Genomic DNA, 57,671 nt, shown 5'->3' on the forward strand with positions numbered 1-57,671 from the left:
TCGACAGCAGGCGGCGGATGCGGCCCGCGACGGCGTCCTTGGACAGCTGCGGCTCGGCCAGCCGGCCCAGCTCCTCGAGCGACGCCTGCTTGTGCGCGAGCCGCAGCTCGCCGGCCTGGCGCAGGTGGTCGGGCAGCTCGTCGCCGAGGATCTCGAAGGCCCGCTGGACCCGCGCGCCCGCCGCCACGGCGGCGCGGGCGGAGCGGCGGAGGTTCGCGTCGTCGAAGTTCGCCAGGCGGTTGGCCGTACCGCGCACCTCGCGGCGCTCCCGGCGCTCCTCCCAGACCTTGAGCGTCTCTGGTGCGCCGATGCGCTCGAGCATGCGCCCGATCGAGTCGCCGTCGCGGATCACCACGCGGTCGATGCCGCGCACCTCACGGGACTTGGCCGCCACGCCCAGCCGCCGTGCGGCTCCGACGAGCGCGAGCGCCGCCTCCGGTCCGGGACTGGTCACCTCGAGCGCCATGGACCGGCCGGGCTCCGTGAGCGAGCCGTGCGCCAGGAACGCGCCGCGCCACACGGCCTCGGCCTCCTGCACACCCGCCGACACGACCTCGGGCGCCAGTCCGCGCACGGGACGGCCGCGGGCGTCGAGGAGCCCCGTCTGGCGGGCGAGCGACTCCCCCTCGCGCACGACGCGCACCACGAACCGCGAGCTCTTCCGCAGGCCGCCCGCCTGAACCACGATGAGCTCGCTCGTGTGGCCGTACAGGTCGTGGATGGCATGTCGCAGCCGGGTCGCGGCATGCTCGGTGTCGAGCTCCGCCTCGATCACTACCCGACCGGAGATGATGTGGAGACCGCCGGAGAACCGCAGCGTCGCGGAGACCTCTGCCTTGCGGCAGGATGTCTTCGCCACCCGCACCCGCGCGAGCTCCTCCTTGACCTGTCCCGTGAGCGCCATGGCGTCATACTGCCATGGTCACGCACAAGGTAACCCGGTGGAATCGCGGACACTCGGGCGAATTGTCCCGGCGTGTCGCCTCAGACGTCGCCGTAGACGCCCTCGAACACGTCGCGGTAGGCCGCGGCCAGGCGCAGCCCGTCGTGCTTGGCCGTGTCGTCGCCGCGCCGGACCTGCCGCATGATCACGCGGGCGCCCATCGAGGCGGCGGCGGCCTCCAGGGCCGTGACGTCCTCCACCGCCGACGGGTCGGCGAGCACCGCGTCGATCCGCAGGCCGGGCGCGTGCTTGTGCAGGGCCTCCAGATGGTCGACGGCGGTGAGGCCCTCCGTCTCACCGTTCTCCGCCGACAGGTTCAGCGTGACGCACCGTCGCGCCTTCGTGGTGTGCAGGGCCTCCGCGAGCGCGGGCACCAGCAGGTGGACCAGCACCGACGAGTACCAGGACCCCGGCCCGAGAACCACCCAGTCGGCGTCGAGCACGGCCTGAACCGCCTCCGGCGAGGCCGGCGGGTCCGCCGGGAGCAGCCTCAGCTGCTCGATCCGGCCCTCGGTGACCGCCACGCGGCTCTGACCGACCACGGTCTCCAGCGAGGGCTCCGGCTCCCCCGGCGCCGCGGCGTGGCGCACGTCCGCCTCGACCACGAGCGGCACGGATGCCATCGGCAGCACCCGGCCGCGCGCACCGAGGAGACGGCCCACCCAGTCCAGGCCCTCGACCTCGTCGCCCAGGAGCTCCCACAGCGCCACGATGAGCAGGTTGCCCATGGCGTGGTTGTCGAGCTCCCCCTTCGACGAGAAGCGGTGCTGCAGCATCGCGCTCCAGGTGCGGCCCCACTCGGAGTCGTCGCACAGGGCCGCGAGCGCCATCCGCAGGTCGCCGGGCGGGAGCACGTCGAGCTCGTCACGCAGACGCCCGGAGGAGCCGCCGTCGTCGGCCACCGTGACGACCGCCGTGAGGCGGTCGGACATGAGGCGCAGCGCGGACAGGCTGGCGGACAGGCCGTGGCCGCCACCCAGGGCGACGACCGACGGGTTCTTGCTCCACTCCGGTGCGGGGACGTCCGGCACCCCGGGCGCGTGCGGGATCATTCGCGGCCCAGGTCACGTGCCGAGACGGTGACGAGCTGGCCGCGGGCACGGAGTCGTTCGGCGATGGCTTCGGAGATGGCGACGGAGCGGTGCTTGCCCCCCGTGCATCCCACGGCGATGGTCACGTAGCGCTTCTCCTCGTTGAGGTAGCCGGCGAGCACCGGAGCCAGGGCGTCGACGTAGCGGTCGATGAACTCGACGGCGCCCGGTCGGGCGAGCACGTAGTCGCGCACCGGCTGGTCCCGACCCGTGAGGTGCCGGAGCTCGGTGATCCAGTACGGGTTGGCCAGGAACCGTACGTCCACCACGTGATCCGCGTCCAGGGGGATGCCGTACTTGAACCCGAACGAGATCACGTTGACCCGCAGCACCTCGTTGATGTCGTGCGCCAGCCACCCGCGGATCTCCCGGGCGAGGTCGTGCACCGACAGGTCCGACGTGTCGATCCTCAGGTCGGCGCGGGCGGCCAGGGTCGCGACGACGGACCTCTCCTCCGCTATGCCGTCGAGGATGCGGCCCTCGCCCTGCAGCGGGTGGGGCCTGCGGACCTGCTCGAACCGGCGCACGAGCACCTCGTCGCTCGCGTCCAGGAACAGGATCCGGTAGGCGACCCCGGCCTCCGTCATGTGCACGAGCACCTTGTCCAGCTCCGAGAAGAACTGCCGGCCGCGCACGTCCACGACCACCGCGACGCGTTCGATGCTGGAGCCCTTGGCCATGAGGTCGACCAGGGGGACGAGCATCATGGGTGGCAGGTTGTCGACCACGTACCAGTCGAGGTCCTCCAGCACGGCGGCGGCGCGCGACCGGCCGGCGCCGGACATTCCGGTGATCACCAGGACCTGCGGCTCGCTGCGCTCGGGGCCGTGCGTGGCGGCCTCGACCTCGGCGATGCCGTCGGGTGCGGTGATGGGTGACGGCTCGGTGTTGCTCATGGCTCCAAGCATGCCAGCGTCAGCCCTTCAGGGCTGCCACCACCGCCTCCGCGGTCTTGTCCCCCATGCCGCGCACGCTGGCTATCTCCTCGACGCTCGCGGCCTTGAGCCGCTTGACGGAGCCGAAGTGGGTGAGCAGCATCTTCTTGCGCGCCGGCCCGAGCCCCGGGACGTCGTCGAGCACCGAGGCGGTCATGCCCTTGCTGCGCCGCCTGCGGTGCTGCGTGATCGCGAACCGGTGTGCCTCGTCGCGGACGCGCTGCAGCAGGTACAGGCCCTCGCTGGAACGCTGCAGGATCACCGGGTAGTCCTCGCCCGGCACCCACACCTCCTCCAGCCGCTTGGCCAGCCCGCAGAGGGCGACGTCGGTGATGCCGAGCTCGTCCAGCGCCTGCTTGGCGGCGGCGACCTGGGGCGGGCCGCCGTCGACCACCACGAGGCTCGGCGGGTAGGCGAACCGCACTTTCTCCTCCGGCGCGTCAGCGTCCACCTCGCCGCTGGACAGCTCCGCGGCCATCTCGACGTCGTTGGACTTGAGCCGGTCGGCCAGGTAGCGCTTGAAGCGGCGCGTGATGACCTCGTGCATGGCCTGCGTGTCGTCGCGGGCGCCGTCGCCGTCCGATCCCCGGATGCTGAACGAGCGGTACTCGCTCTTGCGGGGCAGGCCGTCCTCGAAGACCACCATCGACGCCGACTGGTAGGTGCCCTGCGTGTGCGAGATGTCGTAGCACTCGATGCGCAGCGGCGCCGACTCCAGGTCGAGCGCCTCCTGGATCTCCGCCAGCGCCTGGCTGCGGGTCGTGAGGTCACCCGCGCGGCGCGTGCGGTGCACCATGAGTGCGTGCTCGGCGTTCTTGCGGACGGTGGCCGCGAGCTCCTTCTTGTCGCCACGCTGGGGGACGCGCACGTCCACCCGCGCGCCGCGCAGCCCGGAGAGCCACGCGCCGACCTGATCCAGGTCCGGCGGCAGCACCGGCACGAGGACCTCGCGCGGCACCGCGTCCCTGGCCTCGAGCCCGTCCACCTCCTCGGTGGCCCCGTACACCTGCTGCAGCAGGTGCTCCACGAGCTCGCCGTCGGTGATGTCCTCGACCTTCTCGACGACCCAGCCGCGCTGACCGCGGATGCGACCCCCACGGACGTGGAACACCTGGACCGCGGCCTCGAGCTCGTCGCCCACCAGGGCGAACACGTCGGCGTCCGTGGCGTCGCCGAGCACCACCGCGTTCTTCTCCGTGGCCCGGCGCAGGGCCTCGATGTCGTCGCGCAGGCGGGCGGCCTGCTCGTACTCCATCTCGGCGGCCGCCTCCTGCATGCGCTTGGTCAGCCGGCGCTCGAACTTGGCGGTGTCGCCCGCCATGAAGTCGCAGAAGTCCAGGACGAGCGCACGGTGGTCGTCGACGCTGATGCGGCCGACGCACGGCGCCGAGCACTTGTCGATGTAGCCCAGCAGACACGGCCTGCCCGACTGGCCCGCACGCTTGTAGACACCCGCCGAGCACGTCCGGATCGGGAAGACACGCAGCAGCAGGTCGAGGGTCTCCCGGATGGCCCAGGCGTGCCCGTACGGGCCGAAGTAGCGGGTGCCCTTACGCTTCGCCCCGCGCATGACCTGGGCACGCGGCACCTCCTCCCCCAGCGTCACGGCAAGGTACGGGTACGACTTGTCGTCCCGGTACTTCACGTTGAACCGCGGGTCGTACTGCTGGATCCAGGTGAACTCCAGCGCGAGCGCCTCGACCTCGGTGCCCACCACCGTCCACTCGACGGACGCCGCCGTCGTCACCATCCGCCGGGTGCGCTCGTGCAGGTTGGCGACGTCCTGGAAGTAGTTCGCCAGACGCTGCCGCAGGTTCTTCGCCTTGCCGACGTAGATGACCCGACCGTGCTCGTCACGGAACCGGTAGACACCGGGCGACGTCGGGATCTCTCCCGCCTTGGGTCGATAGGTAGCTGGATCCGCCATGCCCCCAACCTATGCGCTGCCACTGACACCGGGCCCGCCCCGGACCATGGTCAGCGCGAACAGGCCGGCGCCCCGTCAGCGCTTACCCGGGGCCGGGCGGGACGCGCCCCGTCAGGCCAGGACGCCCAGGGGGGCCGGCGTGCAGTGCACCGGGAAGTTCACCGACCGCGAGATGAAGCACATCGCGTGCGCCTTGTGGTGCAGGGCCGCCACGTGTTCGTCCGTCGCGAGCTCACCCGGGTCGACCACCACCTTCGGGTGCAGCGTCACGTCGGTGAACGCACCCTCGCCGCGCGCCTCGACCCGCATGGTGCCGGTCGCCGAGTCCCTGTACTCACGCACGATCAAGCCCGACTCCGCCGCGAGGTGCAGGAACCACAGCATGTGGCACTGGCTCAGGCTGGCGACGAACAGCTCTTCCGGGCTGTTCCGGGCAGGGTCGCCCCGGAAGGCAGGGTCGGCCGACCCGGGCAGCGGCGGCTTGTGCGGCAGGTCGATCTCGTGGTCGCGCGAGTACGAGGTGTACGACGAAGTCCCCGTGTCCCCGGCGCCCGTCCACCGCACCGTCACGGCGTAGTCATGCGTGGCTCCGCTCATGAGGTCAGCGTAGCGGCTTGTGGTCCGGATCACACCGGCGTTCAGGCCGGTGTGGTCGGGAGGAGCCCACGCCGGTACGCCTCGCCCACGGCGGCCGCACGGTCGCGCACCCCGAGCTTGCCGTAGACGTGCAGGAGGTGCGTCTTGATGCTGGCCTCGCTGATGAACAGGCGACGGGCTGCCTCACGGTTGGACGCCCCGGCGGCCACGAGGGCGAGCACCTCGAGCTCGCGCGCGGTCAGGACCGCGGGTGCCGGACGGCGCACCTGGCCCATGAGGTGTCCCGCCGCCGCCGGGGCGAGGACCGCCTCGCCCCGGTACGCCGCGCGGACGGCGGCGGCGAGCTCGTCCGTGGCGGCGTCCTTCAGGAGATATCCCGTGGCACCCGCCGCGACGGCGGCCAGCACGTCCGCCTCGCCGTCGAAGGTGGTCAGGACCAGCACCCGTACCTCCGGCGCGCGCTCGCGCAGCTCCGCCGTCGCCTCGACCCCGTCCAGCACGGGCATCCGGAGGTCCATGAGCACCACGTCGACTCCGCCACGCACCGCCCGGTCGACCGCCTGTCGCCCGTCCGGCACCTCACCGACCACCGCGATGCCCGGGTCGTCGGCGAACGAGCCGCGCAACCCGTTGCGCACCACCGGGTGGTCGTCGGCGATCAGGAGCCGGATCGGGTGCTCGACGGCGGAGACGTCGCCCGCGCTCATGCCGGCTCCGGTCCCACCGCGCACGCGGGACCGGCGGAGCCCGCGCCGCCCACCGGGGCGGTCCTGCCCGGCTGGATGCTCGCACTGATCGCCGTCCCCTCGCCGGGCGAGCTCTCCACGACAAGGGTCCCGCCGACGCCCTCGAGTCGCTCCCGCATGGTGATCAGCCCGAAGGCCGGTGCGGTGGCATCCGGCGAGAAACCCGAGCCGTCGTCGCGGACGTCCAGCAAGACCGTGTCGTCCAGGTAGCTGAGGGTCACGCCCACCCGGCGCGCGGCCGCGTGCCGGGCGACGTTGGTGAGCGACTCCTGCGCCGCGCGGAACAGCGCGACCTCGGCCGCGGGCGATAGCGGGACGGCGTCACCCGTGACCTGGCAGGTGCAGGCCACGCCGTGGTCCGCCGCCCAGCGGCGGGTCAGGTCGGACAGCGCCTCGGGGAGCCGGGAACCCACCAGCTCACCCGGGTGCATGGACCGCACCGACCGGCGCGCCTCGGCCAGCGAGTCCCGCGCGAGGTCGAGCGCCCGGTCGACGTGCGGACGCGCGCGGTCCGCGTCGTGCCACACGCGCTGCGCGGCCTGCACCTGCGTGACGATCCCGGTCAGTCCCTGTGCCAGCGTGTCGTGGATCTCTCCGGCCAGGCGACGGCGCTCGTCCGCGATGCCCGCCTCGCGTGCCTGTTCCACGAGCCGGGTGTGCAGCTCCTCGTTCTCGGCGAGGGCCGTCTCCAGGCGGGTGACCGCGCGCTGCTGCTCCCGCTGCTGCTCCATGCCCCTGACCGAGAGGACGTAGCCCCCTGAGATCGCGACGGTCTGCACGGCGACGATCAGGGCGAGCATCCCCACCGAGCGCGGCGTCGGCACCTGGCTGGTCGTGGCGAGGTTGATGACCAGGGACGTGGCGAGCACCCCCGCGGTGACCGCCGCCCACGAGCGTCCGTCGCGAACCAGGTGGTAGGCGTGGAAGAACCCTGCGATCACCAGGATGACGAAGTAGTCGTCGCGGACGGCGAGCACCGCGCCGACGACCAGCAGGCCGGTCAGGTAGACGGCGGACACCGCACGGCTGCGGACGAGCGGGTCGCGCCGGGTGTGCCCCGCGAAGATCCACCCGGCGGCGAGCGCGGCGAGCACGAGCTGGAGCGTCCGGTCGGCCAGACCGTAGGCCCCGGGCTCCGGCAGCGTGAGGCTGAGCAGCACGGACACGACCAGGAGGACCCAGGGCACGGCCACCAGGAACGCCTCGAACCGCAGCCAGATGTCCGGCCCGCCCAGGTCGGCCCACCATTGGCGCACGGACCACCGTCGGGACGTAGGGATGTCGTCCACCGGAACCAGCTCCTTCCCGCCGGGGTCCATCGTGACAGGCGACGTGACCGGCGACGGGCTCAGAAGATCCTCCTGGCACCCGGGATCGCGCGTGTCCCCCGCGCGACGGCCCAGCACACCGGGAGGGCCACGGCCGTCAGCAGGGCGAACTTCGCGACGGCCGGCGCCTCGACCGGGGCCAGCACCAGGCCGACCAGGACGAGCACCGGCCCGTGGACGAAGTACACCGCATAGGCGTTGTCGGCCAGGAAGCGCAGCAGCGGCCCCTGCGCGGCGAACCTGGCGCGGAACAGGACCACGACGGCAGTGGTGAGCCCGAGCGCTGCCGTGACGGTCGCCCCGGCGGCCACCAGCGACTGCCACGACCCTCGGCCGGCGAACGCGTCCGGGTAGGCGACCACCACTGCCAGGTAGACCACGGCACCGGCCAGGGCGGCGCCCGCCCCCGTCCAGCCGGCCCGCACGGTGAGCGCGTCCGGCCAGCCGCGGCGCAGCGCCAGCGTGCCGAGCCAGAAGAAGGCCACGTACAGGGGCAGGTGGTCGGGCGTGGGCAGGCCCACCACCGGCCAGTACGTCTCCGACGGCACGGCGATGCGCCACAGCCACACCGCCACGGTCAGGCCCGCCCCGAAGGCGACGATGCGCGCCGGTCCTGGCACCCCGTGCCCGACGACCGGCGCCGCCGGCCGGCCACGACGCAGGTACCGCCACCCGGCGTAGACCAGCGACATGACCAGAAGGGTCTCGACGAACCACATGTACCGCGGGGCCGCGGTGGTGACCAGCCAGCGCAACGGCGACGTCTCGGAGCCGGCCGCCGGGTAGGTGTGCAGGTTCATCAGAGGGTTCAGGACGACCAGGAAAGCCAGCAGCGGGATCCCCAGCCGGCGCAGCCGGTCCGTGGCGAACGCCCTGGCGCCCTTGCGGTCCAGCGACCCCGGTGCGAACAGGCCCGAGATCGCGAAGAACGCGCTCATGAACCACAGCTGGTTCAGGACGAGGAACACCAGCAGGAGGTCCGACGTCGGGCCGCGGCCGGGTTCATGGAACGGCCACGCCGGGAGCGGGCTGTAGATGACTGCCGCGTGGTGCAGCACGACGAGGACAGTCAGCCAGAGGCGGAGGTTGTCCACGAAGGCCAGGCGCGACGAAGGCGGTGTGCTCATGGCCCCCAGCGTCGTCCGGGACAGCCCCGCGCGAATCAGCCAGCCGGACATCGATCGGCGGACACCCGGTCAACCGATCGGTGGACGTCCGATCGGCCGACCGGCCGGACCGGTCACCCGGTCATGCGTGGGGACGAGCCTCAGGCCGTGGCTCCGGCCTTGGCCTTGGTCGTCTTCTTCGCCGCGGGCTTGCGCTTGGCCTTGCCGTTCGCCGGCGGCAGCACCGGGACCTCTCCGGCCTGGGCGTGCCCGTCGAGGATCTCGGCGAGGTACGTACCGGTGTGGCTCTCCGGGACAGCCGCGACGGCCTCGGGCGTGCCCTGCGCGACGACGAGCCCGCCACCGCTGCCGCCCTCGGGACCCATGTCGACCACCCAGTCGGCGTTCTTGATGACGTCCAGGTTGTGCTCGATCACGATGACCGTGTTGCCCTTGTCGGCCAGCGACTGGAGCACACCGAGCAGCCTGCGCACGTCCTCGAAGTGCAGGCCGGTGGTCGGCTCGTCCAGCACGTAGGCCGAGCGGCCCGACGATCGCTTCTGGAGCTCAGCCGCCAGCTTGACGCGCTGGGCCTCGCCGCCGGACAGGGTGGGCGCCGGCTGCCCGAGCCGCACGTAGCCCAGGCCGACGTCGACCAGCGTGGACAGGTGCCGCGAGATCGCCGGGAACGCCTTGAAGAAGTCCGCGGCCTCCTCGATCGGCATGTCGAGCACGTCGGCGACCGTCTTGCCCTTGAAGTGCACCTCGAGCGTCTCGCGGTTGTACCGCGCGCCGTGGCAGACCTCGCACGGCACGTAGACGTCCGGTAGGAAGTTCATCTCGATCTTGATGGTGCCGTCACCCGCGCACGCCTCGCAGCGGCCGCCCTTGACGTTGAACGAGAACCGGCCCGGACCGTAGCCACGGACCTTCGCCTCCTCGGTCTCCGCGAAGATCTTGCGGATCCGGTCCCACACACCGGTGTACGTGGCAGGGTTCGACCGCGGCGTGCGGCCGATCGGCCCCTGGTCCACGTGCACGACCTTGTCGAGCTGGTCCAGGCCGGTCACGCGCCGGTGGCGGCCGGCGACCCGCCGGGCACCGTTGAGCTGGTTCGCCATGACCGTGTACAGGATCGAGTTCACGAGCGTCGACTTGCCCGAGCCGGAGACGCCCGACACGACGGTCAGCACGCCGAGCGGGAACGACACGTCGACGTTGCGCAAGTTGTTCTCGTGCGCGCCCACGACCGTGACCTGCCGGTCGGGGTCGACCGGCCGTCGCACGGCCGGCACCGGGATGGACCGGCGCCCGGCCAGGTACGCGCCCGTCAGCGAGTCCTTCTTCTCCAGGAGGCCCGCGTAGTCGCCCGAGTGGATGACGTCGCCACCGTGCTCGCCGGCGCCCGGACCGATGTCGACGATCCAGTCGGCCGCGCGGATCGTGTCCTCGTCGTGCTCGACGACGATGAGCGTGTTACCGAGGTCCCGCAGGCGCGTGAGCGTGTCGATGAGCCGGCGGTTGTCGCGCTGGTGCAGGCCGATGGACGGCTCGTCCAGCACGTACAGCACGCCGACCAGCCCGGAGCCGATCTGGGTGGCCAGCCGGATGCGCTGGGCCTCACCACCGGACAGCGTGCCGGCGGGCCGTTCCAGCGTGAGGTAGTGCAGGCCGACGTCGAGCAGGAAGCCGAGCCGAGCGTGGATCTCCTTGAGCACCTCGGTAGCGATCTGCGCCTCGCGCACACCGAGCTCGATGCCCTTGAGGAACTCGGCCGCCTCGCCCACGGGGAGCCGGCAGACGTCGGCGATGGACAGCCCGTGCACCTTGACCGCGAGCACCTCGGGCTTGAGGCGCGCGCCGCCGCACGTGGGGCACGGGACCTCACGCATGTACGCCTCGTACTTCTCCTTGGACCAGTCGGAGTCGGTCTCGCGGTGGCGACGCTCCAGGAAGGTCACGGCGCCCTCGAACCCGGTCGAGTACTGCCGCTCGCGGCCCCACCGGTTCTTGTACTTGACGTGCACCTTGTGGTCGCGACCGTGCAAGATCGCCTCGCGGGCCCGCTCGGGCAGGGCCCGCCACGGCACGTCCATGGAGAACTTCATCTCCTCCGCGAGCGCCGTCAGCACACGCTCGAAGTACTCCGACGACGTCTGGGCCCAGGGAGCGACGGCGCCCCCGCGCAGCGTCTGCTCGTCGTCCGGGACGATGAGGTCGGGGTCGACCTCGAGCCGGAAGCCGATGCCCGTGCACTCCGGGCACGCGCCGTAGGGCGCGTTGAACGAGAAGGTCCGCGGCTCGATCTCGTCGAGAGCCAGGGGGTGCTCGTTCGGGCAGGCCCGCTTCTCGGAGAACTTGCGGGTGCGCGCCAGGTCGTCGATGTCGGCGTCGACCAGCTCGATCATCACGAGGCCGTTCGCCAGGGTGAGCGCGGTCTCCACCGAGTCCGTGAGCCGGCGCTGCACCCCGTCGCGGGACACGAGCCGGTCCACGACCACCTCGATGTCGTGCTTCAGCTTCTTCTCCAGCGTGGGCGGGTCGGTCAGCTGCACGACCTCGCCGTCGACCCGCGCCCGCGAGAAGCCCTTGGCCTGCAGCTCCTTGAACAGGTCCGCGTACTCGCCCTTGCGTCCGCGCACCACGGGCGCCAGCACCTGGTACCGCGTGTTCTCGGGCAGCTCGAGGATCTGGTCCACGATCTGCTGCGGCGTCTGCGACTGCACCTTCTCGCCGCACACCGGGCAGAACTGCGTGCCCGCGCGCGCAAACAGCAGGCGCAGGTAGTCGTACACCTCGGTGATGGTGCCGACCGTCGAGCGCGGGTTGCGGTTGGTCGACTTCTGGTCGATCGACACCGCGGGCGACAAGCCCTCGATGAAGTCGACGTCGGGCTTGTCCATCTGGCCCAGGAACTGGCGCGCGTACGCGGACAGGGACTCGACGTACCGGCGCTGCCCCTCGGCGAAGATCGTGTCGAAGGCGAGCGACGACTTGCCGGACCCCGACAGTCCCGTGAACACGATGAGCCGGTCCCTGGGCAGGTCCAGAGATACGTTCTTGAGGTTGTGCTCTCGGGCTCCCGAGACGACGAGACGATTGCTCACAGAGGCATCCTAGGGCGGCCCACTGACATTCGCACGCCTGTTCTAGAAATCAGGCTGACAGACTCATCACACCCGCGCCGGTCAGCGGATGGCGCGGCCGTCGGCCATGCCCGACCGGCGCACGCGCGCCTGCAGGTCCAGTGCGCGCAGGAGGTCTTGCTCGTGGGCATAGGACCCGTCGACGAGCCGACGCCGGACGTCCACGACCTCCTGGGCGTACTCCGCCGCCGAGTCGAGCAGCTTCAGGTCGAGATGGACCGAGACCATGTTCGACAGCGCGGAGGCCAGGCCCGGCAGGTGGAGCTCGGGGCTCCGGCGCGCGAGCTCCCGGCGCACCCGCACGGCCTCCGCCGTCGGCTCGACACCCTCCTCCGGGCGCCCCGCGTCGATGAGAGCGGCCCCCAGGTTCAGCAGCGCGTCGGCGAGGTCGGGCTCGAAGCGTTCCGGGTCGCCCACCGCGAGCAGCCGCAGCTGGGCGACCGCCTCCTCCGACGGCGCGACGGCGTCGTCGGCCCGGCCCAGCTCCGAGAAGAGCACCCCCAGGTTGGACAGCGACCGGGCCAGGTACTCCTCGCCCGGGTGGCCTTCCTCGGCCAGCCCGCGCCGGATCGCCACCGCCTCCTGCTCCAGGGGCAGCGCCTCGTCGGGTTCGCCGGCCCGCGAGTGGGTGACGGCGAGGTTCGACAACGAGGCGGCCAGCATCCTGCGGAACCGGGCCGGGTTCTCCCGGGCGAGCCGGCGGCGCAGCAGCACCGCCTCGCGCTCGAGGGCGATCGCCTCGTCCAGGTCACCGAGCCGGGAGCGGACCGCGCCCAGCGACGCCAGCGTGTAGGCGAGCGTCCAGTTGTGTGCCGGAGGGCTCTCTCGGGCGAGCTGGCGCCGCAGCGTGACGGCCTCACCGAGTGGCGCTATGGCCTCCCGGTCGCGACCGAGCGCCGCGTACGCGTTGCCCAGGTTCGTCAGCGCGAACCCGAGCTGGGGCCGGTGCCGCTCGGGCGCCTGCACCACGAGCGTGCGGCTGAGCTCCAGCGCCTCCAGCGCGACCGGCAGCGCCTCTGCCGGCCGGCTCTCGGTGAGCGTCACCGCCCGGTTGGACAGGGTCTGCGCCAGGGAGACGCCCCACTGCCGCGGGTCGCGCGCGACGAGGGTCCGCAGTATCGGGATCACCTCCGCGCTCCCCGCCTCGTGCTCCTGGGGGCGGCCGGTCTCGTCGAGGGCGATCGTCAGCGTGATCAGCGCACGGGCGAGCTCCGCCTGGACCCACGTCCTGTCCCGCTCGGGAGCCGCCCGGCACAGTCCGACGGCCTCGAGCTCGATCGTCACGACCTCCTGGGTCAGCCCGGCGCGCCAGTGGGTGGACGCCAGCGCGTTCATCGCACCGACGAGCGCGGTCCGGTACCGATCCGGGTCCCCGGCGGCCAGCCGGCGCCATGCGGCGACCGCACCGTCCAGCGCGTCCAGCGACTCCGCCATGCGACCGGTCTCGTTCAGCGCCGTGCCCAGGTCGACGAGCGCCTCGGCCCGGCTCACGGCGTCACGCGCTGCCGCGACGGCCAGCTCGCCGCGGTCGACGTCGTCGGGGTTGGCGTCGAGCAGGCTCCGGGGCTTGAGCATGAACATCGTGCGCAGCGCACGCGGGTCGTCCCCGCCGGCGTCGGTGGCCCGGCGCAGGAGCTCGCTCACCAGCGACGTCACCCCGGGCACCTCGCCCAGCTCGACCTCGATCCGGCGGGCGACCCGGACCACCCGCAGCGCGACCTTCCGGGACACGCCCCACGTGCACGAGCCGACCAGTGCGACCGACCGGCCGAGCCGGTCCACGATCAGCAGGTCACCGAGGCGGTCGTGCCCGACGGCGCTCACCCCGAGCCCCACCGTCGAACGCTGCAGCCCGAGCAGCCACTGCGCACCCGCCCGTCCGGGCAGGCCGGGGACGACCCGGCGCAGCACGTCCCGAGCGCTCGCGGCGTCGTCGGCGCCCAGCAGGCACGCCGCGGCGACGACGTCCTGGACCTCGTCGATCGTCAGCTCCAGCCCCGCCTCGTGCGCCGACCAGGCCCACGAGCTCGCGGCCACCTCCAGGAGCGCCCGCGCCGGGTTGGGCTCGGACGCCGGGACCGGCACCCCGGCCGCCTCGAGGGCAGCGAGCACCGCGGCCGCGTGCAGGTCGACCACGCGGACCCCACCAGGCGGTTCCGGCCTGCGCACGGCCACAGCCCCCGGATCCTGGACACCGAGGCGCTCGGCGAACGCAGCGGTCGCGACGTCCAGCACCACGTCGTCGCTCAGGCCCGGGGCCAGTGCGAGGTCCAGCGCTACCTGCGTGGCATCGTCGCGTTCGAGCTGCGGCCACAGCGTCGACCCCCAGCGCAGCCGGCGCAGCCACTCCCCCGCGACCCTGGCGAGCAGGAGGATGCGGATCCGGCCGCGGGCGGGGCGGGCCGCGGCGTCGAGCATCGCGCCCAGCCCCAGCCTCGTCGCGGCGTTGTCCACCACGAAGAGCACGTCGCCCTGCGGTCTCGCACGGACCGTGGCGGCCTCTCGACCCCGCGGCACCGGGACGACCGTCCACCCGGACTCGCGCATCCGGCCGCCGAACTCGTTCGCGAGGCGGGTCTTGCCGAAGCCGGCGGGCGCGATGACGAGCCGCAGACTGATCGGGGCGGCACCCTCGGCCCAGGACCGGAGCTCGTCGAGCTCTCGCTCACGGCCCAGGAACGGGACCACCGCCCGGGCCGGGTCGAGCAGCGCGGCCGGCCACCGGGTGGCGTCGAGCGGCTCGTCCGTAGCAGCCGTCAGCGGGCCGCGGCGGACCATCGTGCGGGCGGCCCGGACCGCGGCGGCCAACCGGGTCGACACCTCCGAGACCACCACGATGAGCAAGTCAACCGGACGAACGTCCAACACTGCAAGGGGAACGGGCAGACTTATTCACCCGGTGAACACATCCGTACACGGACGAACATCGCGTAGCGCTTGGTCGGACGCTCGTGAACGCCGTCACGGCGCCGCTGCGGGGCCCGCCGCCGGAGCCGGCCGCGGTGCGGCCGCCGCGTGACGGCGCCCCCCGTGACGAGAATCCTCGTCGGGAATTAACCGGCCTCGTCGCCGTGATGGCAGGCTGGCGCCCATGAGCATCTACGCCGTGAGCTACACCTACTCCGACGACGTGGCGACCCGGGACGAGGTCCGCCCCAGCCACCGGGACTTCCTGCGCGGGCTCAACGCGGAGGGCGTCGTCCGCGCCTCGGGCCCGGTCGACGGCGGAGTGGGCGCCCTGGTCATCGTCGAGGCGGAGTCCGCGGACGACGCGCTGCGGATCCTCGACGCCGACCCGTTCCAGGTCCGGGGCGTCATCGCCGAGCGCGGCGTGCGCCAGTGGGACGTGGTGATCGGCGGACTCGCCGAGTAGGTCCCCCACAAAGTCAACCCCTCGACCAGGTCATGCCCGGCGCATATCGGAGCCATACGGAGAGTTTTACGCGATAGTCACGTTCGAGGCATGGCGCGGCGAGCTCCATGGTGCCCATGATGCCTGTTCCGGCACTGCTGAATACGTTCGGGGAGGCACTGCATGACCTCTGTCGAGAGCACGACGGTGACCTACGAGGAGATCGGCCCGCGGATCTGCGTGACGCCGCCGTACTTCGCGCTCGAGGACCTGGTCAGCCCTGCACCAGGGCTGGCCAGCGCGACTGTCCCGGTCCAGACGCCCACCGGGCGTCAGCTGACCCACATCAACCTGGCGGAAGGGGGACGGCACCTCGCCATCCTCGGCCTGTGCGCAGCGGCCTCGGTCAACCCCAGGGCCGGACAGCACTACTACCTCGCCCACCGCGGCATCGGCAGGATGTACCCCCCTGCCAAGACCCTGACGACGCTCCGCGGTACCGCGAGCGCCCGGATGTCCGGACGCAACCGGGCGCTCGCCGAGACCGAGCTCCACGACGCCGACGGCAACCTCGTGGCACGGCTCGACCTCGAGTACCTCGTCCTGTCCGTGCCCGTGTTCCGGCGTCTGATGGGCCCGGCCGCGGAGCCCGACGCGATGGAGCCGGCCAGCCCGTACAGCGCACCGGCCCCGCTCACCGATGTCGCCGTCGACGCCCATCGCGCCACGGCCAAGCTCTCCGTGGAGGCCGCGACGTGCCGGGGGCACTTCGCCGGCTACCCGGCGCTGCCCGTCTCGGTCGCGGGTTACGCGTCGTTCGCGCTCTTCGACCACGTCCTCGAGGCGACGACGGGTCCCGACGCCCGGTGGCAGGCCGGCCGGTACCAGCTGGAGGCCGACCACCTGGCCTCGGCCGGCGAGACCTGCACGGTCGACGTCGAGCCGTCCACACCTGTCGAGCCCGAGGCGCACGACAAGGCGTTCACCGGGACGCTCCGGTCCGGCGACCGGGAAGTCTTCACCATCCAGGTGGACTACACCGAGGTCTGAGCACGGCGTGGTCCGGCCGGATGGTGAACCAGGCCCTCCACGCACCGACACCTGGGCCCGGTCGGCAGACTGCCGACCGGGCCCAGGTGCAGGTGCTGGCGCCGGCGCCGGCGCCGACCGTGGCGAACGAGGCTCGACCACATCGGACGCCCGTGAATCACACGGGCTCGTCGACCTTCTTCTCGGCACGCCGCACGGCGCGGTCGCGCAGGAGGCTCACCACGGTGGTGATCGTCAGCGTCACCACGATGACGCCGAGCGATACCGGCGTGCTGATCTCGGGGACGAAGGTGACGTGCTCACCGCCGTTGATGAACGGCACCTCGTTCGTGTGCAGCGCGTGGATCACGAGCTTCGCCCCGATGAACGCCAGGATGACCCCGAGCCCGTAGTTGAGGTACACGAGGCGGTCCAGGAGACCGTCGATCAGGAAGAAGAGCTGTCGCAGACCCAGGAGCGAGAAGGCGTTGGCGGTGAAGACCAGGTAGGTCTCCTGCGTGAGGCCGAAGATCGCCGGGATCGAGTCCACCGCGAAGAGGATGTCGGCGCTGCCGATGGCGAGCATGACGAAGAGCATCGGCGTGATGAGCAGCTTGCCGTCGACGCGGGTCGTGAGCCGGTCACCCACGTACGAGTCCGACGTGGGGAGCACACGGCGGGCCATCCGTAGCACGGCGTTCTCGTGGAACTCGTCCTCGTGCGAGGTACCTGCTCGCATCTGGCTGATCGCCGTCCAGACCAGGAACAGCCCGAAGAGGTAGAAGACCCAGCTGAAGTTCTCGATGAGGGCGGCGCCCACCAGGATGAAGACGGTGCGCAGCACCAGTGCGACGGTGATGCCCACCAGCAGGACCTTCTGCTGGAACGCCCTCGGCACCCGGAAGCTTGCCATGATGAGCACGAACACGAACAGGTTGTCGACCGAGAGGCTCTTCTCGGTGATGTACCCCGCGAAGTACTCACCACCGTAGACCGGCCCCCACACCGCCCACACGAGACCGCCGAAGGCGAGTGCGATGGCGACATAGCCCACCGACCACTTGGTCGACTCGCGCAACGTGGGCGCGTGCGGTGTGCGCACATGGCCGACGTAGTCAAACACCAGCATCGCGATGATTGCGGCGACAGTGGCAGCCCAGACCCAGAAGGGCACACTCATATAAACCTCCGGTACGCAGCACGAAGCACCGAAAGTCTCGCCCGCCCACACCCGCCTGAGCGAGGGTGGACCCATGTGACCGGACCGGCATCGACACCGACCGTGATGACGGCCCCATGGCGAAGGACTACTCCCCTCCGACCACGGGAAGCATACGTGATACGCACGGCGCCCCGCACCTACGGTCTCGGCACACGCCCCTGACCGGCCCCTACGCCGTCGCTGCCTGCATCTGCCGCAGCTCCTTCTTGAGGCCCGAGATCTCGTCACGCAAGCGGGCCGCCACCTCGAACTGCAGCTCGGCCGCCGCCGCGTGCATCTGGTCGGTGAGCTCCTGGATCAGCTCGGCCAGCTCGCTCGCCGCGGCACCGGACAGCCGGTTGCCCGTCGTCGCGGCCTCCTTCGGCGCACCCGGCATCCGGGCGCCCCGGCCCTCGCCCTTCGCCTTGCGGTTGTTCCGGTACCCCCCGGCGAGCAGCTCCTGGGTGTCCAGGTCCTCGCGGGCGAGCATGTCGGTGACGTCGGCGATCTTCTTGCGCAGCGGCTGGGGGTCCAGACCGCGCTCCGTGTTGTAGGCCACCTGCTTCTCGCGACGCCGTGTCGTCTCGTCGATCGCCATGCGCATCGCCGGAGTGATCTTGTCCGCGTACATGTGGACCTGGCCGGACACGTTACGGGCCGCGCGGCCGATGGTCTGGATGAGGGACCGCCCGGACCGCAGGAATCCCTCCTTGTCGGCGTCGAGGATCGCCACGAGCGACACCTCGGGCAGGTCGAGTCCCTCGCGCAGCAGGTTGATGCCCACGAGCACGTCGTACTCGCCGAGCCGCAGCTCGCGCAGCAGCTCGACGCGCCGCAGCGTGTCGACGTCCGAGTGCAGGTACCGCACCCGCACGTTGCGCTCCAGGAAGTAGTCCGTGAGGTCCTCGGCCATCTTCTTGGTCAGGGTCGTCACCAGCACGCGCTCGTTGCGGTCGACACGGTCGCGGATCTCGCCCAGCAGGTCGTCGATCTGGCCGGTGGTCGGCTTCACGATCACCTCGGGATCGACCAGGCCGGTCGGGCGGATGACCTGCTCCACCACGCCGTCGGACAGCGAGCGCTCGTAGTCGCCGGGCGTGGCCGACAGGTACACCGTCTGCCCGATGCGCTCGGTGAACTCCTCCCACTTGAGCGGGCGGTTGTCCATGGCGCTGGGCAGGCGGAAGCCGTGGTCCACGAGGGCGCGCTTGCGGGAGGCGTCGCCCTCGTACATGGCGCCGATCTGGGGCACCGTCTGGTGCGACTCGTCGATGACGAGCAGGAAGTCCTCGGGGAAGTAGTCGAGCAGCGTGTTGGGCGCGGTGCCCGGCTCGCGACCGTCGATGTGCATCGAGTAGTTCTCGATGCCGCTGCAGGTGCCGATCGAGCGCATCATCTCGATGTCGTAGGTGGTGCGCATGCGCAGCCGCTGCGCCTCCAGCAGCTTGCCCTGCTTCTCCAGCTCGGCCAGTCGGTCCTCGAGCTCCTTCTCGATGCCGCCGATGGCGCGCTCCATGCGCTCCGGACCGGCCACGTAGTGCGTGGCCGGGAACACGTAGACCGACTGCTCGTTGCGGACGACGTCCCCGGTGAGCGGGTGCAGGGTCTGGATCGACTCGATCTCGTCGCCGAACATCTCGATCCGGATCGCGAGCTCCTCGTACACCGGGATGATCTCCACCGTGTCGCCGCGCACCCGGAACGTGCCGCGCGTGAACGACATGTCGTTGCGCGTGTACTGCATGGTCACGAACTGGCGCAGCAGCTTGTCGCGGTCCACGACGTCGCCCACGTCGAGCCGCACCATGCGGTCCACGTACTCCTGCGGGGTGCCCAGGCCGTAGATGCACGAGACCGAGGCGACCACGATCACGTCGCGCCGCGTGAGCAGCGACGACGTCGCCGAGTGCCGCAGCCGCTCCACCTCGTCGTTGATCGACGAGTCCTTCTCGATGTACGTGTCCGACTGCGCGATGTACGCCTCAGGCTGGTAGTAGTCGTAGTACGAGACGAAGTACTCGACCGCGTTGTTCGGCAGCAGCTCCCGGAACTCCGTGGCGAGCTGCGCCGCGAGCGTCTTGTTGGGTGCCATGACGAGGGTCGGGCGCTGCAGCTGCTCGACGAGCCAGGCCGTCGTCGCCGACTTGCCGGTACCCGTGGCGCCCAGCAGGACCACGTCCTTCTCGCCGGCCTGGACGCGCTTGGTCAGCTCGGCGATCGCCGTCGGCTGGTCGCCTGCCGGCTCGTATTCGGAGATGACCTCGAACGGGGCCACCGTGCGCTGCAGATCGGTCACGGGTCGCATGTGACTACGGTACGACCGACCACTGACACTCCCCCGCCGGGCGCCCACGCGGCCGGACCGGTGTGCCCGGCGGCGAGGGCGCCACGCGGTCCGTCAGTGCACCGCTCCTGCGGGCACCGTCGGCTCCGTCACCTCGCCGCGAGCCGCGGCGAGCGTCGTGCGCACCACGATCTCCAGGGCGCGGGCGACCGCCTCGAGCGGGAGGTGCGCCTCGCCGCCGTCGGACAGCGCCGAGGCGGACACCTCTCCGCCGACCTCCTCGGTGGTGCGCGGTACGTGGACGAAGCCGGACAGCACGCCGGGCCGCTCGGCCAGGGCGTGCTGCAGCGCGTAGAAGGTGGCGTTGCAGACGTACGTCCCCGCGCTGTACGTGACGCCGGCCGGGATGCCCGCCGCCCGCACCGCGGCAACTGCTGCCTTGACCGGGAGGGTGGCGAACCGGGCGTCGGGACCGCCGTCGGCCACCGGGGCGTCGATGGGCTGGGCACCGCCGTTGTCGGGGATGCGGGCGTCCATCAAGTTGATGGCGACCTGCTCGACCCGCACCTGGGTGACCCCGGCCGCCAGCCCCACGGCGAGGACGACGTCGGGCCGGTGCTCGTCCAGCAGCCGTAGCAGCGGGCCGTCCGCGGCGCGGACCTGGTCGAACTCCACCGGGAGGACCGCCGTGACGAGCTCGTCCGGACCTGCCCAGCTCGCCGCGAGCGCCGCCACCGCGTCCGCCGACGCGTTGGTGGCGTCACCGCCGAACGGCTCGAAACCTGTGACCAGTACCTTCATCACGCACGCTCCTTACCCGGACCGTGCGGGTCACGCCGGCCGGATCACACGGAGTCCGCCTCCGCCTCCTGCGCGACCTCTCCGGCCACGCGCTGCCACAGGGTATCCACCTGGGCGCGCAGGTCGTCCTCGCTCCCCGAACCGTCCAGGGTGAAGTCCGCGGCAGCGAGCCGCTCATCGTCCGTGGCCTGTGCGTCGAGACGGGAGCGCGCCGCCTCCTCGCTCAGTCCGCGACCTTCCACGAGACGGCGTACCCGCTGCTCGGCGGGCGTGTGCACCACCACGAGCAGGTGGAAGTGCTCGGTCTGGCCGGTCTCCACGAGCAGCGGGATGTCGTGCACGACGACGGCGGTGGGGTCCGCGGCAGCCGCCATGGCCTCCCGCTCCGCCGACAGCCGCCGCACCTCCGGATGCACTATGTCGTTCAGCCGGTTGCGGGCGGCGTCGTCGGCGAAGACCAGGGCGCCGAGGCCCGGCCGGTCGAGGCTGCCGTCCGGCGTCAGGACGACGTCGCCGAACGCCTCGACGATCTCGGCCAGGCCTACCGTCCCGGGCGCCACCGCTTCACGGGCGAGCAGGTCGTGGTCGATGACGACGGCGCCGAGCTCGGCCAGTCGTGCTGTCGCGACCGACTTGCCGGCCGCGATCCCTCCGGTCAGTCCGATGCGAAACATGTGGTCCTCAGTGCCCGGGAACGTTGAGATCCTGCGGTTGTCCGCCCGACTGACGATGGCGCGTGCTCGCGCGTGCCATTCCGGCCGGAGCCTGCGGCACGGGGGCGCCGCTGCGCGTCCAGGCTACCTGCCGTCAGGTCCGGTCGCTCGAAGCGGTCCAAGCACGTACCCGTCTCCTCCGGAGGCGACCCGTCGACCAGCCCTACGACACCGACCGTCGGGATCCGCCCGGGCACGCGGCCATCCTCTGGGCCACCTGGTCTGTGACCGTCGTCCTGCTCCCGTGCCGCAACGGGTGGCGCTCTCGGACCGCTTGTTTCTCCGGTGCCGATGCGCCGCACGTCCCCACCGGGGGCCCAGTACATTTCAGGGCATGCAGCGGATCACGCCGGGCGGGTCGCGATGGCGCAGGACCTTGCCATGGTTTGGTGGCGGCGGACTCGCACTCGGTGCGCTGGTCGGTGGCGTGGCCGCCGCGCTGGTCCCGGCCGACGCCCCGGCCGTGGTCGTCGCGATCGCGGCGGAGGTGGGACTCGTCACCGGGCTGGTCGTCGAGTTTCTCACCGGCCTGGCCATAGAGGCCCATGCCCGGACCCGCAGAGCCGCCGAAGAGTTCGCCGCACTGACCGAGCGGGCGCCGCGTGGCTTCGCTGCGATGCTGTCGCCGCACCATGCGGCCGAGCTAGGTCTGCCGTTCCACGGACGGCAGGACGAGGTGCGGGCGCTGCTGGCCTGGTGCACGAGCACCGCACCCGACGTGACGCCGTTCCGGCTCCTCACCGGACCCGGCGGCGTGGGCAAGACACGACTCGCGGACGAGCTGCAGCGGCGGCTACGAGCGCAGGACGCGGAGTGGAGATGCCTGTTCCTGAGCACCGAGCGGGGTACCGAGCCGGGGGCGGTCGCCGGCCTGCGTCAGCACGCCGGGAGCCGCCCCCTGCTCGTGATCGTGGACTACGCGGAGAACCGGCCCGGGCTGCGGAGCTTCTTGCGGGACGCCTTCGAGGACCCGGGAACGATCCGGGTGCTGCTGCTGGCGCGCGCCGCCGGTGAATGGTGGCACCGGCTCACCGCGATCTCGGGCGGGCTGGGCGCAGCGCTGCATGCCGGGTACACCGACGAAGACGGTAACCCGGGTGCGGACCTTCCCGACGTCGATGTGGAGCCGCACGAAGTCGTCGCGGCGGCAGCCCGGGTGTTCGCCGATCGGCTCGGTGTGCCCGCCCCGCCGGTCGCGGCCGGTGCCGGGGAACTGCGGGTGCTGGATCTGACCGCCCTGGCCCTCGTCGAGGTCCTGGGTGTCGGGAAGGACCCGCACGGTCCGACCGTGGCGACACCGCCGACCCCTGGGGAGGTGTTCACCGAGCTGCTCCGGCACGAGGCGAGCGGGTACTGGGCGGCCACGGCCACCGAGGCCGGTCTGAGCGAGCGCCTGCCCGTCGCGATGCAGCAGGTGCTGGTCGCCGCCGTAGCGCTGCTCGGGACGACCGACGAGGCCTCGACCATCCGGCTCGTGGAGCGCGTGCTCGGCACGTTCACCGAGGACCCGACCCCGGACCCGCTCGTGGCCGCGCGGTGGCTCCGTAAGACCTACCTCCCTGTCGAGGGCACGACCTCCTGGGTCGAGCCGCTGGCCCCCGACCGCGTCGCCGAGCACCTGGTGGTCCAGGTCCTGACTCGTTCGCCCGGCCCGGTGGCTCGACGTGTCGTTGCTCTGCTCGAGGACCTCACGGCCGACCAGGCAGCCAGTGCGATGACGCTCCTGTGGCGGGCCGGGACAGATCCGATGCGGGACCAAGCGGAGCAGGAGGCGATCCGGGCGCTGGCCGACCACCTTGTCGAGCACCTCCCGGCCGTTCCCCAGGTCTACCACCAGGTGCTCGCGATGGTGCCCTGGCCATCGGCGATCATGACGCCTACAGCCGGCCTCCTCGCGCAGAAGCAGCACGAGGCACTCGACCAGCACCCCGACGACGACACGCACGCTCAGGCCGCTCTCCTCCTCGGGAACTGGTTCATGCAGCTCGGCCGCAGGTCGGAGGCCCTGCCACCGACCCAGCGCGCCGTGGACCTGTACGAACAGCTCGCCCAGGAGGATCCGGAACGCTACGGCGCCGATCTCGCGAGCGCCCTGAACGATCTGGGGGTCCGGTTCTACGAGCTGGGGCGGACGGACGAAGCGCTGCCACCGACCCAGCGCGCCGTCGACCTGCGTGAGCAGCTCGCCCACGCACGCCCCGACCGTTTTGACCCAGACCTTGCCAGGTCCCTGATCAACCTCGGGATCCGCTACTCCGAGCTGGGACGACCGGAGGAGGGTCTACGACCCACCCGACGCGCCGTCGACCTGTACGAACAGCTGGCCCGGACCAGCCCTGTCCACTACGACGCGGATCTCGCCCGGGCCCTGATCAACCTCGGGCTCCGGTACGCGGAGCTCGGGCGTTCCGCGGAAGCACTCCCTCCTGTTCAGCGCGCCGTCGAGATCCGCGAGCGACTCGCCCGCAGCCGCCCGGACCGCTACAACCCCGAGCTCGCCAGGTCCCTGACGGAGCTCGGGATCCGACTCACCGAACTGGGTCGCCCGGCCGAGGCCTTACCGGCCACCCAGCACGCCGTCGACCTGCACGAACGGCTGGTCGACGCCAATCCGGACCGCTACGAACCCGACCTCTCCAGGACGCTGACCAACCTCGGGACCCAGCTCGCGATGGTGGGGCGTTCCGCCGAGGCCGTGCCACACCTCCGGCGCGCGGTCGAGATCCGCGAGCGGTTCGCCCGTACCAGCCCGGATCGATACAACGCGTCGCTCGCCAAGTCCCTGACCGCCCTCGCGGTCCGGCACCTGGAGCTCGGACGCCCCGGCGAGGCACTGCCGCCGGCCCAGCGCGCCGTCGACCTGTACCAGGCGCTGGTCCAGACCAACCCCGACCGCTACGAACCCGACCTCGCACGAACCCTCGGGGCGGTGGGGAAGATCCTGGGGAGCACCGGCCGGCGTGCCGATGCGATCAACACCTTCGAGGACGCGGACGTCGTCTTCGAGCGGGTCGAACGACGCACCCGGGGCAGGCACCGGGCCGAGCACCAACGCCTCCGGATGCTCCTGGACACGCTGCGAGACGGTCGGTCACGGGAACCGGAGCACGACCGCTGAGCCCGGCCCCCTGGGGGTCAGCGGCCTCGTCCGTAGCCGGCCGTGAGCCCCGGGCGCCGGGCAGCGTCACACCCGGGCGGGCGTGCGAGCCGCCTGCCGCTCCGGCGTGAACGCCACCGGCAGCACCGCCGGGTACCGCGACCAGGGCGACGGCGCCCAGGTCACCTCGGGGTCGGTGAGGCGCAGGTCGAGGCGCTCCATGAGGCTCTCCACCGCGATCTTCACCACCAGCCGTCCCGGCCGACGGGCGGGGCACGCGTGGGGCCCGACGCCGAACGACAGGTGGGACCGGTTGTTCGCCTCGAACAGGTCGTCCGTGGTGCGCACCCGCGGATCGTTGTTCGCGGCGGCCAGGCCCATGACGATCGCGTCCCCGGCCCGGATCCGTACCTCGCCGAGCGTGCAGTCCGTGACCGCGTACCGCGCGGGCAGGTTCGCCACCGGCGGCTCGCTCCACAGCGTCTCGTCCAGCGCGTCGTCCAGGCCCCTGCGCACCCCGGTGACCCGACCGGTGTAGCGCGGGTCGGTGAGCATGCGGCGCAGCGTGGCCGCGATCCAGGTCACGAGCATCTCGTTGGCGGCGCAGATCGCCACGACCATCGAGTGCACGATCTCCGTGTCGTTCTCGAAGCTCGGGTGCTCCACGAAGCGGGCGGTGAGGTTGTTCCCGGGGTCCTCCCGCGTCGCGAGGACGTGGTCGAGCACGATCTGGTCCATGGTGGCCAGCGCCGTCACGGAGTCGCCCCCATGCCCGAAGATGCCGTGCGCGCACCGCAGGAGGGCGATGCCCTGCCGCTCGTCGAACCCGAACATCCCCGACACCGACAGGAAGGACACCGCCGCCGCGTACCCGCCGATCAGGTCGGCGTGACCCTGGGCGGCGAAGGAGTCGATGAGCCGGCTGCACACGCCGCGCACCATCGCGGCGGTCTGCGCCTCGTCCATGCTCGCGAACGCCTCGTCCACGGGCAGCCGCAGCCGCCGGTGGTCCGCGCCGTCCGCGTAGTACAGCGCGCGCCGGCCCGCCGGGGACAGGATCGCGTGCAGGGTCGAGTCCAGCGGCAGCCGCTCCTTCCAGTGCCGCGGGTCGCGCGCGAAGACGCTCTCCGTGCGCATCACCTCCATGACCTCGGCGTGCCCCAGCACGAGCCAGCCGGGCACTCCCGGCTCCAGGTCCACGGGGGCCACGGGACCCCATTGGTCCTGCAGCGTCCGCAGTGCCGCAGTCATGTCCTCCGCGCCGGTCAGATCTACCAGCGCCACGCGACCTCCGCTTCGCTGCGGTTCCCGGTCAGACATGGCCCTCCACCCGTCGATATTCATCGAATCATCCATCGAAGTATGGGGCGACCTGCGTAGACGCCCGATCGTGGGTTTCTATCACGGGCTGCGGAGAACACGTAACACCCGTGTGGTCCAGTTCACCCCCGACCAAACCCGCTACGTTCGGGCCACCTGTGCTCACGGGTACGGCAGCGGCCGCACGCGGCAGCGCCGATACCCGCTGGATCCGGCCCGCGTGGGACCATGCAACCGTGAGCATGCACGGTGGCGGCGGGAGTATGGGCGGAGGCCGCGCGATGCGGTCGTTCACGCAGGACGGTTCGGTCGCACACCAGCGCCTCGGCTGGGACACGCTGCGGCGCATAGCGGGTTTCGCCCGCCCCTACCGGGGTCGGCTCATCCTGTTCGTGCTGATCCTGGCCCTGGAGGCGGCCGCGGGTGCCGCCACCCCGTTGCTGTTCCAACGGATCATCGACCACGGCATCGTCGACGGCGACACGCGCCTGGTGGTCCTCCTGGCCGGTGCGGCGGCGGTGCTCGCGATCGTCGCCGCCGGCCTGTCCGTGGCGGACCGGCTCGTCTCGTCCCAGGTGGGCGAGGGACTCATCCTCGACCTGCGCGTCGCAGTGTTCGACCACGTGCAGCGCATGCCGCTCGCCTTCTTCTCCCGCGCCCGGACGGGCGCGCTGGTGCAACGGCTCAACGGCGACGTGCTCGGCGCGCAGCGTGCCTTCACGTCCACCCTGCAGACCGTCGTCTCCAACACCCTGACCATCGCGTTCACGCTCGCGGCGATGCTCACCATGTCGTGGGAGCTCACGCTCGGGGCGCTCACGCTGGTGCCGCTGTTCGTGCTTCCCGCGCGCTGGTTCGGCCGGCGGCTCGCAACCCTGACCCGGCGCGGCATGGAGGTGGACGCCGACCTGGGCCAGGTCATGAACGAGCGGTTCAACGTCTCCGGCGCGCACCTCGTGAAGATCTTCGGTGATCCTGCGACCGAGTCCGAGCGGTTCGCCGAACCCGCCCGCGAGCGCCGCGACATCGGCGTCCGCACCGCCCTGCTCGGTACGTGGTTCCGGGTGGGACTGGCGACCATCGCGTCGCTCGCCGTGGCGGGCGTGTACGGGCTGGGCGGTCTGCAGGCCATCGCGGGTGAGCTCACGGTCGGCACCGTCGTCGCGCTGGCCACCTATCTCACGCGTCTGTACGGGCCCTTGACGGCGATGGCGAACGTCCAGGTCGACGTCATGACGGCGCTCGTGTCGTTCGAGCGTGTGCTGGAGGTCCTCGACCTGGAGCCGTCGGTGGCCGAGAAGCCGGACGCCGTCGACCTGCGGGCCGCCGTCGCCGACCGGGGTGCGTCGGTCTCGCTGACGGACGTGACGTTCCGGTACCCGCGGGCCGAGGAGGTGTCGCTCGCGTCCCTGGAGTCGGTCGCGGGCCAGCGGAAGGACCCGACGGCGGACACCCTGGTCGATGTCTCGTTCGAGGTTCCGGCGGGGTCGATGGTGGCGCTCGTCGGGCCGTCCGGGGCGGGCAAGACCACCGTGTCCCAGCTGGTCAGCCGCATGTACGACCCGACGTCGGGCGCGGTGCGCATCGCCGGGACCGACCTGCGCGACGTGACGTTCGCGTCGCTGCGGGCCACCGTCGGCGTCGTCTCCCAGGACGCGCACCTGTTCCACGACACGATGGCGGCGAACCTCCGGTTCGTCCGCCCGGAGGCGACGGACGCCGACCTGGAGCGGGTGCTGCGCCAGGCGCGCATCTGGGACCTGGTCGACCGGCTGCCCGAGGGCCTGGAGACGGTGGTGGGTGACCGCGGCTACCGGCTGTCCGGCGGTGAGCGGCAGCGCCTCGCGATCGCCCGGCTGCTGCTCAAGGCGCCCGACGTCGTGGTGCTCGACGAGGCGACCGCGCACCTCGACTCGGAGTCCGAGGCGGCCGTGCAGGTCGCCCTCGACCAGGCGCTCGCCGGACGGACGTCGCTGGTCATCGCGCACCGGCTGTCCACGGTCCGGGCGGCGGACCGCATAGTGGTGCTCGCCGACGGTCGGATCGCCCAGTCCGGCACGCACGCCGAGCTGATCGCCGCCGGGGGCCTGTACGCCGACCTGTACCGGACCCAGTTCGCGGCAACCGCCTGAGCACGCACCCGGCGCAGTGACGCGCTCAGCACGCCTTGCTCCGGTTGCCATGCCCGATGGGCTACCGCGCCGACGTCGGGTTCCGGATCGCCGCGTCGATCCGCGCGAGCACCGCCCGGGACCGCTCGAGCTCGGACCGGTACCGCTCGGGCAGGTCGGCCGCGAGCCGGCGACGCATGTCCACCGCCTCCTGCGCGTGCCCCAGCGCCGTGACGTTGTCGCCGACCGCGCTCAGCGCGCTGGCCAGGTTGGAGAGCGCGAGCGCCAGGTCGGGCCGGTGCTTGTCGGGGTTCTCGATGACGAGCTGGCGCCGCATCACCACCGCCTCGCGCATGGGCCGCAGGGCCTCCTCCGCCCGGCCCAGGTCCAGCAGGGTGGCGCCCAGGTTCGCCAGCGCCTCCGCGAGTCCCGTGCGGTACTTCTCCGGCTGCTCGCGCACGAGCCGGCGCAGCATGTCGACCGCCTCCTGCGTGGGCCGCAGCGCCTCGTCGAACCGGCCCAGGTCCGCGTACCGCACGCCGAGGTTGGACAGGGACTGCGCGAGGTACTTCAGGGACCGGGCGTTGCCGCTCGCGAGGCCCCGGCGGATGGCCACGGCCTCCTCCTCGAGCAGGACCGCCTCGTCGTACCTGCCGCGCCGGGCCAGGGTGACACCGAGGTTGGACAGCGAATGGGCAAGGTAGTGCAGGTACCGGTCGGGGTGTTCGTCGGCGAGCTCGCGCCGGATCTCCAGCGCCTCCCGCTCGAGCCGGAGCGACTCGTCGGCGCGGCCGGTGGTCGAGTACAGCGCACCGAGCGCGGACAGGGCGCCGGCGAGGTCGGCACGGGTGCCGCGCTCGTTCTCCTTGGCGAGCCGGCGCTGGAGCTCCAGCGCCTCGACCAGCACCACGCCGGCCTCCTCGTACCGTCCGAGCGCTTCCAGCGTGGTGCCGAGCTGGCCGAGCGACCAGGCCAGCTCACCGAGGTGCTCGGGGCGCGCGGCGGCGAGCCGGCGGCGGATCGCCACAGCCTCGGCGTTGGCGGGCAGTGCGTCCTCCGGCCGCCCGCTCTCCGTGAGGGCCTCGAAGTTGCCCAGGACAGCCGCGACCCGCGGCTCGTACCGGACGGGGTCACCCTCCGCCAGGCGGCGGTAGATGTCGAGCGACGTGCGCTGCGCCACCTCGATCTCGCCGACCCGGCCGAGCTCCGTGTAGGAGATCCCGGCGTTCAGCAGGGCGCACGCGTGCTCGGCGTCGGCCCACGGCCGGTCGCCCGGCGGGAACCGGCGGCAGAGGGCGACCACCTCCTCCTGCACCGCGAGGGCGTCGCTGTGCCGGCCCACCGCCAGGTACCCCGTCCCGAGGTTGTTCAGGGCGTTGCACAGCGCGGGGCGGTGCCGGTTCTCGTCACCCCAGGCGTGACCACGCCACAGACCCACCGCCTCCTGCAGCACACCGACCGCCGCGTCCGGCTCGCCCTCGGCGATCAGCACGACGCCGAGGTCGGTCAGCGCCTCACCGCGGGCCGCGTCGTCGCCTGCTGCCCGGGCGAGGTCCGCCACCCGGTGGGTGAGGCGGTCGAGCACCGGCACAGCCAGAGGGCCCGACGACCTTGGCAGCCGACGCGTCACCCGCGTCAGCGCGGGCAGGTCCTCGGCCCGTTCGGCCGGCAGGGCCGAGACCGCCGCCTCGATGAGCCGGCCTGTGATGTCACGCCCAGCGGTGGGCCGGTCCAGGGTCATCTCGGTCGCGAACGACAGCACCGCCAACGCCTGCTCCGGCGCCAGATCGCGCGTGCAGGCGGCGGTGAGCTCCTCCGACGCCGCCAGGGCGCGCGCGACGAGCAGCTCCGCCAGTGGCGGGACAGCCGGCAGGTGCCCGCGCACCCAGGTCACGGCGTCCGCCGTCCGGCCCGCCGCGGGTTCCGCACCGGCACGGCGCAGGGCGGCACGTATGCCGTCGTCGGTCGCGTCCCCCAGCAGAGTCGCCGTCGCGAGCGCGGCCTCGGCGGCTCTCGGCGCGAGCCCTGCGCCGGCCGCGGAGATCGCCCACCGGGAACGCTCGTGGTCGAGCACGAGGTCGAGCGCGGCGGCCGGGTCACCGACGTCCTTGCTCCCGTCGAGCACCATGGCGAGCGCGGTGGCGTGCAGGTCCAGCGCACGCAGCTGCTGTTCCGGCTCCGGCTGGAAGCGCACGCGCGGGAGCGGCCGGTTCAGTGCCCTGGCGAAGCGTGTCGTCGCCGCCTCCAGGAGGGCACGGTGGTCGTCCGGGCGCTCGACCTCCAGACCGAGCGCCGGGTCGAAGGCGATGTCGAGCGTCCGGTCGAGCGCCGGGTCCAGCGCCATCTCGCTGACCGACGGCGTCCGGCCGGCCCAGAGCCGGCTGGTCCACCGCTCCCGGCGCCACCACTCCCCGCCGGTGCGTGCCGTGCACAGGACGCGCAGTCGCCCCCGCGACCGGCTGGTCCCGAGGGCATCGAACATCGCCGGGAGGCCGGGTCTGGACGCGGCGTCGTCGACCACGAGCAGGACCCGGCGCGCATCGGCGACAGCGGACACCGCGGCCACCTCACCGCCGGGTGGCACGTGCACCACGGTCCATCCGGTCCGACGCAACCGCCTGCCGAGCTCGAGCACCAGGCGCGTCTTGCCCACACCACCGAGCCCGCACAGCAGACGCAGCGCCAACGGCTCCCGCGACCGGACCCAGGACCGCAGCTCCGCCAGCTCGCGCCCACGGCCCATGAACGGCACGATGCCGCGCTCGGGCGCGAGGAGAGCGGCTGGGCTCGTGCCCCGCATCTCGTCGGGTCCGGGTCGGCTCATGGGGAGTCATCCAACAGCACGGCGACCGTCCTGGCCAGTGAGCGTGTGATACGTCCGAGCGACCCGAGAAGGGTGTTCTCGCAGGTCAGCGGCCTGGCGCTGGTCACAGGCACACCCACCGCACCGCATCCTGAAAACGACGACGGCCCGCCGCCCCCGAAGGGGCGACGGGCCGTCGATCAGCTCGGGTCAGTTACCCGTGAGCTTCTCACGGAGCGCGGCGAGCGCCTCGTCCGAAGCCAGCGTGCCGCCGACCTCCTCAACCGGAGCCGAGGAGTAGGTGGTGCTGCCGCCACCGGCCGGCGCGGCGGCCGGGGCGTCGGCCGGAGCCTCGGTGTCCGCGGCGATCGCCTCGGCGACCTGCTTGCGGTGCGCGGTCCAGCGCTCGTGCGCCTTGGCGTACTCCGCCTCCCACGCCTCGCGCTGTGCCTCGAAGCCCTCGAGCCACTCGTTGGTCTCCGGGTCGAAGCCGTCCGGGTACTTGTAGTTCCCGGCGTCGTCGTACTCGGCGGCCATGCCGTACAGCGCGGGGTCGAAGTCCTCGGACTCCGGGTCCACGCCCTCGTTGGCCTGCTTGAGCGACAGCGAGATGCGGCGACGCTCCAGGTCGATGTCGATGACCTTGACGAAGACCTCGGCACCGACGGTGACGACCTGCTCCGGCAGCTCGACGTGGCGCACGGCCAGCTCCGAGATGTGGACCAGGCCCTCGATGCCGTCCTCGACGCGAACGAACGCACCGAACGGGACGAGCTTGGTGACCTTACCCGGCACGACCTGACCGATGGCGTGCGTACGGGCGAAGGTCTGCCACGGGTCCTCCTGCGTCGCCTTCAGCGACAGGGAGACACGCTCGCGGTCGAAGTCGACGTCGAGCACCTCGACGGTGACCTCCTGGCCGACCTCGACGACCTCGGACGGGTGGTCGATGTGCTTCCAGGACAGCTCCGAGACGTGCACCAGACCGTCGACGCCGCCGAGGTCCACGAACGCACCGAAGTTGACGATCGAGGAGACGACACCCGGGCGCACCTGGCCCTTCTGCAGGGTCTGCAGGAAGGTGGAGCGCACCTCGGACTGCGTCTGCTCGAGCCAGGCACGGCGCGAGAGCACGACGTTGTTCCGGTTCTTGTCGAGCTCGATGATCTTGGCCTCGATCTCCTTGCCGACGTACGGCTGGAGGTCGCGGACGCGACGCATCTCCACGAGGGAGGCGGGGAGGAAGCCGCGCAGGCCGATGTCGAGGATGAGGCCGCCCTTGACGACCTCGATGACGGTGCCGGTGACGACGCCGTCCTCTTCCTTGATCTTCTCGATCGTGCCCCAGGCGCGCTCGTACTGTGCGCGCTTCTTGGACAGGATCAGCCGACCTTCCTTGTCCTCCTTCTGGAGGACCAGGGCCTCGACGGCGTCACCGACGGCGACAACCTCGCCAGGGTCGACGTCGTGCTTGATCGAGAGCTCCCGGGACGGGATCACACCCTCGGTCTTGTAGCCGATGTCGAGAAGGACCTCGTCGCGGTCCACCTTGACGATCGTGCCTTCGACGATGTCACCATCGTTGAAGTACTTGATGGTGGCGTCGATGGCAGCAAGGAAGTCCTCCTCGGTGCCGATGTCGTTGACGGCAACCTGGGGTGCGGACTTCGCAGGGGTGGAGATGGTCATTGAGTTCGATGCTCCGATGCGGACATGGCGTAGTACGGACAGGGTCTGTTTGGCTCTGCTTGTGCGGTACCGAGGGTCGCCAGAAGGCGCACGGCACCGCCAGTCATCCTAGTGGCGCCGCAGCGCCCTGGTCAACGCGAGTCGGCGCGAGCCAGGATGGTGCGTGCGGGCCCCAGGATACCGGGGGCTGCTGACGTTCCGCCGGGGCGACGCCCGGCAAGGCCTGGTGGTTCAGAGCGCCAGCTCCAGGTCCTTGCCGGGGATCGCGTCGAGCAGCGCCCGCGTGTACGCGGTGGCCGGCGAGTCGAAGACCGAGTCGACCGTGCCCTCCTCGACCACGCGCCCCTCCTGCATCACCAGCACGCGGTCGGCGATCTGCCGCACCACGGCGAGGTCGTGCGTGATGAAGAGGTACGTGAGCCCCAGATTCTCCTGGAGACCTGCGAGCAGCTGGAGGATCTGCGCCTGCACGACGACGTCGAGCGCCGAGACCGCCTCGTCGCAGACCACGAGCTCCGGCGAGAGCGCCAGCGCACGGGCGATGGCCACGCGCTGCCGCTGGCCACCGGACAGCTCGGCGGGGAACCGCTGGAGCTGACCCTTGCTGAGCGCCACCTGGTCGGCGAGCTCCTCCACCCGGGCCCGGCGGGCCGCGGCGTCGCCGTAGTCGTGCGCGCGCAGCGGCTCCTCGATCGCCCGGAACACCGAGTAGAGCGGGTCGAGCGACGAGTAGGGGTCCTGGAACACGGGCTGCACCCGTCGCCGGTAGGCGATCTGGTCCCGGTGGTTGCCGGCCCCCACCACACCGCCGTCGAACGTGATCGAGCCGGTGGTGGGCTTCTCGATGTCGAGGATCATCCGGGCCAGCGTCGACTTGCCCGACCCCGACTCCCCCACCACCGCGACCGTGGAGCCGCGCGGGATGTCGAGGCTCACCCCGTCGACGGCGGTGAATCCGGTGCTGCGGGAGAACAGCCCCTTGCCCCGGATGGAGAAGACCTTGCTGACGTCCTTGACGGACACGAGGACGTCCGCCTCGGCGGTCGTCTCCTCGCCGTGGGCCAGCAGCGCGTCGTCCAGCACCTCGTCGAGGCCGCGCTCGCGCGCGATCTCGATGCGGCGCGACGCGAGCGACGGTGCCGCCGCCATGAGCCGCTTGGTGTACTCGTGCTGCGGCGCCGTGAGCACCTGGCGGGCAGGACCCTGCTCGACGATGTCGCCGCGGTACATGACCACCACGGTGTCCGCACGCTCGGCGGCGAGGCCGAGGTCGTGCGTGATGAGAAGCACCGCGGTGCCGAGCTCCTGGGTCAGGCCGGAGAGCTGGTCCAGGATCCCGCGCTGCACCGTCACGTCAAGGGCCGACGTCGGCTCGTCCGCGACCAGCAGGGCGGGGCGACCCGACAGGCCCATCGCGATGAGCGCCCGCTGGCGCATACCGCCGGAGAACTCGTGCGGGTACTGGGCGGCGCGCGCCCGGGCGTCGGGCAGGCCTACCTCGTCGAGCAGCTCGACCGTGCGGGTGCGGGCGTCCCTGCGGGTGCGCAGCCCGTTGTCGATCAGGCCCGCGTCGATCTGCCGGCCGATCTGCATGATCGGGTCGAGATTGGTCATCGGGTCCTGCGGCACGAGGCCCAGCTCGGTGCCGCGCAGCTGCGCCATCCGCTGCGGCGACACCTTGCCGAGGTCCTCGTCCTTGAACCAGATGTGCCCCTCCGCCACCGAGCCGTTGCTCGCCAGCAGGCCCAGCACCGCCATCGCCAGGGTCGTCTTGCCGGAACCGGACTCGCCGACGATCGCCACGGTCTGGCCCCGCTCGACGGTGAGGTTCGCGTTCGACACGGCGCGAGCGGCACCGTTCTCCGTGCGGAAGTCGACGCAGAGGTTCTCGACGCGGAGCACCACGTTCTCGGCGGAGCTCTCGGCCGAGTTCTCGGCCGAGCTCGCGGCCGACGTCCCGGTGGACGACGCGGTGGTGGGCTCCGCCGTCTCCTTCACCGTCTTCTTCTCTGGGTTGTCGCTCATCGTCGGGTCCTGTTCCGGGGGTCGAGGGCCTCGCGCAGGCTCTCGCCCACGAGGGTGAAGCCGAGGGCCGTCACGGCGATACAGATGCCGGGCAGGATCGCCAGCCGCGGTGCGACCGCCAGTTCCTGCTGCGCCGCCGTCAGCATGCGGCCCCACTCGGCCGTGGAGGGCTCGCCGCCACCCAGGCCGAGGAAGGACAGCGCCGCGGCCTCGATCACCGCGGTGGCAAGGCTCAGCGTCGCCTGCACGATGACCGGGCCCACGCTGTTGGGGAGCACGTGGCTCATGGTCACCGACCGGCGCGTCAGGCCGAGCGCCGACGCGGCGAGGACGTAGTCCTGGCCCTTCTGCGCCAGCATCGAACCGCGCAGCAGCCGGGCGAAGATCGGGATCTGCACCACTCCGATGGCGACGATCACGGCCATGGACGACTGGCCGGCGATCGCGGCGATCGACACGGCGAGCAGCAGCGACGGGACCGACAGCATGAGGTCCACCAGGCGCATGATCGCGAAGTCGACGCTCTTGCCGAACCAGCCGGCGAGCAGACCGAGCAGCAGACCGCCCGTGAGCCCGAACAGTGTGGACAGGACGCCGATCAGCAGCGAGGCCTGGGCACCCCAGATCAGCTTGCTCAGCACGTCACCGCCGTAGCGGTCCAGGCCGAGCGGGTACTCGGCCGACGGGCCGGGGATCATCGTGGGCCGGACCTCGGTCCGGCCCGGCAGCTCGCTGCCGCCGTAAGGGGCCAGCACCGGCGCCAGCACCGCCACGAGCACGAACACCGCGACGATCACCGCCCCGATGATGGCGACGGGGTTCTTGCGCAGGGTGCGCCAGGCACGCGCCCAGACGCCCTCCCCGCCGTGGTCCTGGCCGCCCGGCCCGTCCCCGTGGATGCTCGTGTGGAGCGGCTCGGCGGCGGGGCCGCCGGTCACCGGAAGCTCGTTGGCGCTCACTGCTGCCTCCTCAGCCGCGGGTCGATCAGCCCGTACGACACATCGACGATCAGGTTCACGAGGGCATACACCACGGCGATCAGCAGGATGAAGCCCTGCATCACGGGGTAGTCGGCGCGGAACACCGAATTGGCCAGGAAGCTGCCGATGCCGCTGAACGCGAACACGGTCTCGGTGAGCACCGCGCCGCTGAGCAGCAGGCCCACCTGCAGGCCGATGGTGGTGACCACCGGCAGCATGGCGTTCTTCAGGATGTGCTCGCTGCGCAGCCGGGCCGGCTTGATGCCCTTGGCCCGCGCCGTGCGCACGTAGTCCGCGTTCTGCACCTCGGACACGGCGGCACGGGTCATGCGGGCGACGATCGCCAGCGGGATGGTGCCCAGCGCGATGCCGGGCAGGATCAGGTGCATGAGCGCGTCCCAGGCCGCGTCCCACTCTGCGGTGAGCAGGCCGTCCAGGACGTAGAAGTTCGTGGGATGCGTGGCGATCATCGTCGCGCTCTGCCGGCCCGTCGTCGGGAACCAGCCCAGCTCCACGGCGAAGATGTACTTCAGGATGAACGCCAGGAAGAACACCGGCACGGTGACGCCGATCAGCGAGACCACGACCGCGGAGTGGTCGATGATCGACCCGGACCGCCGCGCGGCGACGTAGCCGAGCGGGATGCCGATGCCGATGGCGAACACCAGGGCCACGACGGTGAGCTCGATGGTGGCGGGGAACCGGGTGATGAACTCCTCCAGGACCGGGCGACCGCTCTGCAGCGAGGTGCCGAAGTCGCCCTGGAGGAGCCGGAGCAGGTACTTGCCGTACTGGACCGGCAACGGCTGGTCCAGGCCCATCTCGGCCTCGATCTCCGCCGCGGCCTCGGGGGTGTACCGCTCACCCAGCATGGCCTGCACCGGCCCACCGGGCAGGGCGCGCACCCAGCCGAACAGCAATATCGAGAGCCCCAGCAAGAGGGGTATCAGCAGCAGCAGGCGCTGCACTATCAGTCTGAGCATCGTTCCTCGACAGACATGCGATTCATCGTCGCTCGGCGGCAGGGCTCATGGCCCGCCCGCCGGGGGACTCCGGACAGCGGTCGGGGCGCGGCGGCTGCCGCGCCCCGACCTGAGGTATTTCACCCGAGGGCGTAGGACACCCTAGGCGGTTCGGAAGGGAACCTTACTCGCCCCCACCGAGGGTGATGCCGTTGTACACCTCGTCCTGCACCGGGGAGATCGGGTAACCCTCGACCCCGGGCGCGACGACGAGCGACGGTACCGGGCTGGCCAGCGGGACGCCGGGCAGGGCTTCCATGATCACCTCGTTCGCGTTCATGTAGGCCGCCTCCTGCTCATCGAGGGGAGCGTTGCGGGCCTCCTTGATCGCGTCGAACACCTCCGGGTCGTCGAAGCCCCACTCCAGGGACTTCGCGCCGAAGAAGGTGCCGATGAAGTTGTAGGTGTCGTTGTAGTCACCCGTCCAGCCCAGCAGGTGCAGGCCGTGGTTCTCGCCGCCCTGGATGGTGTCGATGTAGGTCGGGCTCCACGGCTCCGGCGTCGCCTTGGTCGTGATGCCGACCTCCTCGAGGTCGGCGGAGATCGCCTCGAAGATCGCGGCGGCGTCCGGCATGTACGGACGCGAGACGTCGGTCGGGTAGTTGAACTCGATCTCGAGGTTCTCCTGCCCGGCCTCCTCGAGGAGCGCCTTGGCCTTCTCGGGGTCGTGGTCGTAGGTCGTCACGTCGTCGCTGTAACCCGTGACGATCTCCGGCACGAACTGCGTGGCCGGCGTCGTGCCCTCGGGCAGCGCTGCCTGGACCAGGCCCTCCTTGTCGATCGCGTGCGCGATCGCCTGGCGGACCCGGATGTCGTCCAGCGGCTTCTGCGCCTGGTTCATGCCCAGGTACAGGATGTTGAACGCGTCGCGGTCGAGGATCGTGTAGCCGGCCTCCTTGAGCGCGTCGACGTCGGCGGGCGCGACCAGGTCGTAGCCGTCGATGTCACCGGCCTCGAGCGCCTGGCGGCGCGCGGTGCCGTCGGCGATCACGGTGAACACGATGGTCTTGACGTCGGCGATCTCGCCCCAGTAGCTGTCGTTCGCGGCGAGGGTCACGCTCTCGCCGCTCTTCCACTCCTGGAACGTGTACGGGCCGGTGCCGACCGGGTGCTCCTTGCCGTACTCGGTGAGCTGGGGAGCGTCAGCGGTGCCCTGCACCTCGTCGGCCCCGAACTCCTCGAGCGCCGTGGGCGACTGCATGGAGAACGACGGCAGGGACAGCGCCGGGACGAGCTCCGGGATCGGCTCCTTGAGCGTGATCACGGCGGTCGCCTCGTCGGAGGCCGCGCAGGACTCGTACAGGCTGTCCTCGCCCGTACCGCCGAAGACGGCCTTGTAGTAGTACGAGAGGTTCTCGTGCGCGGCCAGACCGGTCCAGCTGTGCCAGCGGTCGAAGTTGAAGCACACGGCCTCGGCGTTGAAGTCCGTGTCGTCGTGGAACGTCACGCCCTCCTTGAGGTGGAACGTGTACTCCAGGCCGTTCTCGCTGATGTCCCAGCTCTCGGCGAGCAGCGGAGCGGGGTCCGCTGTGCCCGGCTCGACTCCGACCAGACCCTCGAAGATCTGGCGGGCGACCCGGAACGTCTCGCCGTCACTGGCGAACGCGGGGTCGAGCGAGCTCGGCTCGGCCGAGCCGGCGAACACGAACGTGCCGTCGCTGCCGCCCCCGCCCTCGCCGCTCTCGGGGTCCCGCTCGCTGGCCACACAACCACTCAGAGCCACTGCGAGCGCCGTCACCAGGGTGACGCCGCCCGCAAGGCGCGTAGCGCGTCGACGCATGGCACTCTCCTTCCTCGAGCGCATCGGCGGACCCGGGTTCGGGCACGACGACACGCAGACGTTTGCGCCTGACCTTAGGAGCCTTCTCGTTGCCTGCGTATTTCGCTTCCCTGACCGGAATCCAATCGTGACCCTTTTGTTACGGGTGCTGCTGTGGTATCTGCGGCCGATTCATAGACACCGTCGCACGGAACCATAGGGAGCAGACAGGCGCGATGATTGCCTCGTGAGCCATGACGAGCCGGTGTCCTTCGGCTACCGCGACGTGCCCGACGACGGCCACGCCGCCCGGAGCTGGTGGGATGCCAACGCCGACGAGTACCTCGACGAGCACCGCGACTTCCTCGGCGACGCTGGTTTCCGGTGGGGTCCGGAGGGCCTGACCGAGGCGGAGGCCGGTCTGCTGGGCGACGTCGGCGGGCGCGACGTCCTGGAGGTCGGGGCCGGTGCCGCGCACTGCTCGCGCTGGCTCGCCTCGCAGGGAGCGCGCGCCGTCGCCACCGACTACTCGGCGGGCATGCTGGAGGGTGCCCGACGCCTCGACGCCGCCACGGGCGTCGCCGTGCCCCGGGTCCAGGCGGACGCCCGGGCCCTGCCGTTCGCGGACGGCTCGTTCGACGTCGTCTTCACGTCCTTCGGCGCACTGCCCTTCGTGCCCGACGCCGTCACCGTGCACCGTGAGGCCGCCCGGGTGCTGCGCCCGGGCGGGCGCTGGGTGTTCTCCGTGACCCACCCGCTGCGGTGGGCGTTCCCCGACGACCCGACCCGGCGCGGCCTGACGGCGACCCGCTCGTACTTCGACCGCCGCCCCTACGTGGAGACCGCCGACGACGGGCGCGTCCTCTATGCGGAGTATCACCGCACCGTCGGCGACCACGTGCGCGACGTCGCCGCCGCCGGGCTGCGCCTGGTTGACCTGGTCGAGCCGGAGTGGCCGGAGTGGAACGACCAGGTCTGGGGCGGCTGGGGCCCGGAGCGCGGCCGCTACCTCCCGGGCACGGCGGTCTTCGTCACCGAGCTGCCGAGGTAGACATCAGGCGAGATAGTCGTCAGGTGTCTACCTCGGCGAGGGGTGGTTAGTGGCCCGCCTCGTGCCACGTGGCGCCCGTGCCCACCGAGACGTCGAGGGGCACGTTGAGCACGAACGCCGCGCCCATCTGGCTGCGCAGCACGTCCTCCGCGGCGGCGCGCTCCCCCGGCGCCACCTCGAGCACGAGCTCGTCGTGCACCTGCAGCAGCAGGCGCGAACTGAGCCCGCGGACGTCGAGCTCGTGCTGCACCTTGAGCATGGCGAGCTTGATGATGTCGGCGGCGCTGCCCTGGATGGGTGCGTTGAGTGCCATGCGCTCGGCCATCTGACGGCGCTGCCGGTTGTCGCTCGTGAGATCGGGCAGGTATCGGCGCCGGCCCAGGATGGTCGCGGTGTACCCCGTCGCGCGCGCTTCCTCGACCACCCCGGAGAGGTAGTCGCGCACGCCGCCGAACCGTTCGAAGTAGTCGTCCATGAGCGTCTGCGCCTCGCCCGTGGCGATGTTCAGCTGCTGGGACAGGCCGAACGCGCTCAGCCCGTAGGCCAGCCCGTACGACATAGCCTTGATCTTGGACCGCATCTCGGGCGTCACGTCGGCGGGCGCCACCTCGAACACGCGCGAGCCCACGTACCGGTGCAGGTCCTCCCCCGAGTTGAACGCGGCGATCAGACCCTCGTCGCCCGAGAGGTGCGCCATGATCCGCATCTCGATCTGGCTGTAGTCGGCGGTCAGCAGCGACTCATAGCCCTCACCGACCTGGAACGCGCGCCGAATCTGCCGGCCCGCCTCCGTGCGGATCGGGATGTTCTGCAGGTTCGGGTCGGTCGAGCTCAGCCGCCCGGTCGCGGCGATGGTCTGCTGGAACGTCGTGTGGATGCGGCCGTCGGGCGCGACGGACTTCAGCAGCCCCTCCACGGTGACCCGCAGACGCGCCACGTCGCGGTGCGTCAGCAGGTGGGCGAGGAACGGGTGCTCCGTCTTGACGAACAGGTCCTGCAGGCTCGCCGCGTCGGTCGTGTACCCGGTCTTGATCTTCTTGGTCTTCGGCATGCCCAGCTGGTCGAACAGCACCTCCTGCAGCTGCTTGGGGCTGCCGAGGTTCACCTCCCGGCCGATCACGTCGTACGCCTGCGCGGCGGCGTCGGCGACCCCCTGCGCGAACTGCCGCTCCAGCCCGGTCAGGTACTCGGTGTCGGCGGCGATGCCGATGCGCTCCATCCGCGCCAGCACGCCGGACAGCGGCAGCTCGACGTCGTCCAGCAGGTGCGTGGCGCCGCGGTCGGCGAGCTCACCGGCCAGGGCCGTCGCCAGCTCGGCCACGCCGTGGGCGCGCACGGCCTCGGCCTGACCCTCCGACTCGCCCTCGAGCGAGAGGTCCAGGGCGCCTTGTGCGCCGTCGGGCTCCGCGACCTTGAGCTCGCGGCCGAGGTGGCGCACCGCGAGGTCACCCAGGTCGTAGCCGCGCTGGTCGGGGTAGCACAGGTACGCGGCGAGCTCCGTGTCGAACGTGACGCCCTCGAGGTCCATGTTCCGGGCGGCGAGCATGTGGGCGGCCGCCTTCGCGCCGTGCAGGATCTTGGGCGCCGCCGGGTCTGCCAGCCAGGCCGCGAGCGCCTTCTCGTCGTCGGCACCGAGCTGGGTGAGGTCGAGGTAGGCCGCCTCGCCACCGGGCTCCGACACGGCCACCGCCCAGGCGTCCCCGCCGCCGGCCACCGTCTTGCCGGCCACGTGGACGCCCACGTGCTCCGAGCGGGCGGCGAGCCAGGCGCCGAGTGCGCCCGGGGCGACGTCGGCCAGGTCGAGCTCGACACCGGCGGTCTGGGGGGCCGCCTCCGCGACGGCGCCCGAGGGGTCGACGGCGAGGAGGCGGTCGCGCAGCTGACCGAACTGCAGCGTGTCCGAGACGAGGTGCACGGCCTCCCGGTCGAAGCCCACCAGGGCGAGGTCGGCCACGCCGAGCGGCAGCTCGACGTCGGTCAGCAGGGCGTTCAGCTCCCGGTTGACCCGGACCTGGTCCAGGTGCTCGCGCAGGTTCTCGCCGGCCTTGCCCTTGATCTCGTCGGCCGCGTCGAGCAGGGCGGCAAGACCGCCGTGCGCGTTGATCCACTTGGCGGCGGTCTTGGGGCCGACGCCGGGCACACCCGGCAGGTTGTCGCTGGTCTCCCCCACGAGCGCCGCGAGGTCCGGGTAGCGCTCCGGGGGCACGCCGTACTTGGCCTCGACCGCCTCCGGGTCCATGCGGGCCAGCTCGGAGACGCCCTTCTTGGGGTACAGGACCGTGACGTCCCCGTTCACCAGCTGGAGCGTGTCGCGGTCGCCCGAACAGACCAGCACCTCCATGCCCGCGGCCCTGGCCTGCACGGCCAGGGTCGCCAGGATGTCGTCGGCCTCGATGCCGGCGAGCTCGATCGAGGAGACGTTGAGGGCGTCGAGCACCTCCTTGATGAGCGGGACCTGCCCCTTGAACGCGTCCGGTGTGGCGTCCCGGGTGCCCTTGTACGCGGGGAACCGCTCGGTGCGGAAGGTGACACGGCCCGCGTCGAACGCCACGGCGAGGTGCGTGGGCTGCTCGTCCCGCAGCAGGTTCGTCATCATCGACGTGAAGCCGTAGACGGCGTTGGTGATCTGTCCTGAGCTGGTCGCGAGGGTGTCGGGCAGCGCGTAGAACGCCCGATAGGCCATGGAGTGGCCATCGATCAGCAGGAGACGGGGGCGGCCTGACGCAGGCTTGCCCGGAGTACGGCTTGGCACGGTGGAGGTCACGCCTGACAACATAGCCCGCATGACTGACACGAGCGCTTCCGCGACGCCCTCCGAGGCCGCAGCCGACTGGAAAGCCCTGTACGCCGGCGCCGACACGACCGGCACGCTCTTCGAGCGGATGGAGATGGAGGTGCTGGAGCTCGCGCCGGACCGCGCGGTGGGGCGCATCCCGGTCAAGGGCAACACCCAGCCCGCCGGCCTGCTGCACGGCGGCGCGTCGGTGGTGCTCGCCGAGACGCTCGGCTCCCTCGCGGCGCAGGCGCACGCCGGCCCGGGTAAGCAGACGGTGGGTATCGAGGTCAGCGCCACGCACCACCGCGGGGCACGCGAGGGCTACGTCACGGGCACCGCGACCGCGGTCCACCTGGGGCGCACGACGGCGTCGTACGAGATAGCCATCACCGACGAGGCGGGCAAGCGGGTGTGCACCGCCCGTCTGACCTGCATGATCCTCGGCTGAGCCCGGAGCGGAACGGCGCGCTCAGCCGACCGACGACAGAGCTGAGCGGCCGCACCGGCCCCCGGCCGGGCGGCAGCCCGACCGGGGCGGGGCGGGTCAGCCGGTCTTCGCGGGGCGGCGGCGGGACGGCGCACCGCCGCCCACCGGGCGCAGGTCGATCGGCCCGGACTCCAGGACGGACCGGGCACGACGACGGCGGGCGATGAGGTCCTCGAGACCGATCCGGGCGCCCCGGCGCCCGGCGTGGGCGTCGCGCGCGGCCGCGTCGGTGGCGAGGCGGCGCTGGAGCGCGGCGACCGGTGCCACTCGGTGGCCGGCCGCCGGGGCGAACCCGAGCCGCGCGAGGAAGCGCTGCACCCCGCGGTTGCCGGGTACGGGCGCGGAGTAGATGTCGTGGCACTCGTGCCGGGCCGCGAGGTCCGTGGCCGCGCGGAGCAGTGCGTGCCCGACACCGTGGCGGCGCGCCCGAGGCGCGACGAACAGCATGTCGAGGTACAGGCTCGCGCGGTACGCGAAGAGGTAGGCGGCCACGACCCGGCCGAGCACCACACCGACGATCTGGCCGTTCTGTTCCGCGACGAGTACGTGCCCACCGGCCGCGAGCAGCACGCTGAGGTGCTCGAGGAGGCGGCCGGAGTCCTGGGCTCCGAGCTGAGCCCCGGTAGGCGAGTCGTCGCGTGCCTCGACGGCCAGTGCGGCGACGGCAGGCAGGTCGTCTTCACGGGCGGAACGAATCTCGAGCACGCTTGTCTCCTTCCGGGAATCTGGGATCCGGGCTTCAGGCCCGGCTGAGCGCAGACAATAGTCCCGACCCAGCCGGTTGAGAATACGTCAACCCAAATTTCACCCGCTCAGGCACTCGCGCGGGTCAGGCGCCGACCTGTTCGATGACGGCGTCCGCGACCTCGCGCATGGTGAGGCGACGGTCCATCGACGTCTTCTGGATCCAGCGGAACGACTCCGGCTCCGACAGGCCCATCTTGGTCATCAGGAGGCCCTTGGCACGGTCGACGCGCTTGCGGGTCTCGAAGCGTTCGGTGAGGTCAGCGACCTCGGCCTCGAGCGCACCGATCTGCGAGTAGCGCGAGATCGCGATCTCGACGGCGGGCAGCAGGTCGGCCGGGGTGAACGGCTTCACCACGTACGCCATCGCACCGGCGTCACGGGCGCGCTCGACGAGCTCGGTCTGCGAGAACGCCGTGAGCAACACCACAGGGGCGGCGTGGGCCTTGCCGATGCGCTCGGCGGCGGAGATGCCGTCCAGCTCGGGCATCTTGACGTCCATCACCACGACGTCGGGCTTCAGCTCGATCGCCAGGTTCACTGCGGTCTCGCCGTCGCCGGCCTCACCCACCACGTCGAACCCGGCCTCGCGCAGGGTCTCCACCACGTCCATGCGGATGAGCGCCTCGTCCTCGGCCACGACGGCGCGGCGTGAGGGGTTGGCGGGAGCGGCCTCCGGCTCGGCGTCGATCATCGGGGGCAGATCCAGGGAAAGCTTCTCGGTGTTCTCGTCGGTCACGGTGTACATCCTACGTCCCGCATACCCGGGCTTGGGGCCTGGACCAGGGGTGTGGTTCGATGTGCGCCGGGACACCTTCCGTGTCCCGGCAGGCCGGGTTGGCGGAACAGGCAGACGCGGCGCTCTCAAAAAGCGCTGCCCGCGAGGGCGTGTGGGTTCGAGTCCCACACCCGGCACACGAGACGGTCGCGCACCGCTGTACGCGGACGGCGAACGCTCCCGGCCCATCTGGCGACCTACCTGACGACGCCGGGCCCGGCGACGGCGCCCGGCTCGACCGGCGCGCTCCCCGCACCGCGCCCGAGCTCACCGGCGCCGTAGCCCTCCCCGTACCGCACGACCTCCAGGCCGAACTCCGCGAGGATCTCCGGCAGGAGCCGCACGACGTCGCGGTCCTTCTCCCGGTTCGCCTCGGGCAGCTCCGCCCACGGCACGCCGATCATCGGGTGCACCTTGGCGGCGTCGTCCCGCACCGGCCCGCTGCGCCACCCCTGCGCCACCCGCACCGATTCCCACAGCTCGTGCTCGGCCTCGGCGAGCTTGTCCAGCTCCTCACCCTCGAACACGACCTCCGGCGCGCCGTCGCGCGGCGCGATGGTCGCACCCATCCGGGCCAGCCGCTCGGGCAGCCCGACGACCCAGCCCCGGTTGGAGGCCCGCAGGTCCTCGGGCAGGTCCTCCCAGCGCACCATGGCCGGGACCTCGCCCCAGCCCACACCGCGCTCACGCTGGTTGCGCAGGTAGACGTGGTGCACGGACCGCGCGATCCGCTCGTACATGTCGGCGTGCGCCCGCGCCTCCTCGCGCTCGACGTCGGCGAGCAGGTCCCGCATGGTCACCGTGCGCAGGCGGCCGTCCAGGTTGTCGAGCACGCGCGACGCCTCCGTGCCGAAGGCGCTCGTCAGGCCGGCCAGCCCGTCCAGCAGGAGCACGAGCGAACCCGGGCCGCCGTGCCACAGCTTCGTGGCCGTGAGGGCCACCCGCAAGGACGTGCCGTCAGAGGCGTGGCACACGTAGGCGACGTCAGGCGCCCCGAGGCTCCCCGTGCCGAGCGCGGGCGCCACCCGCAGCTCGATCTTCTCCGCCACCGGCGACCAGCGGGCCCGCAACGCCTCGACGACCTGCCGGGCGTCGTCCGCCATCAGGTCGACGGCGAGCCGGACACCGTCCCCGGCGAGCTCCCACTCGCGTGCCAGGCCCACCACGAGGGCCTTGGCGAACTCGCCGGAACCGACCACCAGCACACGGGTCAGCGGGGGCGGGCCGCCCGGGGCGTCCACCATGCGCCGCACCTCGCGCACGGCGAGCGCCTGCGCGGCGATGACGTCGAGCGTGAAGAAGTCCACACCCGGCTCAGCGCAGCTGAGGTGCCGCGCCTGGAGGGCCACACCGAGGTCGGGGTCGCTGACGTGGGCGTACAGGCGCTCGGGCCCCCGGCCCGCCGCACGGACGGCGTTCTCCGCCTCCGCGACGGTCAGCACGTTGGCCGTCGCCTCCTGCGTGTCGTCACCGCACGCGTACAGGACCGTCGCGCCGGTGAGGCCGACCTCGTGCAGGCCGGAGGCGTCCGGGGTGCGCAGCACCCGATGGTCCGCCGCCTCCAGGGCGGCGGCGACCGTGTCGGCGGCGTCGGTCTCGCCCACGACGATCGCGTGACCGCGGGCGCGCCGGTCCCTGAACCGGCGGATCTCCCCGGTGAACAGGGCGCGTGCCGCCTCGAACAGGGCGTAGACCGCGGTGGCCGGTGCGAGGAACCGCGCCACCTGGAGCTGCCAGGAGAGCGGTCCGCCGCTGCTGGCCGGGTCGGCGCCCATCACGAAGAGCTGGAGGTCGTGATACACGACGTCGTACCACGTGCGGCCGGGCTGGTGGCTGGTGTCGAGCGCGAGGCCCCACCACCCGAGTCCGAGGGAGACCACGACGAGGGCGGCGAAGCCGAGGCGGGTCCAGGGGAATGAGCGGGTCACGACCGGAACAATAGCGACATCTTTCCCGGGCGCCTCCGGCGCGCCCAGGGAAACGAGTCAGCGACCGAGCCACGTGACACCAGTCCCGGGACACGAGCAGGCCCGGACTCCCGTGGCGGGGGTCCGGGCCTGTTCGACACCGGTCGGGCTACGGCCCGGAGGCCGGGATCAGACGACGCTGCGGCCGTCGACGTGCGAACCGATGCGGTGCACCAGGATCGAGTTGGTGGTTCCCGGCACGCCGACCGGCGCACCCGAGACCACGACGACCAGGTCGCCCTTCTCGGCGAGGCCCTGGTCCTGCAGGGTCAGGTCCACCTGGTCGACCATCGCGTCGACGTTCTCGACCTTCGGCACCAGGTACTCGGTGGTGCCCCAGGTCAGGGCGAGCGTGTTGGCCACGTGCTGCTCCGGGGTGAAGGCGAGCAGCGGGATGGACGAGCGCAGGCGGGACATCCGGCGCGCGGAGTCGCCCGACTGCGTGAACGTCACGAGGTACTTGACTCCGAGCGTCTCGCCGATCTCGGCGGCGGCACGCGTGATGGCGCCACCACGCGTGTGCGGCGTGGAGCCGAGGGGCGCGATGCGCTCCCGGCCTGCCTGCTCGGTGGCCTCGATGATCCGGGCCATGGTCTCGACCGTGACGATCGGGTAGTCGCCCACCGACGTCTCACCGGACAGCATCACCGCGTCGGCGCCGTCGAGCACCGCGTTGGCGCAGTCCGACGCCTCGGCGCGGGTCGGCGTCGGCGACGTCGTCATGGACTCGAGCACCTGCGTGGCGACGATGACCGGCTTGGCGTTGCGCCGCGCCATCTCGACGATGCGCTTCTGCACGAGCGGCACCTGCTCCAGCGGCATCTCGACCGCGAGGTCACCACGCGCCACCATGACACCGTCGAACGCGGCGATGACCTCGGCGAGGTTCTCCACGGCCTGCGGCTTCTCGATCTTGGCGATGACGGGGACCGTGCGGCCCTCCTCCTCCATCACGCGGCGGACGTCCTCGTAGTCCTTGGCGGACCGCACGAACGACAGCGCGATGAAGTCGGCACCCAGCTTGAGGGCCCAGCGCAGGTCCGACTCGTCCTTGTCGGACAGGGCAGGCACGGAGACCGCGACGCCGGGCAGGTTGATGCCCTTGTTGTTCGAGACGGGCCCCGGGACCTCGACCTCGGTGATGACACGCGGCCCCTCGACGGCGGTGACGCGCACGCGCACCTTGCCGTCGTCGATCAGCAGCGGGTCGCCCACCTGGGCGTCGTTCGGCAGACCCTTGTGGGTGGTCGACACGATCTCCCGCGTACCGAGGATGTCCTCGGTCGTGATGGTGAAGGTGTCGCCCTTGTTCAAGAAATGCTTTTCGTCTCCCTCGAACCGGCCGAGCCGGATCTTGGGGCCCTGCAGGTCGACGAGTACGGCGACCGATTTTCCGGCCGCCTTCGCGGCCTCTCGCACGTGACGGTAGACCGCCGCGTGCGCCTCCTGCTCGCCGTGGCTGCGGTTGATCCGCGCCACGTTCATGCCGGCGTCTACGAGTTCCCGGAGCATCTCCGGGGACTCCGTGGCGGGTCCGATGGTGCACACGATCTTGGCTCTGCGCATGTCTCCAGCCTAGGCAGGTGGGCGCCGCAGCGCCCTGTGGGGGTGAACAACTCCCGGGCGGGTTCTCCGGTCACGAACGCAGAGCGAGCGTGCGCGGACGCACCGGGGCAGGCAGCTCGGTGCTGCCCTGCAGGTAGGTATCAGCCGCGGCGGCCGCAGCACGGCCCTCCGCGATGGCCCACACGATGAGGGACTGCCCGCGACCGGCGTCGCCGGCCACGAAAACTCCGGGCAGGCTTGCAGCGTAGTCGTCGCCGCGCGCCACCAGACCACGGTCGGTGATCTCGATGCCGGTCTGCTCCTCGAGCACGCCGGTCTCGGGGCCCGTGAAGCCCATGGCCACGAGCACGAGGTCCGCGGGGATCTCCCGCTCCGTGCCAGGGGTGGCGGCACGACGGCCGTCGGCCAGGTACTGGGTCTCCGCGACCTTGAGGGCACGAACGTTGCCCTCGGCCCCAGGTTCGGAGCTGGGCACGAACTCCACCGTCGACGCGAGGTAGGTGCGCTCGCCGCCCTCCTCGTGCGAGGTCGAGACCTCGAACAGGATCGGGTCGGTCGGCCACGGCTGGTTCGCCGGACGCTCGAGCGGCGGCTTCTTGCCGATGGCGAGGGTGGTGACGCTCGCGGCGCCCTGGCGCAGCGCGGTGCCGAGGCAGTCCGAACCGGTGTCGCCGCCGCCGATGATGACCACGTGCTTGCCGGCAGCCGACGGCGCACCCTCCGGCAGGACGTCCGGCGTGCCGGCGCGGACCGCCTGGTTGGCGGGCGTCAGGTAGTCCATGGCGAAGTGGATGCCCGCCAGGTCGCGGCCGGGCAGCGCCAGGTCGCGCGGCACGGTGGCGCCGGTGGCAACCACCACGGCGTCGAACCGGCGGCGCAGCGCGTCCCAGCTCATGTCCGTGCCGATCGCGACGCCGGTCCGGAACCGGGTGCCCTCTGCCTCCATCTGCGCCAGCCGGCGGTCGATGTGCAGCTTCTCGAGCTTGAAGTCCGGGATGCCGTAGCGCAGGAGGCCGCCGACGGCGTCGTCCCGCTCGTAGACGACGACGGTGTGGCCGGCGCGCGTGAGCTGCTGCGCCGCGGCGAGGCCGGCAGGGCCGGAACCGACGACGGCGACCGTGGAGCCCGTGAGCCGCTCCGGGACGTGCGGCGTGACCAGACCGCGGGCGAACGCCTCGTCGATGATCGAGACCTCGACGTTCTTGATGGTCACCGCGGGCTGGTTGATGCTCAGCACGCAGGACGACTCGCACGGCGCCGGGCACACGCGGCCGGTGAACTCCGGGAAGTTGTTGGTCGCGTGCAGGCGGTCGATCGCGTCGGCCCACTGCCCGCGCCAGACCAGGTCGTTCCAGTCCGGGATCAGGTTGCCCAGCGGGCAGCCCTGGTGGCAGAACGGCACGCCGCAGTCCATGCAGCGGCCGGCCTGCTCCTTGAGGAACGGCTGCCCGTCCTCGCGGTGCGCGTGGGTGTCCTTCCAGTCGCGCAGCCGGACCTCGACGGGCCGGTTCGGCGGGAGCTCCCGCTCGGTGACCTTGAGGAATCCTCTGGGGTCAGCCACGTGCCACCTCCATGATCTGGTCCCAGACGGACGGGTCCCACTGGGTCTTTCCTGAGACGTCGGCGCCGGCGGCCTCCGCCTCGCTGAGGGCCAGCCGCACACGCGCCCAGCCGGGCGGCAGCAGGCGGCTGAAGCGGAGCCGCGCCGCCGCGGGGTCGGCGAGCAGCTCGGCCGCCACGGCCGAGCCGGTCTCGGTGTGGTGCCGCTCCAGCAGGTCGCGCACGGTCTCCCAGTCGGCGTCGTCCAGGGGTTCGAGCGAGAGCTCGCGGGCCTCGAGAGCCGCCTGGTTGACGCGTGAGACCCGCAGGTCCAGGAAGTACGCGGTCCCGCCGGACATGCCGGCGCCGACGTTGCGACCCGTGGGGCCGAGCACCAGCACCGTACCGCCGGTCATGTACTCGCAGGCGTGGTCGCCGACGCCCTCCGCGACGAGGGTGGCGCCGGAGTTACGCACGCCGAACCGCTCCCCCACGCGTCCGCGCAGGTAGATCTCGCCGGACGTGGCGCCGTAGCCGATGACGTTGCCAGCGATGACGTTGCCGCCGTCGAGCACCGACGCCTTGTCCGGGCGGACCGCGATGCGGCCACCGGACAGGCCCTTGCCGACGTAGTCGTTGGCGTCGCCGAACAGGCGCAGCGTGATGCCGCGGGGCAGGAACGCGCCGAGCGACTGGCCGGCGGAGCCCGTGAGGGTCACGTCGATCGTGTCGTCCGGCAGGCCCGCGCCGCGGTACCGCTTGGTCACCTCGTGGCCGAGCATCGTGCCGACCGTGCGGTTCACGTTCCGGATCGGCAGCTCGATCCGCACCGCCTCGCGACGTTCGAGGGCCGGGGCCGCCGCCTTGATGAGCTGGTTGTCCAGCGCCCTGGCGAGGCCGTGGTCCTGCGCCGTCGTGTGCCGCAGGGAGGAACCCTCCTTGAGCTGCGGCTTGGCCAGCACCGGGGTCAGGTCGAGCCCCTGCGCCTTCCAGTGGTCGACGGCCTTGCGGGTGTCGAGCACCTGCACCTGGCCGACGGCCTCCTCAAGACTGCGGAAACCGAGCGCTGCGAGGTGCTCACGCACCTCCTGGGCGATGAACTCGAAGAAGTTCACGACGAACTCCGGCTTGCCCGTGAACCGGGCGCGCAGCTCGGGGTTCTGCGTGGCGACGCCGACCGGGCACGTGTCCAGGTGGCAGACCCGCATCATGACGCAGCCCGAGACCACCATCGGCGCCGTCGCGAAGCCGAACTCCTCGGCGCCGAGCAGTGCCGCGACGATCACGTCGCGGCCGGTCTTCATCTGGCCGTCCACCTGCACGACGATGCGGTCGCGCAGGTCGTTGAGCACCAGGGTCTGCTGGGTCTCGGCCAGGCCGATCTCCCAGGGCGTGCCCGCGTGCTTGAGCGACGTGAGCGGCGAGGCGCCGGTACCGCCGTCGTGCCCGGAGATCAGGACGACGTCGGCGTGCGCCTTGGACACACCCGTCGCCACCGTGCCGACGCCGAACTCGCTGACCAGCTTGACGTGCACACGCGCGTCCGGGTTGGCGTTCTTCGCGTCGTGGATCAGCTGGGCCAGGTCCTCGATCGAGTAGATGTCGTGGTGCGGCGGCGGCGAGATGAGCCCGACGCCCGGCGTCGAGTGCCGGGTCTTCGCGACCCACGGGTACACCTTGTTCCCCGGCAGCTGCCCACCCTCGCCCGGCTTGGCGCCCTGGGCGAGCTTGAGCTGGATGTCGGTGGCCTGCGTCAGGTACTCCGACGTGACGCCGAACCGGCCCGACGCGATCTGCTTGACGCGCGAGCGCCGCTCGTCGTCGTACAGCCGCTCCGAGTCCTCGCCGCCCTCGCCCGAGTTGGACCGGCCGCCGAGCCGGTTCATCGCGATGGCGAGGGTCTCGTGCGCCTCCGACGAGATAGAGCCGTAGGACATGGCGCCCGTGTTGAACAGCTTGACGATCTCGCTGACCGGCTGGACCTCGTCGATCGGCACCGGTTCGCGGTCGGGGCTGAAGCGCAGCAGGCCGCGCAGCGTCATCAGACGGTTCGACTGCTCGTCCACGCGCCGCGTGTACTGCCGGAAGATGTCCATCCGGCCGGACCGGGTGGCGTGCTGGAGCCGGAAGACCGTCTCCGGGTCGAAGAGGTGGTCCTCGCCGTCCCGCCGCCACTGGTACTCCCCACCGGTGGTGAGGCGCTCGCCGGGCTTCTTGTTGCCGGACGGCGGGTACGCCTCGGCGTGCCGTGCCGCGACCTCTGCCGCGATGACGTCCAGGCCGATGCCGCCGAGCCGCGACGTGGTGCCGGTGAAGTAGTCCTCGACCAGGTCGTGGGACAGACCGATGGCCTCGAAGATCTGGGCGCCGCGGTAGGACATGATCGTGGAGATGCCCATCTTGGACATCACCTTGAGCACGCCCTTGCCGAGCCCCTTGATGAGGTTGGCGACCGCCTGCTCCGGCGTGACGTCCAGGTACCCGCGACGAGCCAGGTCCTCGACGGTCTCCATGGCGAGGTACGGGTTCACCGCGGCCGCGCCGTAACCGATGAGCAGCGCGACGTGGTGCACCTCGCGCACGTCACCGGCCTCGACCACGAGCGACACCCGGTTGCGGGTGTGCTTGCGCACCAGGTGGTGGTGCACGGCGCTGGTCAGGAGCAGCGACGGGATCGGCGCCAGCTCGGAGTTGGCGTCGCGGTCGGACAGCACGAGGAAGCTCGCACCCTCCTCCACGTACCGGTCCACGTCGGCGAAGATCGCCTCGAGCCGGGACAGGAGGGCGGCGCCGCCGCCCGAGACCTCGTAGAGGCCCTGGATGGTCTCCGCCTGGAAGACACCCTCGAGCTCCCGGTCGCGCTCGACGTGCACGATCTTGGCGAGCTGGTCGTTGTCCAGCACCGGGAAGCCGAGCACGAGCTTGCGCGCGTGCTCCGGGAGGTCCGCGAGCAGGTTCGGCTCGGGGCCGATGGCGCTGCCGATCGCCGTGACGAGCTCCTCGCGGATCGCGTCGAGCGGCGGGTTGGTCACCTGGGCGAACATCTGGGTGAAGTAGTCGAACAGGAGGCGCGGGCGCTGCGACAGCACCGCGACGGGCGTGTCGGAGCCCATGGCACCGAGCGGCTCGCCACCCGTGGTCGCCATCGGCGACAGGATGATCTTGAGCTCTTCCTCGGTGTACCCGAAGGCCCGCTGCCGACGCCGGACGGACGCCGGGCTGTGCGCCACGTGCTCCCGGTCCGGCAGGTCCTCGAGGCGGACCGAGTGCTCACGGATCCAGTCCCCGTAGGGGTGCATCGCGGCGAGACCGGACTTGATCTCCTCGTCCTCGATGATCCGGCCGGAGCCGGTGTCCACGAGGAACATCTTGCCGGGCTCCAGGCGGCCCTTGCGGACCACGGTGGCGGGGTCGATGTCGAGCACGCCGGCCTCGGAGGCCAGCACGACGAGACCGTCCTCGGTGACCCACCAGCGCCCGGGCCGCAGCCCGTTGCGGTCCAGCACGGCGCCGATCAGGGTGCCGTCGGTGAACGTGAGGGAGGCGGGGCCGTCCCACGGCTCGATGAGGTTCGCGTTGAACTCGTAGAACGAGCGCAGCGCCGGGTCCATGCCCGGGTTGTTCTCCCAGGCCTCCGGAACCATCATCAGCACCGAGTGCGGCAGGGAGCGGCCGCTCAGGTGCAGCAGCTCGAGCACCTCGTCGAAGCTGGCCGAGTCGCTCGCTCCCGGCGAGCACACGGGCTGCAGCGCCCCCAGGTCGCCGAGCAGCTCGGACTCCATGGTGCCCTCGCGCGCCGCCACCCAGTTGCGGTTGCCGCGCACGGTGTTGATCTCGCCGTTGTGGGCCAGCAGCCGGAACGGCTGGGCCAGGGGCCACGACGGGAACGTGTTGGTGGAGAACCGCGAGTGGACCAGGGCGAGCTCCGTGGCGTACCGCGGGTCGGACAGGTCCGGGAAGAACGGCTCGAGCTGCGCGGTGGTCAGCATGCCCTTGTACGTCAGGGTGCGGGCGCTGAGCGACGCGAAGTACAGGCCGATCTCGTTCTCCGCCCGCTTGCGCAGGCGGTAGCAGCGGCGGTCCAGGTCGATCCCGGACAGCCCTCGCGAGGGGTCGGCCACGACGATCTGCCGGAACACCGGCATCGACGCGCGCGCGGTCGGGCCGACGATCCCGGCGTCCACCGGGACGTCGCGCCACGCGAGCACGTCGAGCTTCTCCTCGGCGGCCAGCGCCTCGACGCGACGCACGACGGCGTCCCGCTCGGCGTCGTCGGTCGGCAGGAACGCCGTACCGATCGCGTACATGCCTGCGGGCGGCAGGTCGACGCCCACCACGTCACGGATGAACGCGTCGGGGATCTGGGTCAGGATCCCGGCGCCGTCGCCGCTGTCCTCCTCCGCCCCCACCGCGCCGCGGTGGTCGAGGTTGAGCAGGGCGGTCAGTCCGGCATCGACGATGTCTCGCCCGGGCGTGCCGCGCAGGGTCGCCACGAAGGCGACGCCGCACGCGTCATGCTCGGCCGCCGGGTCGTACAGGCCCTGTGCGGGCATCCCCACCTGTTGTGTCGGCAACGGCTTGGTCATGGGTCCTCACAGGCACCCGGCCGTAGCCGGGCGCAGTTCCTTGCGATGGTCCGGGACGACGGCGGCCCGGTCGGTCAGGGGGCTCGTCGTCCGGTGGTCCCGGCGGCCGTGCCCCTCAGGTGCGCGCGGAGGTGTCCGCGTCGGACTCCTCCACTGCTGCTGTCTTCTCTTCCTCCGGCTCGGCAGCTGCCTCGCCGGTCCCTTCACTTGCTGGGTCACTTACTCGTTCGCGTACTGAGTCGCGCGCTGGGTCAGGCTCCGGATCAGCCTCAGGTCCGGCCGACGGATCATCCCCCTCCGGCCGCAGCCGAACCGACTCTTCCCTGGTGGGGAACTTCCGAGCCAGCACGATCGAGACCACCAGGGCCGCGAGGCCCAGAAGGATCGACGTCCAGACGTTGAGGCGTAGCCCCAGCACCAGCTCCGCATCGTCGATGCGGAGCATCTCGATCCAGACCCGTCCGAGAGTGTAGAGCAGGACGTACGCCCAGAATACCCGTCCATGACCCAACTTGAACCGACGGTCGAGAAAGAGCAGAACCCCGGCCATGGCGAGGCACCACAGGAGCTCGTACAGGAACGTCGGGTGGAACAGCGTGCCCTCCGGGTACGCCACGCCCGTCGCCGGGTTCGACACCAGGTACTCGGCGTCGATCCGCAGCCCCCACGGCAGCTCGGTGGGCCGGCCGTACAGCTCCTGGTTGAACCAGTTTCCGAGCCGGCCGACGGCCTGCGCGACCAGCAGACCGGGCGCGACGGCGTCGGCGAAGGACGAGAGCCGGACGCCCTTCTGGCGGCAGCCCAGCCAGGCTCCGACGGCGCCGAACGCCACCGCGCCCCAGATGCCGAGGCCGCCCTCCCAGACGTAGAGCGCCTTGATCGGGTCGCCCCCGCCCGAGAAGTTCTCGCCGAAGTACCGGTCCGGCGAGGAGAGCACGTGGTAGATCCGGCCCCCGACGATGCCGAACGGCACCGCCCAGAACGCGATCTCCAGGACGTCCTCGGGGTCCCCGCCACGAGCCTTCCAGCGCCTGGCGGTCATCCAGAGGGCGACGGCGATCCCCGCGAGGATCGCCAGCGCGTAGGCGCGCAGCGGGAAGATCCCGAGGTACCAGGTGTGTTCGGAGGGGCTGGGTATCTCGGCGACCACGGCAGCGGACAGCAACGCAGGCAGCTCAGCGGACAGCGGAGCCGACAGGGCGGTCAGCAGCGTCACGGGGCCTCTCCGGATGTCGTCGCGCCGCCGGGCGCGACGGCAGCGGGTGTGTCAGTGGGCGCGGTAGCGCGCGCAGACCGTACCCCGGCCGCGAGGTCTTCCGTCACCTCGGCCAGATTCCTGAGACGGGCGGTCCACTCGTCCTCGGTCAGCGGGCCGTCCGACAGCAGCGGGCGCACCATCGCCGACCCGACGATGACACCGTCGGCGAAGCGGCCCACCTGGGCGGCCTGCGCACCGGTGGAGACACCGAGGCCCACGCAGACGTTGACGGCGCCGGCCGCGCGGGTGTCGGCCACGAGCTGCTCGGCGCGCGAGCCCACCTGGTTCCGCTCCCCCGTGACGCCCATGAGCGACGCCGCGTAGACGAACCCGCGCGAGGCGCCGACGGTGAGCCGCAGCCGCTCCGTCGTCGAGCTCGGGGCCACGAGGAACACGCGGTCCAGCCCGTGCGCCTCGCTGGCGGCCAGCCAGTCCGCGGCCTCGTCGGGGATGAGGTCGGGCGTGATCAGACCGGCGCTGCCCGCGGCGGCCAGGTCGCGCGCGAACGCGTCCGCCCCGTACTTGAGCACGGGGTTCCAGTAGGTCATGACCAGCACGGGCACGTGCGGCGCGTACTCGGTCAGCTCCCGCACCACACGGAACACGTCCCGCACGCGGGCACCCGCGTCGAGCGCACCCTGCGCGGCGGCCTGGATGACCGGGCCGTCCAGCACGGGGTCGGTGTACGGCACCCCGAGCTCGATGATGTCGGTGCCGTGGTCGATCAGCGTCTTGAGGGCCTCGACCGACCGGTCCACCGTCGGATAGCCCACCGGCAGGTAGCCCACCAGCGCGGGGCGGTTCTCCTGCTCGCGCAGGCGGGCGATCAGATCGCTCGTGCTCGACCCCGTCTGCGGCCCGGTGGCCGGCTCTGTCACAGTGCTCATCCCCGGCCCTCCTGCCGCTCGAGCTCTTCCGTCGCCACGCCCTCGTCGAGCAGCCCGAACCAGCGTGCCGCCGTCGCCACGTCCTTGTCGCCGCGACCGGAGAGGTTCACGAGGATCAGGAGCGGCTCGCCGTCGGGTCCGGTGCGGCCTTCCGCCGCCGCGGCCTTGCCGACCCGCATCGCGCCCGCGAGGGCGTGCGCCGACTCGATGGCCGGGATGATCCCCTCGGTGCGGCACAGCAGACGGAACGCCTCCATGGCCTCGTCGTCGGTCACCGGCTCGTAGGTCGCGCGGCCCAGGTCGTGGAGCCAGGCGTGGGCCGGGCCGACGCTCGGATAGTCCAGGCCGGCCGAGACGGAGTGGCTGGGCAAGGTCTGGCCGTCGTCGTCCTGCAGCAGGTAGGAGCGCGCGCCGTGCAGCACACCCAGGGCGCCGCCGCTGAACCGGGCCGCGTGGCGCCCCGACTCGATACCCTCGCCGCCGGCCTCGAACCCGCGCAGCTCGACGCCCTTGTCGTCGAGGAACGCGTTGAAGATGCCGAGCGCGTTGGACCCGCCGCCCACGCACGCCGCGACCACGTCGGGCAGGCGGCCCGCGCGCTCCAGGAGCTGCTCGCGCGCCTCCTCGCCGATGATGCGGTGGAACTGGCGCACCATCTCGGGGAACGGGTGCGGGCCCGTGACGGTACCCAGCAGGTAGTGGGTGGTCTCGACGTTGGCCACCCAGTCCCGCAGTGCCTCGTTGATCGCGTCCTTGAGCGTGCGCGAGCCGATCTTCACCGGCACGACCTCGGCACCGAGCAGGCGCATGCGCGCCACGTTCAGCGCCTGGCGCCGGGTGTCCTCCTCGCCCATGTAGACCACGCACTCGAGGTCCATCAGGGCTGCGGCCGTGGCGGTGGCGACGCCGTGCTGGCCGGCCCCCGTCTCCGCGATGAGGCGCTTCTTGCCCATGCGCTTGACCAGGAGGGCCTGGCCCAGCACGTTGTTGATCTTGTGCGACCCGGTGTGGTTCAGGTCCTCACGCTTGAGGAACACGCGCGCGCCGCCCGCGTGCGCGGCGAACCGCTGCACCTCGGTCAGCGCGCTCGGCCGGCCCGTGTACTCCCGGTGCAGGCGCTGCAGCTCCGCCGCGAACTCGGGGTCGTCGGCCGCCTTGCGGAACTCGGTGTCCAGCTCGTCGAGCGCGGCGATGAGCGCCTCGGGCACGTAACGCCCGCCGTACTCGCCGAAGTACGGACCGGAGACGTCGGACAGCTTCACGTCGGTCACCTCGGACCCCTTCAAGCCGGACGTACGGACCGCAGCGACGGGTGCGAGCCCGCTGCGACGAGGTCGGCCACCGAGGCGCGCGGGGCGCCGTCGGTCACCAGAGCCTCGCCCACCAGAACGCCGTCGGCGCCGGCGCGAGCCATCTCCATCACGTCGTGCGGACCTCGGATGCCGGACTCCGCGATCTTGATCACGTCGTCCGGGATGTACTCGGCGAGGCTGCGGAACAGGCCGCGGTCCAGCTCGAGGGTCTTCAGGTTGCGGGCGTTGACGCCCACCACCCGCGCCCCGGCGTCCACCGCCCGGCGGACCTCCTCGAGGTTGTGCGCCTCGACCAGGGCCGTCATGCCGAGCGAGTGCACGCGCTCGACGAGCGACTCGAGCACCGTCTGCTCCAGGGCGGCCACGATGATCAGCACCAGGTCGGCCCCGTGCGCTCGTGCCTCCCACACCTGGTACGGCGTCACGATGAAGTCCTTGCGGAGCACCGGGACGTCGACCCGGCCGCGCACGGCGTCCAGATCGGCGAGCGAGCCGTTGAACCGGCGCTGCTCGGTGAGCACGGAGATCGCGGACGCGCCGCCCGTCTCGTACTCGACGGCGAGCGCCGCAGGGTCGTCGATCGACGCGAGCGAGCCCTTGCTCGGGCTCGAGCGCTTCACCTCGGCGATCACCGACACGGCGTCCGCCTGCTTCAGACGGCCGAGGCACTCGAGAGCCCCGGGCACCGCGGTGGCACGCTCCTTGAGCGCGTCG

General features: G+C 71.6%; 38 protein-coding genes and 1 tRNA gene (1 of these 39 cut by a window edge). 7 read left to right on the forward strand and 32 right to left on the reverse strand.

Annotated elements, in window-relative coordinates; translation table 11 throughout:
* From whiA to LUU90_RS21230, 10 genes are all read right to left on the reverse strand, one after another.
* The coding region (whiA, locus tag LUU90_RS21185) for a DNA-binding protein WhiA (RefSeq protein ID WP_275005926.1) at nt 1-904 on the reverse strand (904 nt) is incomplete at its 3' end.
* Between the two features lie 80 nt (nt 905-984).
* Nucleotides 985-1,995 carry a gluconeogenesis factor YvcK family protein gene (locus LUU90_RS21190; protein WP_274995432.1) on the reverse strand — a complete coding sequence of 337 codons (1,011 nt, stop codon included), beginning with the start codon at nt 1,993-1,995 and terminating at the stop codon, nt 985-987.
* The gene (gene rapZ, locus LUU90_RS21195; protein ID WP_275005927.1) at nt 1,992-2,930 is read right to left on the reverse strand and encodes an RNase adapter RapZ; all 939 of its coding nucleotides are present in this window, start codon (nt 2,928-2,930) and stop codon (nt 1,992-1,994) included. The genes LUU90_RS21190 and rapZ overlap by 4 nt, the downstream gene beginning before the upstream one ends.
* 19 nt (nt 2,931-2,949) lie before the next feature.
* Nucleotides 2,950-4,896, reverse strand: a complete 1,947-nt coding sequence (gene uvrC / locus LUU90_RS21200) for an excinuclease ABC subunit UvrC (RefSeq protein ID WP_275005929.1) — start codon at nt 4,894-4,896, stop codon at nt 2,950-2,952.
* Nucleotides 4,897-5,007: 111 nt separating this feature from the next.
* Nucleotides 5,008-5,493, reverse strand: a complete 486-nt coding sequence (locus tag LUU90_RS21205; protein WP_275005930.1) for an OsmC family protein — start codon at nt 5,491-5,493, stop codon at nt 5,008-5,010.
* A 41-nt stretch (nt 5,494-5,534) separates the two neighbouring features.
* Nucleotides 5,535-6,200, reverse strand: a complete 666-nt coding sequence (locus LUU90_RS21210; protein WP_275005931.1) for a response regulator — start codon at nt 6,198-6,200, stop codon at nt 5,535-5,537.
* Nucleotides 6,197-7,528, reverse strand: a complete 1,332-nt coding sequence (locus LUU90_RS21215; RefSeq protein ID WP_275005932.1) for a sensor histidine kinase — start codon at nt 7,526-7,528, stop codon at nt 6,197-6,199. The genes LUU90_RS21210 and LUU90_RS21215 overlap by 4 nt, the downstream gene beginning before the upstream one ends.
* Before the next feature lie 59 nt (nt 7,529-7,587).
* Entirely contained in the window at nt 7,588-8,694 is a 1,107-nt protein-coding gene (locus LUU90_RS21220) for an acyltransferase family protein (protein ID WP_275005933.1), read from the reverse strand.
* 140 nt (nt 8,695-8,834) lie between these two features.
* Nucleotides 8,835-11,780, reverse strand: a complete 2,946-nt coding sequence (gene uvrA / locus LUU90_RS21225; RefSeq protein ID WP_275005934.1) for an excinuclease ABC subunit UvrA — start codon at nt 11,778-11,780, stop codon at nt 8,835-8,837.
* A gap of 81 nt (nt 11,781-11,861) precedes the next feature.
* Complete coding sequence (locus LUU90_RS21230; protein WP_275005935.1) at nt 11,862-14,654, reverse strand: tetratricopeptide repeat protein; 2,793 nt, start codon at nt 14,652-14,654, stop codon at nt 11,862-11,864.
* A 256-nt stretch (nt 14,655-14,910) separates the two neighbouring features.
* Here LUU90_RS21230 and LUU90_RS21235 point away from each other — a divergent pair, with 256 nt between their 5' ends.
* Together LUU90_RS21235 and LUU90_RS21240 are read left to right on the forward strand one after the other, a co-directional pair.
* Nucleotides 14,911-15,192 (forward strand): YciI family protein, encoded by a 282-nt coding sequence (locus LUU90_RS21235; RefSeq protein ID WP_275005937.1) that lies wholly within the window; start codon nt 14,911-14,913, stop codon nt 15,190-15,192.
* Nucleotides 15,193-15,354: 162 nt separating this feature from the next.
* Entirely contained in the window at nt 15,355-16,221 is an 867-nt protein-coding gene (locus LUU90_RS21240; protein WP_275005939.1) for a hypothetical protein, read from the forward strand.
* 157 nt (nt 16,222-16,378) lie between these two features.
* On the opposite strand, the gene LUU90_RS21245 is transcribed toward LUU90_RS21240, so the two are convergent.
* The 4 genes from LUU90_RS21245 to coaE form a co-directional block, all read right to left on the reverse strand.
* Complete coding sequence (locus LUU90_RS21245) at nt 16,379-17,380, reverse strand: TerC family protein (protein WP_275005941.1); 1,002 nt, start codon at nt 17,378-17,380, stop codon at nt 16,379-16,381.
* 211 nt (nt 17,381-17,591) lie between these two features.
* Nucleotides 17,592-19,706 (reverse strand): excinuclease ABC subunit UvrB, encoded by a 2,115-nt coding sequence (uvrB, locus tag LUU90_RS21250; RefSeq protein ID WP_275005943.1) that lies wholly within the window; start codon nt 19,704-19,706, stop codon nt 17,592-17,594.
* Between the two features lie 93 nt (nt 19,707-19,799).
* A complete protein-coding gene (locus tag LUU90_RS21255) occupies nt 19,800-20,486 on the reverse strand; it encodes a pyroglutamyl-peptidase I (RefSeq protein ID WP_275006007.1) in 687 nt (228 codons plus the stop codon).
* 44 nt (nt 20,487-20,530) lie between these two features.
* Nucleotides 20,531-21,160, reverse strand: coding sequence for a dephospho-CoA kinase (gene coaE, locus LUU90_RS21260; RefSeq protein WP_275005945.1), 630 nt, complete (start codon nt 21,158-21,160; stop codon nt 20,531-20,533).
* Between the two features lie 373 nt (nt 21,161-21,533).
* Between coaE and LUU90_RS21265 the strand changes: the two genes are divergently transcribed.
* Complete coding sequence (locus LUU90_RS21265) at nt 21,534-24,317, forward strand: tetratricopeptide repeat protein (protein WP_275005947.1); 2,784 nt, start codon at nt 21,534-21,536, stop codon at nt 24,315-24,317.
* Between the two features lie 66 nt (nt 24,318-24,383).
* Here LUU90_RS21265 and LUU90_RS21270 read toward each other — a convergent pair whose 3' ends face one another.
* On the reverse strand, nt 24,384-25,580 hold the full coding sequence (locus LUU90_RS21270; RefSeq protein WP_275005948.1) for a cytochrome P450: 1,197 nt from the start codon (nt 25,578-25,580) through the stop codon (nt 24,384-24,386).
* 278 nt (nt 25,581-25,858) lie between these two features.
* On the opposite strand from LUU90_RS21270, the gene LUU90_RS21275 reads away from it, so the two are divergent.
* The gene (locus tag LUU90_RS21275) at nt 25,859-27,748 is read left to right on the forward strand and encodes an ABC transporter ATP-binding protein (protein WP_275006008.1); all 1,890 of its coding nucleotides are present in this window, start codon (nt 25,859-25,861) and stop codon (nt 27,746-27,748) included.
* 61 nt (nt 27,749-27,809) lie between these two features.
* Here LUU90_RS21275 and LUU90_RS21280 read toward each other — a convergent pair whose 3' ends face one another.
* The 6 genes from LUU90_RS21280 to LUU90_RS21305 form a co-directional block, all read right to left on the reverse strand.
* On the reverse strand, nt 27,810-30,551 hold the full coding sequence (locus LUU90_RS21280; protein ID WP_275005949.1) for a tetratricopeptide repeat protein: 2,742 nt from the start codon (nt 30,549-30,551) through the stop codon (nt 27,810-27,812).
* A 189-nt stretch (nt 30,552-30,740) separates the two neighbouring features.
* Nucleotides 30,741-32,219, reverse strand: coding sequence for a 30S ribosomal protein S1 (gene rpsA, locus LUU90_RS21285; protein WP_274995412.1), 1,479 nt, complete (start codon nt 32,217-32,219; stop codon nt 30,741-30,743).
* 231 nt (nt 32,220-32,450) lie between these two features.
* Complete coding sequence (locus LUU90_RS21290) at nt 32,451-34,244, reverse strand: dipeptide ABC transporter ATP-binding protein (RefSeq protein ID WP_275005950.1); 1,794 nt, start codon at nt 34,242-34,244, stop codon at nt 32,451-32,453.
* Nucleotides 34,241-35,203 carry an ABC transporter permease gene (locus LUU90_RS21295; RefSeq protein WP_425596280.1) on the reverse strand — a complete coding sequence of 321 codons (963 nt, stop codon included), beginning with the start codon at nt 35,201-35,203 and terminating at the stop codon, nt 34,241-34,243. The genes LUU90_RS21290 and LUU90_RS21295 overlap by 4 nt, the downstream gene beginning before the upstream one ends.
* Nucleotides 35,200-36,207, reverse strand: a complete 1,008-nt coding sequence (locus LUU90_RS21300) for an ABC transporter permease (RefSeq protein ID WP_275005952.1) — start codon at nt 36,205-36,207, stop codon at nt 35,200-35,202. Before LUU90_RS21300 ends, LUU90_RS21295 begins: the two co-directional genes overlap by 4 nt.
* Nucleotides 36,208-36,370: 163 nt before the next feature.
* Entirely contained in the window at nt 36,371-38,026 is a 1,656-nt protein-coding gene (locus LUU90_RS21305; protein WP_275005953.1) for an ABC transporter substrate-binding protein, read from the reverse strand.
* Between the two features lie 226 nt (nt 38,027-38,252).
* Between LUU90_RS21305 and LUU90_RS21310 the strand changes: the two genes are divergently transcribed.
* Nucleotides 38,253-39,056 (forward strand): class I SAM-dependent methyltransferase, encoded by an 804-nt coding sequence (locus LUU90_RS21310; RefSeq protein ID WP_275005954.1) that lies wholly within the window; start codon nt 38,253-38,255, stop codon nt 39,054-39,056.
* A 46-nt stretch (nt 39,057-39,102) separates the two neighbouring features.
* Here the strand turns inward: LUU90_RS21310 and polA are convergent, their stop codons facing one another.
* A complete protein-coding gene (gene polA, locus LUU90_RS21315) occupies nt 39,103-41,832 on the reverse strand; it encodes a DNA polymerase I (RefSeq protein WP_275005956.1) in 2,730 nt (909 codons plus the stop codon).
* A gap of 7 nt (nt 41,833-41,839) precedes the next feature.
* On the opposite strand from polA, the gene LUU90_RS21320 reads away from it, so the two are divergent.
* Nucleotides 41,840-42,280, forward strand: coding sequence for a hotdog fold thioesterase (locus tag LUU90_RS21320; RefSeq protein ID WP_425596281.1), 441 nt, complete (start codon nt 41,840-41,842; stop codon nt 42,278-42,280).
* A gap of 96 nt (nt 42,281-42,376) precedes the next feature.
* Here LUU90_RS21320 and LUU90_RS21325 read toward each other — a convergent pair whose 3' ends face one another.
* Together LUU90_RS21325 and LUU90_RS21330 are read right to left on the reverse strand one after the other, a co-directional pair.
* Nucleotides 42,377-43,024: a GNAT family N-acetyltransferase gene (locus LUU90_RS21325; RefSeq protein WP_275005957.1), complete on the reverse strand. Its 648-nt coding sequence runs from the start codon at nt 43,022-43,024 to the stop codon at nt 42,377-42,379.
* Between the two features lie 124 nt (nt 43,025-43,148).
* Nucleotides 43,149-43,802, reverse strand: coding sequence for an ANTAR domain-containing response regulator (locus LUU90_RS21330; RefSeq protein ID WP_274995404.1), 654 nt, complete (start codon nt 43,800-43,802; stop codon nt 43,149-43,151).
* 92 nt (nt 43,803-43,894) lie between these two features.
* Here LUU90_RS21330 and LUU90_RS21335 point away from each other — a divergent pair.
* A tRNA-Leu gene (locus LUU90_RS21335) sits at nt 43,895-43,978 on the forward strand.
* A gap of 60 nt (nt 43,979-44,038) precedes the next feature.
* On the opposite strand, the gene LUU90_RS21340 is transcribed toward LUU90_RS21335, so the two are convergent.
* From LUU90_RS21340 to trpC, 8 genes are all read right to left on the reverse strand, one after another.
* On the reverse strand, nt 44,039-45,769 hold the full coding sequence (locus LUU90_RS21340) for a RyR domain-containing protein (RefSeq protein ID WP_275005959.1): 1,731 nt from the start codon (nt 45,767-45,769) through the stop codon (nt 44,039-44,041).
* 168 nt (nt 45,770-45,937) lie between these two features.
* Complete coding sequence (gene pyk / locus LUU90_RS21345; protein ID WP_275005960.1) at nt 45,938-47,374, reverse strand: pyruvate kinase; 1,437 nt, start codon at nt 47,372-47,374, stop codon at nt 45,938-45,940.
* 70 nt (nt 47,375-47,444) lie between these two features.
* Entirely contained in the window at nt 47,445-48,935 is a 1,491-nt protein-coding gene (locus LUU90_RS21350) for a glutamate synthase subunit beta (RefSeq protein ID WP_275005962.1), read from the reverse strand.
* The gene (gene gltB, locus LUU90_RS21355; RefSeq protein WP_275005963.1) at nt 48,928-53,499 is read right to left on the reverse strand and encodes a glutamate synthase large subunit; all 4,572 of its coding nucleotides are present in this window, start codon (nt 53,497-53,499) and stop codon (nt 48,928-48,930) included. Before gltB ends, LUU90_RS21350 begins: the two co-directional genes overlap by 8 nt.
* A 115-nt stretch (nt 53,500-53,614) precedes the next feature.
* Nucleotides 53,615-54,715, reverse strand: coding sequence for a prolipoprotein diacylglyceryl transferase (gene lgt / locus LUU90_RS21360; protein ID WP_425596282.1), 1,101 nt, complete (start codon nt 54,713-54,715; stop codon nt 53,615-53,617).
* On the reverse strand, nt 54,712-55,644 hold the full coding sequence (trpA, locus tag LUU90_RS21365; RefSeq protein WP_275005965.1) for a tryptophan synthase subunit alpha: 933 nt from the start codon (nt 55,642-55,644) through the stop codon (nt 54,712-54,714). The genes lgt and trpA overlap by 4 nt, the downstream gene beginning before the upstream one ends.
* Nucleotides 55,641-56,915: a tryptophan synthase subunit beta gene (gene trpB, locus LUU90_RS21370; RefSeq protein ID WP_275005966.1), complete on the reverse strand. Its 1,275-nt coding sequence runs from the start codon at nt 56,913-56,915 to the stop codon at nt 55,641-55,643. The genes trpA and trpB overlap by 4 nt, the downstream gene beginning before the upstream one ends.
* Nucleotides 56,916-56,926: 11 nt before the next feature.
* Nucleotides 56,927-57,671 carry the 3' portion of an indole-3-glycerol phosphate synthase TrpC gene (gene trpC / locus LUU90_RS21375; protein WP_274995392.1) on the reverse strand. 71 nt of this gene lie beyond the right edge of the window, so only the last 745 of its 816 coding nucleotides appear in the window; the start codon falls outside the window, past its right edge — the gene reads right to left on this strand; its stop codon occupies nt 56,927-56,929.

The sequence above is a fragment of the Promicromonospora iranensis genome (genome assembly GCF_028994775.1).
GTDB classification, from domain to species: Bacteria; Actinomycetota; Actinomycetes; order Actinomycetales; family Cellulomonadaceae; genus Promicromonospora; species Promicromonospora iranensis_A.

What these genes read in the sequence shown, in the direction of transcription:
- LUU90_RS21190 (WP_274995432.1), bottom strand. Translation starts at nt 1,995, where the DNA reads ATGATCCCGCACGCGCCCGGGGTGCCGGACGTCCCCGCACCGGAGTGG.
- rapZ (WP_275005927.1), bottom strand. Translation starts at nt 2,930, where the DNA reads ATGAGCAACACCGAGCCGTCACCCATCACCGCACCCGACGGCATCGCC.
- uvrC (WP_275005929.1), bottom strand. Translation starts at nt 4,896, where the DNA reads ATGGCGGATCCAGCTACCTATCGACCCAAGGCGGGAGAGATCCCGACG.
- LUU90_RS21205 (WP_275005930.1), bottom strand. Translation starts at nt 5,493, where the DNA reads ATGAGCGGAGCCACGCATGACTACGCCGTGACGGTGCGGTGGACGGGC.
- LUU90_RS21210 (WP_275005931.1), bottom strand. Translation starts at nt 6,200, where the DNA reads ATGAGCGCGGGCGACGTCTCCGCCGTCGAGCACCCGATCCGGCTCCTG.
- LUU90_RS21220 (WP_275005933.1), bottom strand. Translation starts at nt 8,694, where the DNA reads ATGAGCACACCGCCTTCGTCGCGCCTGGCCTTCGTGGACAACCTCCGC.
- LUU90_RS21235 (WP_275005937.1), top strand. Translation starts at nt 14,911, where the DNA reads ATGAGCATCTACGCCGTGAGCTACACCTACTCCGACGACGTGGCGACC.
- LUU90_RS21240 (WP_275005939.1), top strand. Translation starts at nt 15,355, where the DNA reads ATGACCTCTGTCGAGAGCACGACGGTGACCTACGAGGAGATCGGCCCG.
- LUU90_RS21245 (WP_275005941.1), bottom strand. Translation starts at nt 17,380, where the DNA reads ATGAGTGTGCCCTTCTGGGTCTGGGCTGCCACTGTCGCCGCAATCATC.
- uvrB (WP_275005943.1), bottom strand. Translation starts at nt 19,706, where the DNA reads ATGCGACCCGTGACCGATCTGCAGCGCACGGTGGCCCCGTTCGAGGTC.
- LUU90_RS21255 (WP_275006007.1), bottom strand. Translation starts at nt 20,486, where the DNA reads ATGAAGGTACTGGTCACAGGTTTCGAGCCGTTCGGCGGTGACGCCACC.
- coaE (WP_275005945.1), bottom strand. Translation starts at nt 21,160, where the DNA reads ATGTTTCGCATCGGACTGACCGGAGGGATCGCGGCCGGCAAGTCGGTC.
- LUU90_RS21265 (WP_275005947.1), top strand. Translation starts at nt 21,534, where the DNA reads ATGCAGCGGATCACGCCGGGCGGGTCGCGATGGCGCAGGACCTTGCCA.
- LUU90_RS21275 (WP_275006008.1), top strand. Translation starts at nt 25,859, where the DNA reads ATGCACGGTGGCGGCGGGAGTATGGGCGGAGGCCGCGCGATGCGGTCG.
- LUU90_RS21280 (WP_275005949.1), bottom strand. Translation starts at nt 30,551, where the DNA reads ATGAGCCGACCCGGACCCGACGAGATGCGGGGCACGAGCCCAGCCGCT.
- rpsA (WP_274995412.1), bottom strand. Translation starts at nt 32,219, where the DNA reads ATGACCATCTCCACCCCTGCGAAGTCCGCACCCCAGGTTGCCGTCAAC.
- LUU90_RS21290 (WP_275005950.1), bottom strand. Translation starts at nt 34,244, where the DNA reads ATGAGCGACAACCCAGAGAAGAAGACGGTGAAGGAGACGGCGGAGCCC.
- LUU90_RS21300 (WP_275005952.1), bottom strand. Translation starts at nt 36,207, where the DNA reads ATGCTCAGACTGATAGTGCAGCGCCTGCTGCTGCTGATACCCCTCTTG.
- LUU90_RS21305 (WP_275005953.1), bottom strand. Translation starts at nt 38,026, where the DNA reads ATGCGTCGACGCGCTACGCGCCTTGCGGGCGGCGTCACCCTGGTGACG.
- polA (WP_275005956.1), bottom strand. Translation starts at nt 41,832, where the DNA reads ATGTTGTCAGGCGTGACCTCCACCGTGCCAAGCCGTACTCCGGGCAAG.
- LUU90_RS21320 (WP_425596281.1), top strand. Translation starts at nt 41,840, where the DNA reads ATGACTGACACGAGCGCTTCCGCGACGCCCTCCGAGGCCGCAGCCGAC.
- pyk (WP_275005960.1), bottom strand. Translation starts at nt 47,374, where the DNA reads ATGCGCAGAGCCAAGATCGTGTGCACCATCGGACCCGCCACGGAGTCC.
- gltB (WP_275005963.1), bottom strand. Translation starts at nt 53,499, where the DNA reads ATGACCAAGCCGTTGCCGACACAACAGGTGGGGATGCCCGCACAGGGC.
- trpA (WP_275005965.1), bottom strand. Translation starts at nt 55,644, where the DNA reads ATGAGCACTGTGACAGAGCCGGCCACCGGGCCGCAGACGGGGTCGAGC.